This window comes from Actinomyces sp. SKVG-SVH-4(1), assembly GCF_048514265.1.
In the GTDB taxonomy this organism is placed as follows: Bacteria; Actinomycetota; Actinomycetes; order Actinomycetales; family Actinomycetaceae; genus Actinomyces; species Actinomyces oris.
On record NZ_JBGEVE010000014.1, the window covers coordinates 1 to 57671 of the forward strand.

General features: G+C 69.3%; 48 protein-coding genes (1 of these 48 running past the window's edge). 19 read left to right on the forward strand and 29 right to left on the reverse strand.

Annotated features, from left to right (window positions below):
• Positions 1–1381, forward strand: a 1381-nt coding sequence (locus AB7V09_RS10625) for an HNH endonuclease signature motif containing protein (RefSeq protein WP_419143734.1), incomplete at its 5' end; no start/stop codon positions are given.
• Between the two features lie 12 nt (positions 1382–1393).
• Here AB7V09_RS10625 and AB7V09_RS10630 read toward each other — a convergent pair.
• From AB7V09_RS10630 to AB7V09_RS10710, 17 genes are all read right to left on the reverse strand, one after another.
• Positions 1394–2773, reverse strand: a complete 1380-nt coding sequence (locus AB7V09_RS10630) for an OmpA family protein (RefSeq protein ID WP_419143735.1) — start codon at positions 2771–2773, stop codon at positions 1394–1396.
• A 369-nt stretch (positions 2774–3142) separates the two neighbouring features.
• Positions 3143–4249 (reverse strand): polyprenyl synthetase family protein, encoded by a 1107-nt coding sequence (locus tag AB7V09_RS10635; protein ID WP_419143736.1) that lies wholly within the window; start codon positions 4247–4249, stop codon positions 3143–3145.
• Positions 4246–5859 (reverse strand): NADH-quinone oxidoreductase subunit NuoN, encoded by a 1614-nt coding sequence (nuoN, locus tag AB7V09_RS10640; protein WP_314918967.1) that lies wholly within the window; start codon positions 5857–5859, stop codon positions 4246–4248. Before nuoN ends, AB7V09_RS10635 begins: the two co-directional genes overlap by 4 nt.
• Positions 5856–7460 (reverse strand): NADH-quinone oxidoreductase subunit M, encoded by a 1605-nt coding sequence (locus tag AB7V09_RS10645; RefSeq protein WP_075414539.1) that lies wholly within the window; start codon positions 7458–7460, stop codon positions 5856–5858. The genes nuoN and AB7V09_RS10645 overlap by 4 nt, the downstream gene beginning before the upstream one ends.
• A 13-nt stretch (positions 7461–7473) precedes the next feature.
• Positions 7474–9468, reverse strand: a complete 1995-nt coding sequence (gene nuoL, locus AB7V09_RS10650; protein WP_075414538.1) for an NADH-quinone oxidoreductase subunit L — start codon at positions 9466–9468, stop codon at positions 7474–7476.
• Between the two features lie 17 nt (positions 9469–9485).
• Positions 9486–9791 carry an NADH-quinone oxidoreductase subunit NuoK gene (nuoK, locus tag AB7V09_RS10655; RefSeq protein WP_003787144.1) on the reverse strand — a complete coding sequence of 102 codons (306 nt, stop codon included), beginning with the start codon at positions 9789–9791 and terminating at the stop codon, positions 9486–9488.
• Entirely contained in the window at positions 9788–10789 is a 1002-nt protein-coding gene (locus tag AB7V09_RS10660) for an NADH-quinone oxidoreductase subunit J (RefSeq protein WP_419143737.1), read from the reverse strand. The genes nuoK and AB7V09_RS10660 overlap by 4 nt, the downstream gene beginning before the upstream one ends.
• Positions 10786–11493, reverse strand: coding sequence for an NADH-quinone oxidoreductase subunit NuoI (gene nuoI, locus AB7V09_RS10665; protein ID WP_419143738.1), 708 nt, complete (start codon positions 11491–11493; stop codon positions 10786–10788). The genes AB7V09_RS10660 and nuoI overlap by 4 nt, the downstream gene beginning before the upstream one ends.
• Positions 11486–13126: an NADH-quinone oxidoreductase subunit NuoH gene (nuoH, locus tag AB7V09_RS10670; RefSeq protein WP_419143739.1), complete on the reverse strand. Its 1641-nt coding sequence runs from the start codon at positions 13124–13126 to the stop codon at positions 11486–11488. Before nuoH ends, nuoI begins: the two co-directional genes overlap by 8 nt.
• On the reverse strand, positions 13123–15873 hold the full coding sequence (locus tag AB7V09_RS10675) for an NADH-quinone oxidoreductase subunit G (RefSeq protein WP_419143740.1): 2751 nt from the start codon (positions 15871–15873) through the stop codon (positions 13123–13125). Before AB7V09_RS10675 ends, nuoH begins: the two co-directional genes overlap by 4 nt.
• Positions 15874–15876: 3 nt before the next feature.
• Entirely contained in the window at positions 15877–17208 is a 1332-nt protein-coding gene (gene nuoF / locus AB7V09_RS10680; protein WP_003787154.1) for an NADH-quinone oxidoreductase subunit NuoF, read from the reverse strand.
• Entirely contained in the window at positions 17205–17975 is a 771-nt protein-coding gene (gene nuoE, locus AB7V09_RS10685) for an NADH-quinone oxidoreductase subunit NuoE (RefSeq protein WP_010614071.1), read from the reverse strand. Before nuoE ends, nuoF begins: the two co-directional genes overlap by 4 nt.
• The gene (locus AB7V09_RS10690) at positions 17975–19363 is read right to left on the reverse strand and encodes an NADH-quinone oxidoreductase subunit D (RefSeq protein WP_101558706.1); all 1389 of its coding nucleotides are present in this window, start codon (positions 19361–19363) and stop codon (positions 17975–17977) included. The genes nuoE and AB7V09_RS10690 overlap by 1 nt, the downstream gene beginning before the upstream one ends.
• Positions 19363–20139, reverse strand: coding sequence for an NADH-quinone oxidoreductase subunit C (locus AB7V09_RS10695; RefSeq protein ID WP_101585854.1), 777 nt, complete (start codon positions 20137–20139; stop codon positions 19363–19365). The genes AB7V09_RS10690 and AB7V09_RS10695 overlap by 1 nt, the downstream gene beginning before the upstream one ends.
• Complete coding sequence (locus AB7V09_RS10700) at positions 20136–20750, reverse strand: NADH-quinone oxidoreductase subunit B (RefSeq protein WP_175284728.1); 615 nt, start codon at positions 20748–20750, stop codon at positions 20136–20138. The genes AB7V09_RS10695 and AB7V09_RS10700 overlap by 4 nt, the downstream gene beginning before the upstream one ends.
• A gap of 62 nt (positions 20751–20812) precedes the next feature.
• Positions 20813–21172, reverse strand: a complete 360-nt coding sequence (ndhC, locus tag AB7V09_RS10705; RefSeq protein WP_003787163.1) for an NADH-quinone oxidoreductase subunit A — start codon at positions 21170–21172, stop codon at positions 20813–20815.
• A complete protein-coding gene (locus AB7V09_RS10710) occupies positions 21169–22470 on the reverse strand; it encodes a geranylgeranyl reductase family protein (protein WP_279012470.1) in 1302 nt (433 codons plus the stop codon). The genes ndhC and AB7V09_RS10710 overlap by 4 nt, the downstream gene beginning before the upstream one ends.
• A 377-nt stretch (positions 22471–22847) precedes the next feature.
• On the opposite strand from AB7V09_RS10710, the gene AB7V09_RS10715 reads away from it, so the two are divergent.
• A complete protein-coding gene (locus AB7V09_RS10715) occupies positions 22848–23573 on the forward strand; it encodes a demethylmenaquinone methyltransferase (RefSeq protein ID WP_419143741.1) in 726 nt (241 codons plus the stop codon).
• A gap of 48 nt (positions 23574–23621) precedes the next feature.
• Complete coding sequence (locus AB7V09_RS10720; protein ID WP_419143742.1) at positions 23622–24992, forward strand: isochorismate synthase; 1371 nt, start codon at positions 23622–23624, stop codon at positions 24990–24992.
• 23 nt (positions 24993–25015) lie between these two features.
• Here AB7V09_RS10720 and AB7V09_RS10725 read toward each other — a convergent pair whose 3' ends face one another.
• The 3 genes from AB7V09_RS10725 to AB7V09_RS10735 all read right to left on the reverse strand — a co-directional run bounded on the left by AB7V09_RS10725 (position 25016) and on the right by AB7V09_RS10735 (position 29991).
• On the reverse strand, positions 25016–26782 hold the full coding sequence (locus AB7V09_RS10725; RefSeq protein ID WP_419143743.1) for a trypsin-like peptidase domain-containing protein: 1767 nt from the start codon (positions 26780–26782) through the stop codon (positions 25016–25018).
• Positions 26783–26993: 211 nt separating this feature from the next.
• Positions 26994–28766, reverse strand: a complete 1773-nt coding sequence (gene menD / locus AB7V09_RS10730; protein ID WP_419143768.1) for a 2-succinyl-5-enolpyruvyl-6-hydroxy-3-cyclohexene-1-carboxylic-acid synthase — start codon at positions 28764–28766, stop codon at positions 26994–26996.
• Positions 28767–28890: 124 nt separating this feature from the next.
• Complete coding sequence (locus AB7V09_RS10735) at positions 28891–29991, reverse strand: o-succinylbenzoate synthase (protein WP_419143744.1); 1101 nt, start codon at positions 29989–29991, stop codon at positions 28891–28893.
• Positions 29992–30206: 215 nt separating this feature from the next.
• On the opposite strand from AB7V09_RS10735, the gene AB7V09_RS10740 reads away from it, so the two are divergent.
• On the forward strand, positions 30207–30779 hold the full coding sequence (locus AB7V09_RS10740; protein WP_419143745.1) for a hypothetical protein: 573 nt from the start codon (positions 30207–30209) through the stop codon (positions 30777–30779).
• A gap of 106 nt (positions 30780–30885) precedes the next feature.
• Positions 30886–31470 carry a hypothetical protein gene (locus AB7V09_RS10745; RefSeq protein WP_419143746.1) on the forward strand — a complete coding sequence of 195 codons (585 nt, stop codon included), beginning with the start codon at positions 30886–30888 and terminating at the stop codon, positions 31468–31470.
• 282 nt (positions 31471–31752) lie between these two features.
• Here the strand turns inward: AB7V09_RS10745 and AB7V09_RS10750 are convergent, their stop codons facing one another.
• From AB7V09_RS10750 to AB7V09_RS10760, 3 genes are all read right to left on the reverse strand, one after another.
• On the reverse strand, positions 31753–32631 hold the full coding sequence (locus AB7V09_RS10750) for a glycine betaine ABC transporter substrate-binding protein (protein WP_075415305.1): 879 nt from the start codon (positions 32629–32631) through the stop codon (positions 31753–31755).
• A gap of 66 nt (positions 32632–32697) precedes the next feature.
• Positions 32698–33576: an ABC transporter permease gene (locus AB7V09_RS10755; RefSeq protein WP_419143747.1), complete on the reverse strand. Its 879-nt coding sequence runs from the start codon at positions 33574–33576 to the stop codon at positions 32698–32700.
• Complete coding sequence (locus tag AB7V09_RS10760) at positions 33576–34796, reverse strand: quaternary amine ABC transporter ATP-binding protein (protein ID WP_075415303.1); 1221 nt, start codon at positions 34794–34796, stop codon at positions 33576–33578. Before AB7V09_RS10760 ends, AB7V09_RS10755 begins: the two co-directional genes overlap by 1 nt.
• 643 nt (positions 34797–35439) lie before the next feature.
• Here AB7V09_RS10760 and AB7V09_RS10765 point away from each other — a divergent pair.
• From AB7V09_RS10765 to AB7V09_RS10800, 8 genes are all read left to right on the forward strand, one after another.
• A complete protein-coding gene (locus AB7V09_RS10765; protein WP_075415313.1) occupies positions 35440–36651 on the forward strand; it encodes an ROK family transcriptional regulator in 1212 nt (403 codons plus the stop codon).
• Between the two features lie 97 nt (positions 36652–36748).
• Positions 36749–38959 (forward strand): 1,3-beta-galactosyl-N-acetylhexosamine phosphorylase, encoded by a 2211-nt coding sequence (gnpA, locus tag AB7V09_RS10770; protein WP_075415302.1) that lies wholly within the window; start codon positions 36749–36751, stop codon positions 38957–38959.
• 145 nt (positions 38960–39104) lie between these two features.
• Positions 39105–40397 carry an extracellular solute-binding protein gene (locus tag AB7V09_RS10775; RefSeq protein ID WP_081385373.1) on the forward strand — a complete coding sequence of 431 codons (1293 nt, stop codon included), beginning with the start codon at positions 39105–39107 and terminating at the stop codon, positions 40395–40397.
• A gap of 66 nt (positions 40398–40463) precedes the next feature.
• Positions 40464–41417: a carbohydrate ABC transporter permease gene (locus AB7V09_RS10780; RefSeq protein ID WP_419143748.1), complete on the forward strand. Its 954-nt coding sequence runs from the start codon at positions 40464–40466 to the stop codon at positions 41415–41417.
• Complete coding sequence (locus AB7V09_RS10785; protein WP_009407076.1) at positions 41414–42277, forward strand: carbohydrate ABC transporter permease; 864 nt, start codon at positions 41414–41416, stop codon at positions 42275–42277. Before AB7V09_RS10780 ends, AB7V09_RS10785 begins: the two co-directional genes overlap by 4 nt.
• Positions 42278–42368: 91 nt before the next feature.
• Positions 42369–43787 (forward strand): phosphoglucomutase/phosphomannomutase family protein, encoded by a 1419-nt coding sequence (locus AB7V09_RS10790; protein ID WP_419143749.1) that lies wholly within the window; start codon positions 42369–42371, stop codon positions 43785–43787.
• Positions 43788–43809: 22 nt separating this feature from the next.
• Positions 43810–44652, forward strand: a complete 843-nt coding sequence (locus AB7V09_RS10795; protein ID WP_419143750.1) for a nucleotidyltransferase family protein — start codon at positions 43810–43812, stop codon at positions 44650–44652.
• A gap of 20 nt (positions 44653–44672) precedes the next feature.
• Entirely contained in the window at positions 44673–45914 is a 1242-nt protein-coding gene (locus tag AB7V09_RS10800) for a galactokinase family protein (protein ID WP_419143751.1), read from the forward strand.
• 19 nt (positions 45915–45933) lie between these two features.
• On the opposite strand, the gene AB7V09_RS10805 is transcribed toward AB7V09_RS10800, so the two are convergent.
• A complete protein-coding gene (locus AB7V09_RS10805) occupies positions 45934–47277 on the reverse strand; it encodes an arginine deiminase family protein (RefSeq protein WP_075415312.1) in 1344 nt (447 codons plus the stop codon).
• A 195-nt stretch (positions 47278–47472) separates the two neighbouring features.
• Between AB7V09_RS10805 and AB7V09_RS10810 the strand changes: the two genes are divergently transcribed.
• The 4 genes from AB7V09_RS10810 (at position 47473) to AB7V09_RS10825 (ending at position 50802) form a co-directional block, all read left to right on the forward strand.
• Positions 47473–47667, forward strand: coding sequence for a hypothetical protein (locus AB7V09_RS10810; RefSeq protein WP_075415298.1), 195 nt, complete (start codon positions 47473–47475; stop codon positions 47665–47667).
• A gap of 605 nt (positions 47668–48272) precedes the next feature.
• Complete coding sequence (locus tag AB7V09_RS10815; RefSeq protein WP_419143752.1) at positions 48273–48992, forward strand: hypothetical protein; 720 nt, start codon at positions 48273–48275, stop codon at positions 48990–48992.
• A complete protein-coding gene (locus tag AB7V09_RS10820) occupies positions 48985–49656 on the forward strand; it encodes a response regulator (protein WP_003787214.1) in 672 nt (223 codons plus the stop codon). The genes AB7V09_RS10815 and AB7V09_RS10820 overlap by 8 nt, the downstream gene beginning before the upstream one ends.
• Before the next feature lie 66 nt (positions 49657–49722).
• Positions 49723–50802, forward strand: coding sequence for a 1,4-dihydroxy-2-naphthoyl-CoA synthase (locus AB7V09_RS10825; RefSeq protein ID WP_419143753.1), 1080 nt, complete (start codon positions 49723–49725; stop codon positions 50800–50802).
• Between the two features lie 384 nt (positions 50803–51186).
• Here the strand turns inward: AB7V09_RS10825 and AB7V09_RS10830 are convergent, their stop codons facing one another.
• Genes AB7V09_RS10830 through AB7V09_RS10840 form a run of 3 tightly spaced genes read right to left on the reverse strand, consistent with a single transcriptional unit; the run spans position 51187 to position 54491 of the window.
• Positions 51187–52116, reverse strand: a complete 930-nt coding sequence (locus AB7V09_RS10830) for an anti-sigma factor domain-containing protein (protein WP_419143754.1) — start codon at positions 52114–52116, stop codon at positions 51187–51189.
• Positions 52113–52745 carry a sigma-70 family RNA polymerase sigma factor gene (locus AB7V09_RS10835; protein WP_419143755.1) on the reverse strand — a complete coding sequence of 211 codons (633 nt, stop codon included), beginning with the start codon at positions 52743–52745 and terminating at the stop codon, positions 52113–52115. Before AB7V09_RS10835 ends, AB7V09_RS10830 begins: the two co-directional genes overlap by 4 nt.
• Positions 52746–52784: 39 nt before the next feature.
• On the reverse strand, positions 52785–54491 hold the full coding sequence (locus AB7V09_RS10840; RefSeq protein WP_419143756.1) for a cytochrome c biogenesis protein CcdA: 1707 nt from the start codon (positions 54489–54491) through the stop codon (positions 52785–52787).
• A 224-nt stretch (positions 54492–54715) separates the two neighbouring features.
• Between AB7V09_RS10840 and AB7V09_RS10845 the strand changes: the two genes are divergently transcribed.
• Positions 54716–55252, forward strand: coding sequence for a hypothetical protein (locus tag AB7V09_RS10845; protein WP_043538193.1), 537 nt, complete (start codon positions 54716–54718; stop codon positions 55250–55252).
• A gap of 276 nt (positions 55253–55528) precedes the next feature.
• Positions 55529–56110: a YagU family protein gene (locus AB7V09_RS10850; protein ID WP_201444047.1), complete on the forward strand. Its 582-nt coding sequence runs from the start codon at positions 55529–55531 to the stop codon at positions 56108–56110.
• Positions 56111–56333: 223 nt separating this feature from the next.
• On the opposite strand, the gene AB7V09_RS10855 is transcribed toward AB7V09_RS10850, so the two are convergent.
• Together AB7V09_RS10855 and AB7V09_RS10860 are read right to left on the reverse strand one after the other, a co-directional pair.
• A complete protein-coding gene (locus AB7V09_RS10855) occupies positions 56334–57116 on the reverse strand; it encodes a hypothetical protein (RefSeq protein ID WP_419143757.1) in 783 nt (260 codons plus the stop codon).
• Positions 57117–57134: 18 nt separating this feature from the next.
• Positions 57135–57671, reverse strand: partial view of a 1,4-dihydroxy-2-naphthoate polyprenyltransferase gene (locus AB7V09_RS10860; RefSeq protein WP_314918997.1) — the 3' portion only. It continues 444 nt past the right edge of the window; 537 of the gene's 981 nt are visible here — the last part of the coding sequence; the start codon falls outside the window, past its right edge; the stop codon is at positions 57135–57137.

Sequence of the window (57671 nt, forward strand, 5' to 3'; positions counted from 1 at the left end):
CACCCCAGCCCAGCTGCGGGCCGACGCCATCACCGCCATGACCCTGTCCACACTACGCACCAGCCAACAGACCGCCTACCACAGACCCACGCAAGCCCCCGACAACGACACCAGTGGCGGCACTGGCGGTGGTGGCGGTCTCGGCAGCAGCACTGGAGACTTTGGCGGTGTGAGTGAGCTGGCTGCCTCCTTGGCTCCTCCCAGCAGTTCTGCCCCTGCGGGACGTGTGCTGCCTGACGGGGTGCCCCTGGAAGGACTCCTGGGGGCCTTGAGCTCCCTGGTGGGTTCCGCCAGCCCGTGGTGGACCCCCTCAGGCACCGGACACCTCCCCCTCCCAGCAAGCATCCACATCGACGTCCAGGTCACCGTCCCCCTGACCAGCCTGGTTGGTCTGGCTCCACCGGAAGACCCCACCGGCAGAGGTGACCCCGGAGGCGGCGAGTGCTCCAAGGGGCCCCGCCACCCGAAGTCCGGCAGAGCCTCCCCAGACCAGAACTCCACCGTCACGACCGACCTCAACGGTGCAGCACCCCAGGACAACGGGTGGAGCCTGCCCACCGCTGACGGGAGGAGTCTGCCCGGTTCCAGCGGGAGGAGTCTGCCTGAACCCGCCTTGGCCGCTCCCGCCTCCCAGCCGGCCGCCTCGTTGCCCGCTGCGGCTACCGGGGTCGCTGAGGTGCGCATCGGGGTGCGCAGCGCGGCGGTGCCGGCCCTGACCGCCTGGGCCCTGGCCGCCGGCGGGACCTGGAGGCGCCTGATCACCGACCCAGCAAGCGGCACCGTCGTGGACGTCGGCAGGAGCCGTTACCGTCCCCCGGCGGGCCTGGCCGACCTGGTACGCGCCCGCGACCGGGCCTGCATCTTCCCCACCTGCCAGACCCCAGCCGAACGCTGCGACATCGACCACCTCACCGCCTGGAGCCAAGGCGGAACCACCAGCCTGGACAACCTCGTGGTCTTGTGCCAGGCCCACCACCGCCTCAAGCACACCCCCGGATGGGCACTCACCAGAGACCAAGCCACCGGGACCCTGTCTTGGCACACCCCCGACAAGACCATCTACCAGCGCCACCCAGACGGCACCATCACCCGCCTACCCCACAAGACCGGACCCCACCAGCACCACACCCCCAGCACCGTCATACCAGCCGACCTGAGCCAACAGATCAGCCCCGACATCCTCAACCGCCTCAACCGAGCCCTTGACACAGCACTCGACAACCACACCGGTCCCGGCACCAACACCAACGGCAGGGCACGGCTAGAGACCCGCGGCCCCCAACCCGGCCAGCAACCCGGAACCTACGAGCCAGTCCCCTACCCGCAGGCAGCCCACACCCTCCAACTCGCACCCCTCATCGACCAAACCCCACCCTTCTAAGTGACCAGGCCACTACGAGTTGACGACCGGGATGTCCGTGAGGCGAGCGACGACTCGCTCTTTCGTATAAAGATATTCACCTGCCGGCATATCAATCGTGATGCTATCCTCGCCGACGTCTGGCCACACAACCGGGAGGGACTGGGAAGCCCCGGGCTCGAGACTGTACACAAAGTTATTCGCCAAGGGAACTCGATTCCCATTGGGGTACGCATAGTCGGCTTCCAAATACCTCAACCCACCACTGAGGATGGTTAAGCTGCTCACATACCACACTCCAGACAGGCCGCGCAACTCCATCATTTTTCCAGGCAAGGAGAAGGGAGCAACCGGCATGCTGACCTTCTCGCTAGAGGTGACCACTACCGTTCCAACCAAGTAGTTACCGACTCGAACCACATGGTCGATCACCATGTGCGCGGTCTTACCGTCGATCTTCACGTCGACACCCTCAGGTCCCTTGCCCACAGGACCGGTGGCCTTTGGCATCGCGGACGACGGTACCGCGCTCGCGCTTGGTACCGCGCCGGCCTCGGCGGGTTTCGAGGGCGTCAGCGTGATCTCCACACGACGGTTGGCCTGCCTGTGCTCATCAGTGTCATTCGCAACCCGCGGCGAGGACTCTCCCTTGCCTGAGACCGACTCCTTCCACGCAGACAAGTCCGTCAGCTTCTTGAGACGCTCCGACACCGCTTTGGCCCGCCGCTCCGACAGATCCTGGTTGTGTGCGTCATCAGCGACATCATCGGTATGGCCCGTGATTGTCAGATCCCCGCCAGAGGGATACTTCTTGACCTGCTCCACCACAGTCGCCAGCACACTGTCAGCCTGAGTCGAGAGCTGATCGGAGTCGGTCGCGAACGTGACATCCCCGGCCACCGTCACGGTCGTCGACTTCTCATCCTGCTTCGTGTCCGATGAATCGTCAGCTGCCAGGGACATCGTCTCGATCTTGAACGGCCCCGCCTCCGACTCGTCAAGCTTCGCCTTTGACAGCACATCATCCACCGAGAAATCAGCCTCGGCATCCTTCAAAACCGGAACGCCTGTAGCGACACCCACATAAGGAAGGAACAGGTCCACGGCACTAACATCCTCAGGCGGCGCATGAAACACTGGGAATACTTCCAAAGGCTTTTCTTTTTCAACACCATCAGATAGATGATGCGTTTCTTCATCCAGTTCGCGATACACCAAGCCCTTATCCAAAGAGAGCATTCTGATCGCAACCATGGTCCACAGGTGGTACGCGGAGCCGAATGGTTTAGACAGGTCCACATTCTTTTTCGAGGTCGTCGATAACACCAAGCGCACGACAGCGTACTTGCCGTTGACTGCGGCGGGCCCCACCTCAACCGAGAGCGGAGCCCCTTTCCACTCTGCCTCCAGCATCACCCCACCGTGGGGACCAGTCGCGGTCGCAACAGCACGTGGGGACGCGGCACCCGATCTCTTCCCAGAGGAGGCGGCATCGCCCTTCTTGAGCATCCCGCATCCCGATAGGACAGCCCCCGCACCGGCCAGGGCGGGCAGGGTCAGGACACCACGTCGGGTCAGTCGGGCGCAGGCGTCAGGAGACATCGGCGTGGAGGACGGCATCTCGGGAACCTTTCAACGCATTGGGAACACGTACGTGGCACCCTATGCACCGCAATCCACTACCCGCGATGGGGAACTCCCCATCACTCCCCATCTGCTCCCCATGAACCCATGGGGAGTCATGGGGAGTTGGGAGGCTTCATCAGCTCCCAGGTCGGATGCTCAGGCGGCCCGGTCCACGAGGATGCGGGCGAAGTCCTCCATGGCCGCACGCACCTGCCTCACCCGCTCACCGGCATCAGTCATAGCCGCCGCGGCGGCCTCGCCCTCGATGCCAGCCTGGGCCAGGCGCTGCCGGGTTCCGTCAAGGACGGCCTCCTCCAGGCCCTCCAGGCCCTCCACTGCCTGAGCCGCCCAGTCCATGGCCATCTCGCGGGTACGGGCCAGGACGGGGTGCTCACGCAGGCGAGCGACGACGTCGGACAGGAAGGCGTCATCGGACAGGTCGCCGCTGGACAGGCGCGAGAGGATGGCCTGGCCGGCGGCGTCGAGCTCGCCGGCCGCCAGGGCCTTGCGCAGGAGGAGGACCGGCATGGTGTCCACTCCCTCGCGCAGGTCGGTGCCGGGGGTCTTGCCGGTGGTGGCCGAGTCGCTCATGAGGTCGATGACGTCGTCGGCCAGCTGGAAGGCCACACCGATCCGCTCGCCGAACTCCTCCACGATCTGCTCGGTGTGCGTCCCGGCACCGGTAAGCATCGCCCCGTAGCGCGCGGACACTGCGATGAGGGAGCCGGTCTTGTCCGCCAGGACCTGGATGTAGTGGTCCACCGGATCGGTCCCTGCCGGGCGTGGCAGGGTCTCGTGGAGCTGACCCATGCACAGGCGCTCGAAGGTCTTGGCGTGGGCCATGACGGCCTCCGGGCCGAGGGCCGCCACCAGCTGGGAGGCCCGGGCCACGAGGACGTCGCCGGTGAGGATGGCGGCGGAGTTGCCCCACACGGTCTGAGCGCTCGGGGCGCCGCGGCGCAGCGGGGCCTCGTCCATGACGTCGTCGTGGTAGAGGGTGGCGATGTGGGTCAGCTCCACGGCCACCCCGGCGTCGCGGATCTCCTCACCGGTGGCCAAGGCCGGGTCGCCGAGCTGGGCGGTCAGCAGGGCCAGGACCGGGCGCAGGCGCTTGCCCCCGGCCTCGGCCAGGTGCGAGGTCGGCGGATTGATGGTCTCGTCGGCGCTGGTGACCACCTCCATGAGGCGGTCCTCAATGGTCTGGAGGGCGGGGATGATGCGCGACTCCAGCTCGGGGGCGCTCAGCGGCAGTGATCCGATCACGGAAGGAGCATAGCCGTCTGGTCGAACAGGTCGAAGGCGGTCTGCGGCAAAATGCCCAACCCGATTGTGGCCATCACCGCAACGCTGACCGCCAGGATGATCGGGCCGCGGCTGCCCACGACCACGGAGCGCTCGCCGTCGGGCTCATGGAAGAACATGAGCACGATGAGCCTCATGTAGAAGAAGGCGGTCACGGCCGAGCAGACGACGGCGAGGATGACGAAGGGCGTCCCGTTGCCGCTCAGGCCGGTGGCGAAGAGCCGGAACTTGGCCATGAAGCCGGCCGTCAGGGGCACTCCGGCGAAGGACAGCAGGAAGACGGTCATGGCACCGGCCGCCCAGGGGCTGCGGCGTCCCAGGCCCTTGAAGGCATCCAGGTCGCCGTCCTCACCGCCCACGGAGCCGTCGCGGTGGGAGCGCACCAGGGTGATGATGCCGAAGGCCCCCACGGTGGCGATCCCGTAGGTCAGGGCGTAGAAGCTGAGCGCGGAGATCGCCGCCTTGGAGTAGGCCCCGATCCCGATGAGCATGAAGCCGGCGTGGGCGATGGCCGAGTAGGCGAGCATGCGCTTGACGTCGCGCTGAACCACCCCGACGACGGTGCCCAGGAGCATGGTCAGTGCTGCCACGGCCCACAGGGCGGGGGCCAGGTCCCAGCCCATGGCGCCGGCGATCAGGTAGTAGAAGCGCACCAGGGCTAGGAAGGCGGCGGCCTTGACGCCGGCGGCCATGAACCCGGTGACCGGGGTGGGGGCGCCCTGGTAGACGTCCGGGCTCCAGGCGTGGAAGGGCACGGCCGCCACCTTGAACAGCAGGCCGACGATCACCAGCATGAGGCCGGCCAGGATGAGCCAGTCCTGCCCCGCCGCGCTGCTCACGGCCTCGCCCAGGGTCTTGTAGTCGACGGCGCCGGCCACCCCGTAGAGCAGGGCCGAGCCCATGAGGAGGAAGGCGGAGGCGAAGGCCCCCAGCACGAAGTACTTCAGCGCCGCCTCCTGGCTGAGGAGCCGGCGGTGGCGGGCGGTGGCCGCCAGGATGTACAGCGGTAGGGAGATCATCTCCAGGATGACGAACAGCGTGATGAGGTCACTGCTGGCCCCGAAGAGCATCATGCCGCCCAGTGAGAACAGGGTCAGGGGGAAGATCTCGGTCGTGGTCCAGCCGGCCAGGATGGACTCGCTCTCCTCCGCGCTGCCGGGCCGGTCGGCGGCCTGGGCCGCGAAGGCCCCATCACCGACCGAGGTGCGGTCGGCCATCACCAGGACGGCCAGCAGCCCGATGACCAGGAGGATGCCCTGGGCGGCGATGGAGAAGGGGTCCTCGGTCAGGCCCGCGGACATGCGGGCGCCCGGCAGGAAGCCCTTGGGGAGCTGGAACTGGGGCACGGCCGCGGCGGCGGCCCCGGCGGCCCTGACCTCGCCCCAGCGCAGGAACAGGGAGACCCCGGAGGCCAGGATGGCCAGGAAGCTCAGCGTGGACTGGATGGCCAGACGGGCGGGACGAGCGATGAAGGCCTCCACGAGGACCCCCAGGACACCGGCGCCCAGGATGATGAGGACCGGCGTCAGGGCGTCCCAGTTGACGATCGGGGCAGTGGCTGAGGGGCTCACTTGGTGTTCCCTTCCGTAGCGGTGGAGGCGGCGGGAGCGTCAGTCGCACCGCCGGCATCGGGGCTGTCACCGGCGCCGCGGGCTGAGGCCTCAGCCTGCGAGGAGCTGGTGACCGTGAGCGCGACCTGCCGGGCGACGTCGTCGAAGGCGGACGTCAAGACGCCCGGGGCCAGTCCGAGCGCGAGCATCGCGGCGATGATAGGGACGACGACGAGGCGCTCGCGCCCGTCGAGGTCGGGGCTGCCCACGCGCTCGGGGGCGGGCGCCCCGGTGAAGACCCGCTGGTAGGGCAGCAGCATGTAGACGGCGGCGATGACGACGCCGACGACGGCCGCACCGCCCAGGGCCAGCGAGACCGAGAAGGTGCCGGTGAGCACCATCCACTCGGGCACGAACCCGCTCAGGCCCGGCAGGGCGATGGAGGCCAGCCCGCTGACCAGGAAGGTGCCGGCCACCAGCGGCATGACCCGGGCGATGCCGCCGAGCTCGCTGATGGCGACTGTCCCGGTGCGCCGGGCCATGAAGCCGGTGACCAGGTAGAGGCCGGCGATGGACAGCCCGTGGGCCACCATGTAGACCATGGCGCCGTTGGCAGCCACCTGGTTGCCGATGAAGATTCCCAGGACCATGAAGCCGAAGTGGCTCACGGAGGTGTAGGAGATGAGGCGGTAGAGGTTGTCCTGGGCGATGGCGGCCAGGCCCCCGTAGATGATGGAGACGACAGCCAGGACCAGGATCACCGGGGCGGCCCAGCGGGAGGCCTCCGGGAAGATCGGCAGGACCAGGGTAATCATCCCGAAGGTGCCGATCTTGTCGAGGATGCCGATGAGCAGCACCGAGGTGCCCGGGGTGGCCTGCTCGGCGGTGTCGGGCAGCCAGGTGTGGACCGGGACCAGTGGCGCCTTGATCGCGAAGGCGATGAAGAAGGTCAGGAAGATCCAGTGACCGACGGAGGTGGACACGTGCAGGTTGGCCGCCACCGAGTCGATGAGGAAGCTGGGGACGCCGTTCTTGGCGGAGTGCAGGTGGACGGCGATGACGCCGATGAGCATGATGAGCCCGCCGGCCAGGGAGTACAGGAGGAACTTCAGGGCGGCGCGCTGGCGATTCTGCCCGCCGAAGCAGCCGATGAGGAAGTACACCGGGATGAGCATCGCCTCGAAGCACAGGTAGAACAGCAGCAGGTCCCGGGCCGAGAAGATGACGACGACGAAGAACTCCAGCGTCAGGACGAGCCCGGTGAACAGGCCCTGCCGGTCGGCGGGGACCTCACCCCAGGAGGCGAGCAGCACCAGGGGCGTGACGAAGGCGCCCAGCAGCACCATGGACAGGCCCAGGCCGTTGACACCCAGGGCCCAGGAGGCGCCGATGGCGGGGATCCAGGAGTGAGTGTCGGTCAGCTGGACGGTGCTGGCTTGAGCCAGGTCGAAGGCGCTCAGCGCCCACAGCCCCAGGGCGAGGACCGCCAGGGAGAACACGAGGCCCACGGCGCGGGCGTGGAGCCGGCGCAGCGGCGGGACCAGCCACAGCAGGAGCGCCCCGGCCAGCGGCGTGATCGCCATGACGGTCAGGACGGGCAGCGATGCGGGAAGAGTCGGCATGTGTCGTGTCCTCTCAGAACCTGGCGGCCAGGACGGCGATGAGTACGAGGACCGTTCCGGCCAGCATGTAGCCGGCGTAGGAGCGCACGTACCCGGACTCGGTACGGCGGGTCAGGCGCCCCAGGGCGCCGGTGCCCGCGGCGGCACCCTCGATGGCGCCGTCGACGACGTAGCGCTCGACGGCGTCGGTGGCCAGGACCAGTCCCTGGCCGGTGCGCATGGCCAGGGCCTCGTTGATGGCGTCCTGGTACATGTCCTTGCGGGCGGCCTCCACCAGGGGGTTGGCCGGCTGCAGGACGACGGGCACCGGGCGGCGCACGTACATCCACCAGGCCACGAGAACCCCGACGACGACCAGCGCGAGGGTGGCGCCCATGATGACGGTGGCCGGCAGGACCGGCTCACCGTGCTCGGCGTGACCGGTGACCGGCTCCAGCCAGGTGACGAACATGTTGTTGTAGGTCAGCAGCCCGCCCAGGCCCGCGGAGAACACGGACAGGACGATCAGGGGCAGGGTCATGAGCCAGCCGGACTCGTGGGGGTGGACCTCGCCCTCCAGGTCCTTCTCGGTGGTCCAGCGCTGCTTGCCGTGGAAGATCATGAAGAACAGGCGGGACATGTAGAAGGCGGTCAGGCCCGCGCCCAGCAGGGCGATGGTCCCCAGGATCCAGGGCTTGGCGCCCTCGCCGACGAAGGCGGCCTCGATGAGGCGGTCCTTGGACCAGAATCCGGAGAAGGGCGGCACCCCCAGGATGGCGAGCCAGCCGATGCCCATGGTGATCCAGGTGATCGTCATGGCTCCGCGCAGGCCACCGAAGCGGCGCATGTTGACCTGGTCGCCCATGGCGTGCATGACCGAGCCGGCCCCCAGGAAGAGCTGGGCCTTGAAGAAGCCGTGGGTGAGCAGGTGGAAGATGGCGAAGGCGTAGCCGACCGGACCCAGGCCCGCTCCCAGCATCATGTAGCCGATCTGGCTCATGGTGGAGGCGGCCAGGACCTTCTTCATGTCATCCTTGGCGCTTCCGATGACGGCCCCCAGCAGCAGGGTGATGGCGCCGATGACGGCCACGGCCGTCTGGGCGCTGGGGGCGCCCTCGAAGACGGCGGCGGAGCGGACCATGAGGTAGACGCCCGCGGTGACCATGGTGGCGGCGTGGATGAGGGCCGAGACCGGCGTGGGGCCGGCCATGGCGTCACCCAGCCAGGCCTGGAGGGGGAACTGGGCGGACTTACCGCAGGCCGCCAGGAGCAGGAAGAAGCCGATGGCGGTGAGCCAGCCGGTGCTCACCGAGCCGTCGAGGGAGGCGGCGGAGACGGCGTCGAAGGAGACCGAGCCGATCTGGCCGACCATCGTCATCATGGCCAGCAGGAGGCCGACGTCGCCCACACGGTTCATGATGAAGGCCTTCTTGGCAGCGGCGGCGTTCTCGCGGCTGGTGGCCTGCTCGCCCTGGGGGGCGTCGGCGTCGGCGGTGTTCCAGAAGCCGATGAGCAGGTAGGAGGCCAGCCCCACGCCCTCCCAGCCGACGAAGAGCACGATGTAGGAGTCACCCAGGACCAGGGTGAGCATCGCGGCGATGAAGAGGTTGAGGTAGGCGAAGAAGCGGCGCCGGTCGCGGTCGTGGGCCATGTAGGCCACCGAGTACAGGTGGATGAGGAAGCCGACGCAGGTGACCAGCATGACGAAGGTCAGCGACAGCGGGTCCAGGCGCAGGCCGACGTCGACGCTCAGGTTCCCGGCGGAGAACCAGTGGTAGAGGGGCAGGCCGATGACGCGTTCCTCAGCGGGCAGGCCCAGGACCTGCACGAGGATGCCCACGCCGAGGCAGGCGGCGGCGAAGGAGGCGGCCAGGCCCAGCCAGTGGCCCCAGGCGTTGGATCGGCGGCCGGCCAGCAGCAGGAACGCGGCGGAGGCCGCGGGGACGGCGATGAGCAGCCAGGCCCAGGAGGCCAGCCCGGTGGCCTCGGTCAGGGGCGTCACGACGGCGGTGACAGGAGCGGGAAGCATGTCGGTGGTCTCTCCCCTCAGTTCTTGAGCAGGTTCTCGTCGTCGACCGACGTGGACCTGCGGGTGCGGAAGATGGATACGACGATGCTCAGACCCACCACGACCTCGGCGGCGGCCACCACCATGACGAAGAAGGCGAAGACCTGGCCGGTGAGGTTGCCGTGGATCCGGGAGAAGGTGACCAGGACCAGGTTGACGGAGTTGAGCATGAGCTCAACCCCCATGAGCTCGATGATGGCGTTGCGGCGCAGCAGCACCGTGAGCGCCCCCAGGGTGAACAGCACCCCGGCCAGGATGAGGTAGACGGTGATGGGGAGACTCACTTCTCCTCCTTCTGCTCCGGGGCGGCCGAGTCGGCTGCCCCGTCATCGCTGAGGACGGGCTGCTTGACGGTGGGGGCGGCGGCGCCCGGCATGGAGGGCATCCCGGAGCGGCGGGCGTCCCGGGGGCCGCCGGCCTGACCGGTCTGGCCGGCCCCGGCCAGACGGGAGACGATCGTGCCCGAGCGCTGGGCCAGTCCCATCTCCGGGGAGACGTCCGACAGCTCCAGGCCCTGGCCGCGGGCCCGCAGGACCCGGGGCACGGACTCCTCGACGGCCTCGCCCTGGGCGTCCAGGGCCGGGGCGGCGGCGGAGTTGGTGGAGGCGTAGACGCCGGGCATCGGCTTCTGGCCCGGGTGGGCACCCTTGGCGGCGTAGTCCTGCATCTTGCCCGCGGCCACCGCCCGCTGACTGAGCCGGGCCCGGATGCGCTGGCGGTGGGTGAGGGTCAGGGCGCCGACGGCGGCGACGATGAGCAGGATGGCGGTCAGCTCCATGGTGACGACGTGGTCGTGGTAGAGCGTGACGGCCAGCAGGTCGGGGGCGGCCTTGGCGCCGTCCTTGAGCCCGGCCGGCGTCGGGAAGGTGGAGCGCCACACGACGGCGGTCAGGGCACCGGCCAGCCCCAGTCCCAGGAGGATGAGGACCGGGCGCCTCATGACGGTACCGGCGGCACCCACCGGCTCGTCACCGCCGACACCCACGAGCATGATGACGAACAGGACGAGGGTCATGACGGCGCCGGTGTAGACCACGACCTGGGTGATGCCCATGAAGGGCGACTCGTTGACGATGTAGAGGACGGCCAGCGAGATCATGATGCCGATCATGTTGATGGCGGCGTTCACGGCACGCTTGGCGGTCAGGACGCCGATGCCGCAGGCCACGGTGACCAGGGCGACGACGCCGAAGACGATGGCCTCGCCCAGCCCCAGGTGACCGTCCTGAGTCAGAGCGGTCGGGGCGACGGCGGGGGCTCCGGTCATCAGCAGGGTGCTCATCGCAGGGCTCCCTTCACGGTGTGGCGGCTGTCCCGGCCAGAGACGGGGGCGGCCTTGGCGCGGGCGGACTCCAGGCTGGGGTCCTCGGGTCGGTGGCTCCGCACCCAGTCGATCTGGGCCTGGGTGGAGCCGACGACCTTCCCGCGGTAGTAGTCGCCGTCCTCGGTGCCCTCGACCATGGGGTGGGGCGCGGACACGGCGCCCTCGGGCACGGGGGCCAGCAGGTCCTCCTTCTCGTAGATGAGGCCCTCACGGCCGGGACCGACGAGCTCATCGAAGTCGGTGGACATGGTCAGGGCCCGGGTGGGGCAGGCCTCGATGCACATGCCGCAGAAGATGCAGCGCAGGTAGTTGATCTGGTAGACGCGCCCATAGCGCTCGCCGGGCGAGTACTGGGCGCCGGGCTCGTTGGAGGCGGCCTCGACGTAGATCGCGTCGGCGGGGCAGGCCCAGGCGCACAGCTCGCAGCCGATGCACTTCTCCAGGCCGTCGTCGTAGCGGTTGAGCTGGTGGCGCCCGTGGTAGCGGGGCATCACCTGTGGGGGCTCGAAGGGGTACTGCTCGGTGACCACCGGGCGGAACATCGAGGAGATGGTGACCCCGTAGCCGGCCACGGGCGCGAAGGCGCGGGCCAGGGCGGAGGGAGCGTCGCGCAGCCACTTATCGTGCTGCGAGCCCCGGGAACGGTGGGGGCGATCAGTCATCTTTTCCCTCCTGGGGTGCCTCAGCGGCCGTGTCTGTGTCCTTGTCGCCGGCCGGGTCGGCCTTGAGGTCAAGGGTGAAGGTGGGCAGGGCGGTGGCTGCGTCCGTACCGGCCGGAGCTGCCGTGCCGGCCACACCTGCTGAGTCGGGGGACTCGGCAGAGGCGGCGGAGTCTGCGGAACCGGCTGCGTCGTCGTCATCGACGTCGGTGTCCTCCAGGAGGCCGACGGCGGTGGCCGCCCCGGTCTCGGAGTCACCGGCCGCGTCGGTCGCCGGCGCCGCCAGGGCGGCGCGGCGGGCGCGCGGTGAGGGCGGCAGGGAGCTGCCCGGAGGCGGCGGGACCGGGAAGCCCTCGAGGAAGGCGACGTGGTCGTCCTCGGCGTCCAGGATCTCGACGTCCTCGTCGTCCGCATCCTCGTCGTCGTCCTCATAGTCCTCGTAGAGCTCCTCCTCTTCCTCCTTGTCGGGGATGAGGAAGAGGATGAACATGATGACGCAGAACACGACGGCCATCGGCAGCAGCAGGGCCTGCACGGAGGCGCCCGAGAAGGTGCGGAAGGCGCGCACCACGGCCACCAGCACGAACCAGACCAGGGAGATCGGGATGAGGACCTTCCAGCCCAGCTTCATGAAGTGGTCGTAGCGGATGCGCACGAGGGTTCCGCGGGTCCAGATCATGAAGAACATGACGGCCCAGACCTTGGCGACGAACCACAGCATCGGCCACCAGCCGGAGTTGGCGCCCTCCCAGAACAGGCTGAGGATCGCCGAGCGCCAGCCGCCCAGGAACAGGGTGACGCACACGGCCGAGACGTTGAACATGTTGATGTACTCGGCCAGGAAGTACCAGGCGAACTTCATCGAGGAGTACTCGACCATGTGGCCGGCGACGAGCTCGCCCTCGGCCTCGGGCAGGTCGAAGGGGAGGCGGTTGACCTCACCGACCATGGAGATGACGTAGATGATGAAGCTGGGCACCATCGCCACGGCCCACCAGATGCGCTGCTGGGCGGTCACGATCCCGGAGGTGGACATGGTCCCCGAGGCCAGGAAGACCGTGAGGATGGACAGGCTCATGCTCAGCTCGTAGGAGATGACCTGAGCGGCGCTGCGCACGGCACCGAAGAGCGGGTAGGTGGAGTGCGTGGACCAGCCGCCCAGGATGATCCCGTAGACACCGAAGGCGGTGATGGCCAGGATGTAGAGGACCGCCACCGGGAAGTCGGTCAGCTGCAGGGGCGTGGAGTGGCCGAAGATGCTCACCTGCGGCCCGAAGGGGATGACCGCGTAGACCATGAAGGCGCTGAAGGCGGCGATGAGCGGCGCCAGGAGGTAGATGACTTTCTCGGCCCCCTTGAGCCAGAAGTCCTCCTTCATGATGAGCTTGCCGGCGTCGGCGACCGCCTGGAGCAGGCCGAGGGGGCCGTTGACGTTGGGGCCCAGGCGGGTCTGCATGCGGGCCAGGCCGCGCCGCTCCACCCACAGCGCCATCATGACGCTGACGATGAGGAAGGCGACGATGAAGCCGGCCTTGATGAGGGTCAGCCACCAGGTCTCGGCGGAGAAGTCGGCGGTCACGCCCCCGTTGGGCAGGGCGTCGTCGGCAGCGGCCTGAGCCGCGTAGATCGGGTTCACCTCAGTACCTCCGCTGCATGGGTCACGGTGACCTGGGAGCCGTGCCCGGCGCCCAGGGTCTGGTGGACGGTCGAGCCGGCCGAGCACTCGGGCAGCCACACGGTGCCGTCGCTGACGCCACCGACGACGGCCGGCAGGGTGATCGATCCGGCGGCGGTCGCCACGGTCACCTCCTGGCCGGCTGCCAGCGACAGGCGCTGGGCGAGGTCGGCGCCCACCCGGGCGACGGGGCGCAGGGCGGTGGCGGCCAGGAAGGGCTCACCGTCCTGGAGGCGCCCGGCGTCGAGCATGGGCTTGTGGGTGGTCAGTCGGGCCTCGACGCCGTCGTCGGCGGCGACGGGGGCGCCGGCGCAGACCGCCGGGGCGGGCCCGAAGGCGACCGACGGGCGCTGCCCGCGCCACAGGCCCAGGTCGGCGAGCTGCTCGTGCAGGACGACCAGGTCGTCGACCTGCAGGTCGACTCCCATCTCGTCGGCGAGCATGCCCAGGACCTGACGGTCGGTGCGCGAGCGTGAGACGTGGGCCTGGCCGAAGGGGCGCACGCGCCCCTCCCAGTTGACGAAGGTGCCGTTCTTCTCCACGGCCGGGGCCACGGGCAGGACGACGTCGGCATGCTCGCTGACCTCGCTGCGGCGCACCTCGAGCTGGACGGTGAAGCCGCTGGCGGCCAGGGCCGCGCGGGCCAGACCCGGGTCGGGGAAGTCGCGCAGGTCGATGCCGCCGACAACCGCGCCGCCCAGGCTCCCCTCCAGGAGCGCCGAGAGGATGGCGGTGACGTCGCGGCCCGGTGTCGCGGGCAGGAGGTGCTCGGGGCCCAGGTTCCAGGCCTGCTCGACCTGGGCGCGGGCCTCGGGGTCGGCCACGGGGCGACCGCCGGGCAGGAGGCCGGGCAGCAGGCCCGCCTCGATGCCGCCGCGCTCGCCGCTGCGGCGCGGCACCCAGGCCAGGTGGGCGCCGGTGGCGGTGGCCAGGGCGTCGGCGACGCTCAGCAGGCCGGGGACGCGGGCGGCGCGCTCACCAATGAGGATGGTGGCACCGTCGGCCCGCAGGGCCTCGACGAGCTCGGGGTGGGTCTGGCTGAGGTGGGCGACGACGCGGGCCTCCTCACCGGGCGGGGTGAGGACGGCCTGGGCGGAGAGCTTGCGGCTGCCGGCGCTCAGGCAGGTGGTCACGGTGGCCACCTTGACGCCGCCGGCGCGCACGCCCTTGCGCAGGCGCAGGAACAGGGAGCCGCACTCGTCCTCGGGCTCCAGGCCCAGGAGCAGGACCTGACCGGCCCGCTCCAGGTGGCGGTAGGTGACGGCGCCCAGTCCGGTGCCGGCCACGCGGGCGGCCAGGAAGGAGTCCTCCTCCTGGCTGTGGCTGCGCACGCGCTGGTCGATGTCGTTGGTGCCCAGGGCGGTGCGGGCGAAGCGGGACCAGGCCCAGGCGTCCTCCAGGGTGAGGCGGCCGCCGGGCAGGAGCCCCACTCCCCCGTCTGCGGCGGCGCGGGCCAGCCCCTGGGCGGCCACGTCCAGGGCGTCGGACCAGGAGGTGGAGACGAGCTCGCCGGTCTCCTCGTCGCGCACGAGCGGGACGGTGAGGCGGTCAGGCTGGGAGGACCAGGTGAAGGCGAAGCGGTCCTTGTCGGTGATCCACTCCTCGTTGACCTCGGGGTCGTTGCCGGCGAGGTGACGCAGGACGACGCCGCGGCGCATGTCGACGCGGATGGCGGAGCCGGAGGCGTCGTGCTCGGTGACGGAGTCGGTGGAGACCAGGTCCATGGGGCGGGCCCGGAAGCGGTACTTCGCGGAGGTCAGGGCGCCCACGGGGCAGATCTGGATGATGTTGCCCGAGAAGTAGGAGGCGAAGGGGCGCCCGGAGGCGTCCAGGTCCTCGCGGCCGGCGCCGAGGTCGGGGCCGTAGTCGGTGCCGTCGGAGGCGCCGGGCTCGCCGCCGGGGCCGGTCAGGTCTCCCAGGGCGCTCAGGGAGGGCACGCCGCGGATCGTCTGGAGGTCGGCGTCGAGCCCCTCCTGGGGCTCCTCGGTGTAGAAGTCCAGGACGCGGGCGTCGAAGCGCCCGATCTGCTCGGAGTACAGGCCCCCGGTGTGCTCGGGCTCACCGTCCATGTCAAAGGAGGGGTGCCCGCCGCCGCGGCCCTGGAGGGCGATGAAGGGGTCGCCGGGGATCTGGTCGGCGAAGCGCACGCAGCGCTGGCACAGGATGCACCGGTCGCGGTCCAGCAGGATGTTGCTGGTCAGGCGCAGTGGCTTGGGGAAGGTGCGCTTGACGTCGGTGAAGCGGGTGGCGGACTGGGCGCCGGAGGCCATGAGCTCCAGGGCCTGGTTCTGCAGGGGGCACTCGCCACCCTTGTCGCACACCGGGCAGTCCAGCGGGTGGTTGATGAGGAGGAACTCCATGGTGCCGGCCTGAGCCTTGGCGGCGACCTCGCTGGTGGCCTGGGTGGAGATCTCCATGCCCTCCATGGCGGTCATGGCGCAGGAGGGCTGGGGCTTGGGCATGGGCCGCACGACGCCGTCGCGCCCCGGCATGGCCACCTCCACCAGGCACTGGCGGCAGTTGGCCGACGGCGCGAGCAGCGGGTGGTCGCAGAAGCGCGGGATGCGCACGCCGACCTGCTCGGCGGCGCGGATGAGGAGGGTCCCCTTCTCGACCTCGACGGGCTGCCCGTCGATGGTCATGTGGACCATCTCGGGGGCCGGGGGCGCCGCGGGTGCGGAGCTCTTGGTGGTCGTCTCAGCAGTCATGGCTCACCGTGCGCTTTCGAAGACGGAGGAGGCGGCGTAGGGGAAGAGCTCGCCGGCGGCGGCGGTGTAGCCGGCCTCGAACTCCTCGCGGAACCGCTTGATGCCGGTCAGGACCGGGGTGGCGGAGGCGTCACCCAGGGCGCAGAAGGAGCGTCCGGCGATGTTGGAGGCGATGGACTCGAGCTTCTCGACGTCGCCGGGCAGACCGCGCCCGGCCTCCAGGCGCAGCATGATCTGGCGCATCCAGTAGGTGCCCTCGCGGCAGGGGGTGCACTTGCCGCAGGACTCGTGCTGGTAGAACTCGGTCCACCGGGTGACCACGCGCACCACGGAGACGGTCTCGTCGAAGACCTGCAGGGCGCGGGTTCCCAGCATGGAGCCGGCCTCGGCCACGGACTCGTAGTCCAGGGGGACGTCGAGCTCGTCGGGCCCGAAGATCGGCGTCGAGGAGCCTCCCGGCACCCAGAACTTCAACTCGTGGCCGGGGCGGATGCCGCCGGAGAGCTCGATGAGCTCACGCATGGTGATGCCGAAGGGGGCCTCGTACTGGCCGGGGTGGGCCACGTGGCCGGAGACGGAGAAGATGCCGTGGCCCTTGGACTTCTCGGTGCCCATGGTGGAGTACCACTGGGCGCCGCGGGCCAGGATCGCCGGGACCGAGGCGATGGTCTCGACGTTGTTGACCACCGTGGGCCGGGCGTAGAGGCCGGCGACGGCGGGGAAGGGCGGCTTGAGGCGGGGGTGGCCGCGGCGGCCCTCCAGGGAGTCCAGCAGGGCGGTCTCCTCACCGCAGATGTAGGCGCCGGCCCCGGCGTGAGCGGTGATGCGCAGCCGCTGCTGGCCGTCGAGCCCGAAGCCGGTGTCCAGCAGGCCGGACTCGGTGGCCTCGCGCACGGCGCTGAGCAGGCGACGGTAGACGTGGGGGACCTCACCGCGCAGGTAGACGAAGGCGTGGTCGCCGCCGATGGCGCGCGAGGTGATGGCGATGCCCTCGATGAGCGCCTGCGGGTTGGACATGATCGTGGGGATGTCCTTGCAGGTGCCCGGCTCGGACTCGTCGGCGTTGACCACGAGGTAGCGCGGGCCGCCGTCGACCGGGGGCAGGAAGGACCACTTCAGGCCGGTGGGGAAGCCGGCGCCGCCGCGTCCGCGCAGGCCGGAGTCCTTGATGAGGCCGATGAGCTCCTCGCAGCTGAGGGTCTTGGCCTTCTTGAGGCCCTCGTAGCCGCCGTGGTCGAGGTAGGTCTGCAGGGTCCAGGAGCGCTCCTGGTCCCACAGGTCGCTCAGGACCGGGGTGAGGGTCCCCGGCGCGGTGTAGGTGGCGGTGTCACTCACTTGGTCTCCTCCTTCGGCGCGGTCCAGCCCTGCTCACGGGCGATGCTCAGGCCGCGCAGGGTCGGCTCGCCGGGGCCGCGCCCCTCGTCGGTGCGGCCGTCCTCGAAGCCGGCCAGCAGGCGCTCGTTCTCCCGGAAGGTGGGGACGGTCTCGGGGCCGCGGGTGGGGGCGACGTCCTCTCCGCGCTCGAGGGCCTTGATCATGGCGACGGCGGAGTCGGGGGTCTGGTTGTCGAAGAACTCCCAGTTGACCATGACGACGGGGGCGTAGTCGCAGGCGGCGTTGCACTCGACGCGCTCGAGGCTGATGGTGCCGTCCTCGCTGGTCTCCTCGGCGCCAAGGCCGGTGTGCTCGGTAACCGCCTTCCAGATCTCGTCCCCGCCCATGACGGCGCACAGGGCGTTGGTGCACACGCCCACGTGGTAGGTGCCCACCGGGTGACGGCGGAACTGGCTGTAGAAGGTGGCCACGGCGCTGACCTCGGCCCGCTCCAGGCCGAGCCGGGCGGCGCACAGGGCGATGCCGGCCGGGGAGACGTAGCCGTCCACGGACTGGATGAGGTGGAGCATCGGGATGAGGGCGCTGCGCTCCTTGCCCGCCGGGTAACGGGCGATGATCCGCTCGATGTCGACCTGCAGGCCCTGGGCGACCTCGGCGCTGTAGCCGGCGGCCACGGCGGCTTGCGCGACGGTGCCCACCGGGCCGACCGCGCTGACGGTGGCGATGGTCTCGACGGCCGGGTTGACTGCGTTCTCGGTGGTGCTCATCAGCGGTCCACGCCTCCCAGGACGGGGTCGATGGAGGCCAGGGTGGGCACGAGGTCGGCGATCATGCCGCCCTCCCCCATCATGGCCAGCGACTGCAGGTTGGAGAAGGAGGGGTCGCGGAAGTGGACCCGGTAGGGGCGGGTGCCGCCGTCGGAGACGGCGTGGACGCCCAGGATCCCCTTGGCGTGCTCGACGGTCTGGTAGACCTGCCCGGCCGGGACCCGGAAGCCCTGGGTCACCAGCTTGAAGTGGTGGATGAGGGACTCCATGGAGCTGCCCATGATCTCGCGCACGTGCTCCAGGGACTGGCCCTGGCCGTCGGTGGCGATGGACATGCGGGCGGGCCAGGCGATGGTCGGGTCGGCCACCATCGTGGTGTTGGAGGGGTCGTCGCCGCGGGCGGCGATCTCCTCGAGGCGGTCCAGGCACTGGGAGACGATCTTGAGGGACTCGTAGGCCTCGTCCAGGCGGATGCGCAGGCGGTTGTAGCAGTCGGAGACCTTGTAGGTGGGGACCCGGAAGTCGTAGGTCTCGTAGCCGCAGTAGGGGTTGGTGCGCCGCAGGTCCAGCGGGTAGCCGGCCGCGCGCAGGCAGGGCCCGGTCAGGCCCAGGGCGAGCCCTCCGGCCAGGCTGATCTCCCCCACGCCGATGAAGCGGGACTTGAGGATCGGGTTCTCCAGGAGGAGCAGCTCGAGCTCGTGGATGTCCTTCTTGATGTCCGGCATGACCGAGCGCACGAACTCGGTGAAGCCCTCGGGGATGTCCTGGGCCAGGCCCCCGGGGCGGATGTAGGCGTGGTTCATGCGCAGCCCGGAGACCATCTCGAAGGCCTTGAGGATGTTCTCGCGGCAGCGGAAGGCGATGGTCATGAGCGTGGTGCCGCCCATCTCGTTGCCCCCGGTGCCCACGGCCACGACGTGGGAGGCGATGCGGTTGAGCTCCATGAGCAGCACACGGGTGACGGTGGCCTTCTCCGGGATGTCGTCGGTGATGCCCAGGAGCTTCTCGACGGCGAGCGCGTAGGCGACCTCCTGGAAGAAGGGGGCCACGTAGTCCATGCGGGTCACGAAGGTCTCGCCCTGCACCCAGGTGCGGTACTCCATGTTCTTCTCGATACCGGTGTGCAGGTAGCCGGTTCCGACGCGGACCTCGGTGACGACCTCGCCGTCGGCCTCCAGGACCAGGCGCAGCACGCCGTGGGTGGAGGGGTGGACCGGACCCATGTTGAGGACGATCCGGTCGTTGCGCAGGCGGTCGGCCTCGTCGCGCTCGGCGATCTGGGCGACGACGTCGTCCCAGTCCCCGCCGCTGACGGTGAACTGCTCGGCGCCGGCGGACAGCTCGTCCGTGGCGGGGCCGGAGGCGCGGAAGGTGCGTGCGGTGCTCATCAGCGGTAGGACCTCCGGGTGTCGGCGGGCGGGGTCTGGGCGCCCTTGTACTCGACGGGGATGCCGCCCAGCGGGTAGTCCTTGCGCTGGGGGTGGCCCACCCAGTCGTCGGGCATGGCGGTGCGGGTCAGGTGGGGGTGGCCGTCGAAGACGATGCCCATGAGGTCCCAGGTCTCACGCTCGTGCCAGTCGTTGCCGGGGTAGAGCGAGACGAGGGAGGGCACGTGCGGGTCGGTCTCAGGGCAGGCGACCTGCAGGCGCAGCTGGCGTCCGCCGTGGGTCAGGCTCATGAGCTGGATGCAGGCGTGCAGCTCGCGCCCGGCCAGCTCGGGGTAGTGGACGCCGCTGACGCCCAGGCACAGCTCGAAGCGCAGGTCCTGGTCGTCGCGCAGGGGGCGGGCGACGTCGAGCAGGTGCTCGCGGGCGATGAACAGGGTGAGCTCGTCGTGCTCGATGACGACCTTCTCGATGGCGGCGGCCGGGTCGATGCCGGCCTCCTGGAGGTCCTCGATGAGGGCGTCGACGACGTCGTCGAACCAGCCGCCGTAGGGGCGCGCGGCGGCGGGGGCGAGGGTGACGACGCTGCGGTGCTCGCCGTAGCCGGTGGTGTCGCCTGCGTCGGAGGCGCCGAACTGGCCGGTGGGGGCGGTGATGACCTCCAGGCGCAGCTCGGGGCGCACGGGGGTGCCGGCGACCTCGGGGACGGCGGGGGCCTCGGGGGCCTCGGTCAGGGCCTCGGAGCCCGAGTCGTGTGCCGGGGCGTTCTTCTCACTCATGCCAGCAGGCCCTTCATCTCATGGGTGGGGGTGGCCGACAGCGCGGCGGCCTCGACGGCGCGGGCGATCTCCTCACGGTGCTTGAACAGCGGCTTCTTCTCGATCTGGCGGGTCAGCTCGAGCATGGCGTTGAGGAGCATCTCGGGGCGCGGCGGGCAGCCCGGCAGGTAGATGTCCACCGGGACGATGTGGTCGCAGCCCTGGACGACGGCGTAGTTGTTGAAGATGCCTCCCGAGGAGGCGCAGGCCCCCATGGAGATGACCCACTTGGGCTCGGGCATGGAGTCGTAGACATTGCGCACGATGGGGGCCATCTTGTGGGAGACGCGGCCCGAGACGATCATGACGTCGGCGTGGCGCGGGGAGGCGCGGAAGACCTCCCAGCCGAAGCGGGCCATGTCGAAGCGGGGGGTGCCGGCGGCCATCATCTCGATGGCGCAGCAGGCCAGGCCCATGGTGACGGGCCACATGGAGCGGGCCTGGGCCAGGCCCGCGAGCTTCTCGACGGTGGTCAGCAGGAAGCCCGGGCTGTCCACCTCGGCGGCAGCGGCGGCGTAGGGGTCATTCCGCTTGGACGGGATGGACGCCATGTAGGCGTTGTGCTTCTTCATGCTCTTCACTGCTGTGTTCTCCTTGGGATCGTCGGGCTGGGTCTTGGCCGGTCAGAGCGGCTTCAGTCCCAGTCCAGTCCGCCGCGACGCCACTCGAGGATGTAGGGCACGGTGATGAGGCCGATGAACAGGACGGCCGCCCCCAGCCCGAAGAAGCCCAGGCGCCCGAAGGCCGTGGCCCAGGGGTAGAGGAAGACCACCTCGACGTCGAAGATGATGAAGGTCATGCCCACCAGGTAGAAGGAGACGGGGAAGCGCCCGTGCTCGGTGTTGGCGGGGGTGGGGTCGATGCCGCACTCGTAGTTGGCGACCTTGACCCGGTTGCGCCGGGCGGGGCTGATGATGGCGCTCATGGCCAGACCGCCGACGGCCACCAGGAGGGCCAGCGCGGCCATGATGAGCAGGGAGGCGTAGGGGTTCATGCTTCCGGCACCATCCTTGTCAGGAGCTGGATGAAGTGGTCGATTCCGTCGCCGCCGCGGCGCTCCCACCCGTCGGACAGGAGCTTGGTGACGAGCTTCATGAGGCGCTTGCGCGGCAGCCCGTAGCGGGTGCACAGGCGCATGACCTCGGGGTGCTCGATGAGGGCGACGAAGACACGGCCGAGCGTGTAGTAGCCGCCCATCTCGGAGCTGAGGGCCTTGGGGTACTGGGCCAGGACCTGCTCACGGCCGGAGGTGGTCGTGCGGGCGGATGCCTGGGCGGCGGCCTGGGCGGCCAGGCGGCCGGACATGAGGGCCTGGGCGATGCCCTCGCCGTTGAAGGGCGAGACCATGCCGCCTGCGTCGCCCAGCAGCATGAGGCCGTCGGCGTAGTGCGGCTTGCGGTTGAAGGCCATGGGCAGGGCGGCACTGACCAGGCCGCCGACCTGGTTCTCCTTGGTGAAGCCCCAGGAGGCCGGGACGTTGTCCATCCAGCGGTTGAACACGGCGCGGTAGTCGATGGCAGTGGCCTGGGCGCGCGAGGAGACCGAGCCGAGTCCGACGTTGACCAGCCCCTCCCCCACGGACCAGATCCAGCCGTAGCCGGGCAGGAGGTCGGACTTGCCGGGAGTGCCGTCCCACAGCTCGAGGCGGGACTCCATCCAGGCGTCCTTGGCGCGCGGGGAGCGGAAGTAGGCGCGCACGGCCACGCCCATGGGGCGGCGCTCGTTCTTGGTGCGCCCGACGGCGGTGGCCAGGCGGGCCGAGACGCCTCCGGCGTCGACGACCAGCGGGGCGGTGAAGGTGGTGGGCCCCTCGATGCCGGGGTAGGCGACCCGGTTGGTGGGGCGGGCCTCGACGCCGGTGACGCGCCCGGTGGGAGAGGTGACGGGGGCGGTGACCGTGACGCCGGTGAGCAGGCGGGCTCCGGCCGCGGCGGCGTGCTCGGCCAGGTCGCGGTCGAGCAGGGCGCGGGGGCGGGCCATCCCGTAGGAGGGGAAGGAGGCCTGCTCCGGCCAGGGGAAGTGGAGGAGGTGGCCGCCGCCGATGACGCGTAGGCCGCGGTTGCGCTGCCAGCCGGTGGTGTCCATCCCCATGGAGACCAGCTCGCGCACGGCCGAGGGGGTCAGGCCGTCCCCGCAGACCTTGTCGCGGCCGAGCTCCTGCTTCTCCAGGAGGATGACGTCGAGACCGAGAGTGGCCATGTGGTAGGCCGCGGAGGATCCGGCCGGGCCGGCCCCGACGACGATGACGTCGGCAGTGGCAGAGGCGCTGGACTGGGCGGCTGCCTGGGTCACTCGGGCTTCCCTCCTCGGCACTGCTGGTACTGCGGGCATAGTCGTAGGCATCACAGTTGGCACCGTAATGCAGGCCCCGCACGGGGCGGAGCCTGTGCCGACTGTACCCAGGCGGCCGACACCTCCATGACGGGAGCGGCGAGACAGGAGGCGAACCGCAGTTTTCGTTGCCGTGACGGCAATCCTCAGAGAAGTCCCCACCTCAACGACAGATGACGACGCCCCAGAATTACGCTGCGAGTGAGTGACGAATTTCAACAGTGTCGGACGGGACCTGCGTCCTAGAACGGCACCGACGCGGTCGGAGGCCGGCTGGGAGCGGTCTGCGGCACGCCTTGGCTGCGAGACCGCGGCCGGGATTTGCGATGATGACCCCCATGAGCCGATCCCCCCTTCGAGCCAGCCTCGCCAAGGACCCGCGCGAGGTCGCCGGGATGTTCGACGCCGTCGCGCGCCGCTACGACCTGTCCAATGACGTGATGAGCCTGTTCCAGGTGCACATGTGGCGTCGGGTGACGCGCGCGGCCGTCGCCGCGAGGCCGGGGACGCGCGTCCTGGACCTGGCCGCGGGGACCGGCACCTCCTCGGTGGAGTACGCCGCCGACGGCGCCGAGGTCGTGGCCTGCGACTTCTCCACCGGCATGGTGGCCGAGGGCAAGCGCCGCCACCCCGAGATCGCCTTCGTGGCCGGGGACGCCACGGCGCTGCCCTTCGCCGATGAGAGCTTCGACGTCGTCACCATCTCCTACGGGTTGCGCAACGTGCAGGACACGGCGCGGGCGCTGTCGGAGATGCGCCGGGTGACGGTTCCGGGCGGAAGGATCGTCATCGCGGAGTTCTCCACCCCGGTCTGGCCGGCCTTCCGCCACCTGTACCGCTTCTACCTGGGCAGCGCCCTGCCGGCCGCCGCCCGTCTGGTCTCGTCGAACACCGAGGCCTACGACTACCTGGGCGAGTCGATCCTGGCCTGGCCGGACCAGCGGGAGCTGGCAGGCCTCATGCAGGAGGCCGGTTGGCGGGGCGTGGGCTACAAGAACCTCTCCGGCGGGATCGTCGCGGTCCACCGGGCCACTCGGCCCGTGCCCGCCCGGGGCGAGCAGTGAGAACCGGTCTGAGCGGCGACCCGGGGCCGACGTCGTGAGGGCAGAGTCGTGAGGGCGGAGCACTGCCTGGCCGCGCCGCCGCACCTGTCCTTCCGCACCCATGAGCTGCCCGAGGGCGCGCTGGACGGGCTGGCTCTCATCGATCTGCTGGCGGGCCGCGAGGATGTCAGCTCCTGGGTGCACGAGGGGCGCGGACTCATCGGCCTGGGCCGCGTCCTGGTGATCGAGGCCCACGGGGCGGAGCGCATCGAGGCGCTGCGGGCCGCGTGGCGGGCCGTGGTCGGCGTGGCCTGGTGGCGTGATGCGCTGGTCCGCCCCGGGACCGGGCCTGTGGCGCTGGGCGCGATCACCTTCTCCCCCGCCTCGGGGCAGTCCTCGGTCCTGGTGGTTCCCGAGGTCCTCGTCGGGCTGGACGACTCCGGCGCCTGGCTGACGACAGTGGTGTCCGGGGCTGACGACGGGACTGAGCCGGAGCACCCGGATCCCGGCTCGCTCCTCAAGGCACTGGTAGCCGATGCTCGCGCAGCGGTCGACCGGGATCCAGCCGGAGCCGACAGCGACTCCGGGGACTCCGGCGGCGCCACCGCCGTTGAGGCCGGGGCCCTCAGCGAGGAGCAGTGGTGCCGGGCGGTCTGCGCCACGCAGGAGCGGATGCGTGCCGGGCAGGCCCGCAAGGTCGTCCTGGCCCGCGACGTGCTGGCCTACCCGGGCGCGCCGCTGGCCACCGGCACGGTGCTGCGGCACCTGGCCCGCGACTACCCCTCCACCTGGGTATTCGCCGTCGACCAGATGGTGGGGGCCAGCCCCGAGCTGCTGCTGCGCCTGCGGGATCGGCGCCTCATGAGCAGGGTGCTGGCCGGAACGGCACGCCGGCACGCCGGCGAGGACGCCCTGGCGACCGCGCGCCTGGCGTCCTGGCTGGAGGGTTCGAAGAAGAACAACCGGGAGCATGAGCTGGCCCGCGACTCGGCGATCACGGCGCTGGAGCCGTTGTGCTCGGTGGTGGAGGCCCCGGCCCGCTTCGTCCTGACGCTGCCGAATGTGCTGCACCTGGCCAGTGACGTCACCGGAGTGGTCGCCGGGGACACGGGGGCGCTTGCTCTGGTGGACGCGCTGCACCCGACGGCGGCCGTGTGCGGGACACCGACTCAGGCGGCGGCCCGCCTCATTGAGGAGGCCGAGTCCATGGACCGGGGGCGTTACGCCGGGCCGGTGGGCTGGGTGGACTGGCACGGCGAGGGCGAGTGGTGCATCGCGCTGCGCAGCGCCCAGCTGCCCGAGGCGGGGCCCGGACCGCAGTCCCCCGCGAGAGTGTTCGGGGGCGGCGGCATCATGCCGGATTCCGAGCCGGTCGACGAGCTGGCGGAGACGACCGCCAAGATGCGCCCCATGCTGGGGGCACTCGGCATGCGTCTCTGAGACGACCCTGGACGGCTATCGCGTCAGGAGTCCTTGCGCTCGGCCAGGGTCACGTCGATGTCCTGCTTCTTGGAGTCACGGATGACCGTGAGCTTGACCTTGTCGTTGGCGGAGTACTGGCGCACGTAGCCGGTGAGAGCCGACCCCTGGGCGGTGGTCTTCCCATCGATGGCGATGACGACGTCATCCTTCTTCAGTCCGGCCTTGTCAGCCGGTGAGCCACCTTCAACCGAGGTGATCTTGGCGCCGGCGCGCTTCTCGCCGTCGGCCCTGGCACCAGCGGTGTCGAGGGTGACTCCCAGGTAGGCGTGCGTGGCCGTACCGGACTTGATGAGCTGCTTGGCGACCTTGTCTGCCAGCTTGACGGGGATGGCGAAACCGATGCCGATGCTTCCCGAGCCTCCCTCGCCGCCGCCGGAGCGGCTCATCGTGGCGATGGAGCTGGTGATCCCGATGACCCGCCCCTTCTCATCGAAAAGCGGCCCTCCAGAGTTGCCGGGGTTGATGGCGGCGTCGATCTGGATGGCGTTGGTGTAGACCGCCGAACCGCCCGATCCGTCCTCATTCTGTGAGTTGACGACGGGCCGATCGAGGGCCGAGATGATTCCGGTGGTGACGGTTGAGGACAGGCCCAGCGGGTTACCGATCGCCATGACGTCCTGACCGGTGGCCAGCTTGTCGGAGTCGCCGAGCTGGGCGACCGTGAGGTTGTCGGGGGCGTCCTTGAGCTGGATGACCGCCAGGTCGGTGGCGGGGTCGGTACCGGTGGTCTCGGCGTCATAGACGCGGCCGTCAGCCAGCGTCACCTGGATCTTGGAGGCCCCCGCCACCACGTGGTTGTTCGTGATGATGTGCCCCTCCTTGTCGAAGATGACTCCGGAGCCCAGGGCCTCGCCCCTGTCCGTGACGACGCCGATGGAGACGACGGCGTTGGACACGGCGGCCGAGACGGCCTCCCAGTCGGGGGCCTGGCCGGCGCTGTTGACGGTCTTGGTCGTGCTCCCGGTGGCGATGGCGGTGGGCGCCGTCGTGGAACGCGATGAGACATCCCCGCCGCGAGCGTCCATGTACCTGACCGCGGTCACAGCCCCACCGGCCCCCAGCAGGGAGGCGACCAGCACGGAGGCGACCAGGGCGAACCAGCCCGGCCCCCGCCGGCGCCTCTTGGTGCCGCTGTCAGCGCCTGTGGCATTCGAGGCCGCATAGAAGGACTCCCCGGTGGGGGCGCCGGCCGGCGCGTAGCCACCGGGCGTCGTCGGGACGCTCGTATAGGGCGAGCCGAGGTGCGTCTGCTGCCCCTGGTAGGGCTGCTGGGCGGATGAGTAGCTGGACGGCGTCGCCTGCTGCACCTGAGGGGCGGGGTACTGCCCCTGAGCCTGCTGCTGCGGCTGGTAGGACGGCTGCTGGGGCTGGTACTGCCCCTGGGCGGGCTGCGCGTAGAGCGACGCGGACTGCTCCGCGGGAAGCTGCGAGGTCGGCGGCTCGGCAGGCAACTGCGAGGTCGGCGGCTCGGTGGGAAGCATCCGGGTCTCGTTCCCATGCTGCACGTTCGCCCCCTGAGGCAGGACCGGCTCGGGCTGGGAGGCGTCGGCGGTGTAGGCCTGGGAGAGATCCGCGTAGCCGCCGTGGTCCTCGGTCACGCTCGCGCCCTCGCTGACGGAAGACCCCGTTGCCGGGCTGGCCTGGCTGCTGGCGGACCAGGAGTCGACACCGGAGTGAGCGCCGTCCGCCGCCGCCTCGGGCTCAGTGGGCCGGTATGCCTCCGGGTTCGTCTCGTCGTATCCGCTCATCTGTGCTCCTCCTCGGGCGTGTCGCCCTCTCAGATCCACGAGTAGACAACACCAGGGCTCTGTGCCGTTTCCGATGATTCCCTGAGGCTGTGCTGTGGATCGTGTAACTGTTGTATCGCAGCGGGCTGAGAGCCCGGCGGTGGGTTCGGGCTGAGCCGGGGCCACCGCCGCAGGTCCTATCCCGCTGGTTGCCGTCCATCTCTATCGTCGTTCATGTTGTCACGGTGTGAGGACCGTGCCTCGTGGTCTCCCAGACGACGACGCTCACGCCGTCGACCGGCTCATCCAGGAGTCCGCGGAGGGCCTCGACATCATGGGGGACCTGGACGCGGCCCCCCAGGGCTGCCGCCAACGCAGCGATATCCGCCCGCTGAGGGGCGGTGAAGAGCCGTTCGAACCGGCCCGCTGGCGTGGTGCGGACGTACTCGAGGTGGGAGAAGATCGCGCCCCCACCGTCGTCGACGACGATCACCTGCAGGTCGGCCTCCTCCTCTCGCACGCCCCGGTTCAAGGACATGGCGTCGTGGAGGAAGGCGAGGTCTCCCATGACGGCGCGAACCGGTTCCCCTGAGGCCATCCACAGTCCGATCCCGGTGGCGATGGTGCCGTCGATGCCCGCCAGGCCGCGGTTCGCGACCGCCTTCGGGGCAGCGGCGCCGGGCTGGGCGAGTCGGTCCAGGCGCCGCACCGTCATGGACGAACCCAGCAGAAGGGTGGGGGCACCGGGGGCCTGACTGGCCTCCCACACGGCCCGGGCCAGGGCGTCGGCGCTGCTGGAGCGGTCCGGTTCGGGAAGATCCGCCACGGCCCGGCGCCAGGAGTCGGTCCAGGCCGTGTCGGCGCTCTCCAGGCCGAGGGAGGCGACGAGACGGGCCGAACGGAGGGCGGCGGCGTCGGCAGGCTCATGATCGAGACCGTCCATGGGGACGACCCGTCGAGCCCGCCCGGAGACGTCGGTCCACCGGGCGCGCTCGGTCAGGACGGTGATGTCGAGATCCTCGCGCCCCAGGAGCGCGGTGATGGAGCGACTGAGGCTGGGGTGCCCCAGAACGAGGAGGTGCTCGGCCTGCTGGGCGAGCGCGAGGCCCGCGGGGGTGCCCAGCAGCTCGGCGTAACGGCTCAGGGCCTGCGGGCCGCTGCGGGCCTGGGAGGTGGGTTCGGCCAGGAGTGGCCAGTTGAGGTGCTCGGCCAGAGACCTGGCCAGGGAGCCGACGGCCGGGTGGGCGGTGTCGCCGGCGACGACAATCCCTCTCCCCTGCGCTAAGGAGCCAGAGCCGGCCGGCTGGCCGGCACCGGCCTCCGGGGCTCCGGCCAGCACGGCCGCCCGGACAGTCGTCGCAGCCGGCGGGAAGGGCGGTGCCGGAGCGGCCGGCACCGCATCCTCCACGGTGTCCCCCACTGAGCTCTCCGCTGAGTTCTCCGCCGTCAGGGGCGGACGGAAGCGGGCGTTGATCTGGACCGGCCCGGGATCCTGACTGAGGGTCCCGGTGGCGGCGGCGACGGCGCGGCGCACCTGCCCGGCGATGGCGGCGTCGGCCGCACGGCCCCCGAGGTCGGCTGCCAGGTCGGCGGGCAGATCCACACCCAGGCGCAGGGCCGGGGCGAAGAGCCCGGTCTGCTCGGTGGTCTGGCTGGCACCGGTGCCGACCAGCTCGTGGGGCCGGTCGGCGCTGATAACGAGCAGGGGCATGCCGGCGGCGTCGGCCTCACTGACGGCCGGGTGAAGGTTGGAGACGGCCGTGCCCGAGGTGGTCACGACGGCGGCGCAGCGGCCGCGCCCGTTCAAGGCGTGGGCGCGGGCGGCCCCCAGGGCGATGAAGCCGGCGCTGCGCTCATCCAGGACGACACGCAGCCGTAGGCGCCCGGCGTCGGCGGCGTCGGCCAGGGCCTCCGCCAGCGGGGCGCTGCGCGATCCCGGGCACAGGACGACCTCGCGCACGCCCTCGGCCAGGAGGGCCGCCACGAGGCTGCGCGCGTCGGCCATGGCGGGCGGGAGCTGCGGGCGCTCCGGGGAGTCGGTCACAGGGGCGAGGATACGAGAGCGCACCGCCTGCGCTGCGCTGCGATTGGTCACATTCCGGTGAGCCCCGGACACGGGTGGGGCCGGGCTACAGCGGCAGCCCGGCCACGGCCCGGCTGGGGTCACGGGCCTCGCGCTGGCGGCGGGCGTGCAGGGCGCCGGCCAGGTGCAGCAGGCGCGTCTGCCAGTGCTTGGTGAGGTAGGGCCCCGCCTTAACCTCGTTCAGGAGGCGTTCGGATACGGGGGCGGCGGCGTCCAGACGCAGAGTCCCGTTGCTGGGGCGGACGCTGGGGTCGGCGACGTCCTGGGTCAGCAGGCGCGTGGTCCCCAGGCCGCAGGCGTGGTTGAGGGAGGGCAGGCTGAAGGCGAGGGTGGCGCCGGCCATGATGCCCACGGAGGTGTCCAGGGCGGAGGAGACGACCGCGGGCAGTCCGAGGCGCTCTGCCATGTCCAGGGCCCGGTGCACCCCGCCCAGCGGGGCCACCTTGAGGATGGCGACGTCGGCGGCGCGCCGGTGGACGATCTCCAGGGGGTTGGCAGACAGCCGGATCGACTCGTCAGCGGCGATGGGCACGTCGACGGCGCGGCGCAGGTCGGCCAGGTCGTAGACGTTGGCGCAGGGCTGTTCGGCGTACTCCAGCCCTCCGGCGGCCCGGTCCATGAGGGGCAGGTTCTCGCGGGCGGTGTCCAGGTCCCAGGCGCCGTTGACGTCAATGCGCACCTTGCCGGAACGCCCCAGGGCCGAGCGGACCGCCTCGAGGCGCTCCAGGTCCGCCGAGCGCTTGTCACTGCTGCCGCTGACCTTGACCTTGGCGGTCCTGGCTCCGGAGGCCCGCACCAGATCAGAGGCGTCCTGAGCGCCGACCTCGGGGACGGTCACGTTGACGGAGATGGTCTCGCGGTAGCGGGGAAGAAGGGAGTTTCCCAGGGCCTGGCACAGTCCGGAGGCGAGCCAGGGAGCGCTGGCCTCCAACCCGTAGTCCCAGAAGGGCGCGACCTCACCCCAGCCCCCGGGGCCGTGGAGCAGGACTCCGTCGCGGCGGGTGATACCGCGAAACGGCGTCGTCAGAGGAATGTCCCAGACGACCGCGCGGTCGATGCGATCCAGCAGTCCGGTGGAGTCCTGAGCATGAAGAGAGGCGATGTCGATCTCGCCGTTGGCATGCTGATGGTCCGGACTCACGGGCACAGAATACGCACGATCTTCAATCAAGACGACGAAACCGGGACAAGGGTGGCGGGGCCCACCTCGGCAAACGCCCACGGGGCTGAGCACTGGACTTCCCGGCGCCGTCTCGCGCCCCCGTGTCGGCGTCGAGCGCGGCCGTGAGCGCAGGCCCCTGTCCGCGGGCCTTTGTAGAATGGCTCGTGCGGTTGAATTCGCGATCACGCCGAGGGGAAGCCATGAACGAGGGCAGCACGGGGTCAGGGGACGCGGGGCACCATCACTGGAAGCCCGTCACGCCCGTCTCCGCGATGGTTGTGGGCCGCCTGGTTCTCGGGCTGCCCAGCGCCGTCGGCCTGACGGTCATCGTGCTGGTCTGGTCGGCGCTGACCCGCGCCGGGCTGGGATTCGGTAGGGCGTGCCTATTCTCCCTGGTAGCGGTGGCGATTCGCGAGCTCATCGACGCCTCGGCCCACCGGCTCATCATGCGGGCCTGGCGCTCGAGGGATCCGCACGGCCTGCTGCTGACGATCATCGCCGCGACCTGCCCCGCGGTCGCAGGATTCCTGGCCGCTCGCCTCCTCGCCCCGGCATCGACGACGGCGCTGACGGCTCTCACGTGGCTGCCGTTCATGGCCTTCGTCGCTCTCATTGAGAGGCCGTGGGACACCTCGCTCGGATACGACGCCCTCCAAGAGCGCATCCATCAGCCCCAGCCGATCCCGCCGGAGTACGTCACCGCCGACTTCCGCGACGCCCGCAAGTACCTGCCCGAGCTCCGCCGCATCGCACTGGCCCACGCGGCGCTGTAGCCGGCGGCTCCGGCCGCCTCGACAGACCTCAACTGCGATGACGATCACAGGCCTGTTAGGGTGAGAGAGCGTCATCTGTGAGCGTGGAGCGTCAGGGGAAGGGCATATGAGCACACGCGACGTCACCAGCACACCAGACCAGCCCTGGAAGCCGGCTGTCCCCCTGTCAGCGGTGATTGGGGGAAGAGTCTTCCTGGGAGTCTTCGACGCACTCGCTGTCGGAGTCGTGCTGGCCATCTGGTCCGCCCTCACTCGCGCCGGACTCACCTACGACCAGATCTCAGGATTCGCCATCCTGACGACCGCGGTGTACGAGACCCTGGATGCGATATCCATGCGCCTGACCATGCGCATCCGACGCACCAACGACATGAGCAAGGTGCAGCGGATCCTGTCCGCCCTCATCTGCCCAGTTATTGGCGGAGCAGTGGCGGCCATGGTCTTCGCACCACACCGCCTCACTCACCTGACGCTGCTGACCTGGGCGACCTCCCTGCTCATCTTCTGCGCAGTGGATCGGCCATGGAAGACACCAATGTCTTATGAGGAGATGAAGGAACGCGGTCGTCAGACCCGGCTGATGACCCGGGAGCACTTCGCCGAGGAGATCGCCGATGGCCGGATGACCTTCCGCCCCATCGACGACGAGGGCTATTACCTCGACGAGGACGGCAACCGCATCGAGGACTGAGAGCCCCCGCCCGCGGTCGCTGCGCCCAGAGCGCGAGTCGCGGCGGCGCCGGTCCTGGCCGGGGACATTCCACGCGCGCGGGTGCGATTTCTTCCGACCGGGGACGTCCTGCGCGCGTGGGGACCGGATTGTGGTCCCCGACGGCGTCGAATGCCCCCGGCTGGAGCAGGCCGCACCCGGCCGCGTGGAATGTCCCTGTTGGTGGGCCCGCCCCGTACTGGCCGGCGGGCCCGACCGCACCGCCTGGCGGACACCCCACCCAAGCCCTTCGACTCTCTGGCGTCAGGACTTCTTGAAGTCGTACTGCGGGTACTTCTTGGCCCAGGCGATGGCGGCCTCATCTTCCCGGCCCTCGCCGTAGGTGTTGACGACGAGGTCCTCGAGGCTGCCGTAGGTGGCCTCATCCATCTTGATGGAGCCCAGCCACTTCGCGATCTCCGGGTAGTCCTGCACGAAGCCCTCGCGCCCCAGGAAGTGAAGCCCCTCCCCCTTACCGAGCGCGCCCTTGGGATCCTTCAGGTCCCGCATGCCATAGGTGGTGTTCGCCCAGAAGGGGTGCCACAGGGTCACGACGATCTCCTGCTTGGCATCGACGGCCTTCTTGAGCTCGGCCAGCATCCCGGTGGTGGAGGAGGTCAGGAACTTCATGTCCCCCAAACCGTAGGCGGGGATCACGTCCTCCTGCGACACCTTGGTCAGACCCGCACCCGGCTCGATACCGATGATCTTGTTGCCGATCTGCGAGGCGTGGGGCTTGATGTCCTCGATCGACTGCATGGAGGAGTAGTCCGGGACGGACCAGCACAGCTTGGCCGAGTCGTAGTAGGTCCCCAGATCCTCGATGTAGGTGCGGTACTTGTCCATGTACTCCTTGTGAGTGACGTCCGGCCACGCCGAGGGATACAGGTCGACCGCCCCCTGGCTGAGACCTGCGTACAGCGGCCCCGCTTCACTCAGGTCGGTCAGCTTGATCCGGTACCCGGCCTTCTCCAGCTGGGTCTTGAGCAGATGCGTCATGGACAGGCCGTCGCTCCAGGAGGGAATGAAGCCCAGGCGGAGTCGCTTGCCCCCACCGCCGGAACCCTTACCGCAGGCGGACAGAGCGCCCGCCGCCGCCAGGGAGGCCAGAGCAGCGGTGAAAGTGCGGCGGGAGGTATGCATGCTGTTCCTTCGATACGTGCCCGACGCCGGTGAGGACGGGGCGAAGAAGCGTCGTCGAGTCATGGGTCACCGCTTCTTGATGAGGGAGAGCAGCGAGCCCTTCTCCCGCGGAGCCCCGAGGGCCGCGGTCACCCGGTCCAGGAAGATCGCCAGGAACACGATGGACAGACCCGCCTCGGTGCCCTTGGCGATATCGATCGTCGCGAGCGCCTTGACGACCTCCTTCCCGAGGCCGTCGGCACCAACCATGCCCGCGATGACGGCCATCGACAGCGCCAGCATGATGACCTGGTTGACGCCCGCCATGATGGTGGGGACGGCCAGGGGCAGCTGGATGCCCCGCAGGATCTGCCAGTCGGTGGCGCCGAAGGAACGCCCCGCCTCCACGGTCTCCTTGTCCACCTGCTTGATGCCCAGCTCGGTCATGCGCACCCCGGGGGGCATCGCGAAGATGAGCGTGGCGAACATCCCGGGCACCACCCCGATGGAGAAGAACAGGACCGAGGGGATGAGGTAGACGAAGGCCGGCATCGTCTGCATGAGGTCAAGGACCGGGCGGACCAGCGCGCTGACGTACTTGTTCCGGGCGGCCCAGATCCCCAAGGGGATGGCGAAGATGAGGGCGGTGACCGTGGCCAGGGTGACGAGGACCAGAGTCTCCATCGCGTTGGTCCACTGGCCCATCGAGATAATGAGCAGGAAGGTGACGGCGGTCCCCACGGCCAGCCTCCAGGACTTCGCCAGCCAGGCGATCAGTACGAAGACCACCACCATGACGAGCGGTGGGATGGCCAGCAGGACGTCGACGAGGGCGTCATTGACCGAGGTCCCACTCTGGGAGATCAGACCCAAGAAGCCGTGCAGATGCGTCTGGATCCAGTTGATAAGGGTCTCGACCCAGGAGCCCAGAGGGATCTTGGGAAGAGGGGTCTGTGAGGGAATCATCAGGCGTCGGCTCCTTCGGACTCGTTGGTCTCACTGGCCTCGACGGCCTGCTCACTGATGGCCGCCAGCAGGGTGACGCGCGGGATGACGCCGGAGACCCGTCCGTCGTCGTCGACGACGACGATGGGGGCCGCGTGCTGCGCGGCGTGGGCGAACAGCTCGTTGACGGGGGTCGAGTGCGACACGACCGGCATCTCGTGGATCGTGGACAGCGGCAGGGCGTTGGACCCTTCCTTGACCGCCCGCGCGACATCGTCCTCCCAGACATAGCCGAAGGGCGTGCGGTCACGGTTCTGGACGAGCAGCCACGGCGGCTGGTTCTCCCGCAGGAGCTTGTGGGCGGCGCGCGGGCTGCGGTCCGAGCCCAGGATCGCGTACGGGGGCTCCGCGATGGAGCCGGCCGTCAGGACCCGGGTGCGGTCGACGTCGGCCACGAACCGGGAGACGTAGTCGGAGGCGGGGTCGCGCAGGATCTCCTCGGCGGTGCCGACCTGCTCGACGCGACCGTCACGCATCATGGCGATGCGGTCTCCCAGGCGCATGGCCTCGTTGAGGTCGTGAGTGATGAACAGGATCGTCTTGCCGAGCTTGCCCTGCAGGTCGATGAGCTGGTCCTGCATCTCCCGGCGGATAAGCGGGTCGAGCGCGGAGAAGGCCTCGTCCATGAGCAGGATGTCGGTCTCGGCGGCCAGGGCCCGGGCCAGGCCGACCCGCTGCTGCATGCCACCCGAGAGCTCACCGGGCTTGTAGCCGCCCCAGCCCTCCAGACCCACCAGGGACAGGGCCTCTTCTGCCCGACGCTCGCGCTCGGAGCGATTCACACCCTGGATCTCCAGGCCGTAGGCGGCGTTCTCCCCCACCGTACGGTGCGGCAGGAGGGCGAAGTTCTGGAAGACCATGGAGACGCGCTCGCGGCGCAGCTCGCGCAGCTTCGGCTTCGAGACGTGCGCCAGGTCCTCCCCGTAAAGGGTCATGCTGCCGGCCGTGATGGGCAGCAGGCCGTTGACCATGCGGATGAGGGTGGACTTCCCGGAGCCCGACAGGCCCATGACCACGAAGATCTCGCCCTTGTCGACATCGAAGGAGGTGTCGATGACGGCGGCGGTCTGCCCTGACTTCCTCAGCTGGTCCCGCGTCCTGCCGGCCTTGAGCTTCTTGACGCCGTCGGACGGTCGCCGCCCGAAGACCTTGTAGACATGGTTGGCCTCAATGACTTTCACTGCACTCCTCACGATCTAGCTCCTGGCCTGGCCGCGAGAGTCCGGAAGACGAGTTGTGAGAGCCGCGTCCGGACCCCGCGACGACGGCAAGCCCGTTTTATAGTCCTGCGCAGTGTTCGAGTGGTCAATTTGAGCAGGCGCAGAATCCTGCGAATTCAGAGGACTTCAGGCCTTGACACGCCCGTGGGCGTGTCCGGAGCCACGTTCGCAGAACAGGGCGGAGCCCACCCGGCGCGCACGGTCAGGCATGAACGCCCATAGGCATCAAGAATGCTTGAAATCATCACGATCATCGCGACTCCCCTGCAGCCTCGCACCGCACGCACACAAACGTGACACATAACCAACAACGTCCGTATGTGCAACCGGAACTCCTCAGGGCCACAGAATGTGGTGATAGTCTCATTTACGTCGCAGCCCGTTCCGCGCCACAGGAGAGCAAGCAGGACGCCCGCCGAATCCCGCTCCCCGCTCACCTGGAATCACTACGCTGAGGGGCACGCCCGCGGTCCGCAGGACCAACCGGGCACCGATGGAGGAGGAGACTGCCGTGCCGGCTGCAGGATGGATCCCGGCGGACGGACCGGATCTCTGGGGAACCCTCGGAGGCCCGGGCGCGCACAGACCCAAGGCCCACGCCGACGTGCGCATCTCGAACATGTCCCTCATCCTGCGCCACCTCCAGACGAGCCCCACCCTGTCGCGCACACGCCTGGCCCGTGAGACGGGGCTGTCCAAGGCGACGGTCTCGACCCTCGTGGCCGAGCTGTGCTCCCGGGGGCTGCTCATCGAGGAGGAGCCGGACCTGTCGGGTAACGTCGGCAGACCGAGCACGGGCCTGCGCACGGCTCCACGCACAGCTGCCGGCATCGGCCTGGAGATCAGTGGCGCCTCGCTGCTCCTGTCCGTCACGGACCTGACCGGAGAGGTCGTCGCGCGCCGCTGCGAGCTCGTCGACGACGCCGGACACCGCCCCGAGACGATGATCGAGCACGTCGCAGCCATGCTGTCCCAGGCCCTGGAGCAGCTGACGCAGCAGGGGACGACGGTTCCGGGAATCGTCCTGGCTCAGACCGGGATCATCGACTACACCGACAACACCGTGCGCTACTCCTCCACGCTGGAGTGGCACGACGTCGCCGTGGCGGACCAGGTCCGCGACGCAGTCGCCCGCCGCCTGGGCCCGGGAAGGAGCGTCCCCACCATCACGCTGGAGAACGACGCCAAGCTCGCCGCACTGGCCACCTACGAGCGCTACGCGCAGGACGGGGTGCGCAATCTGCTCTACCTGTCGGGCGGTGAGGGGATCGGCGCCGGCATCATCTCCGACGGCCACCTCCTGCGCGGCTGGCTGGGCCTGACCGGCGAGGTCGGCCACATGCCCGTGGAGCCCGAGGGCCTGGCGTGCCGCTGCGGGCGGCGCGGCTGCTGGGAGACCCGCTCCGGACTGCAGGCCCTGACCTCGATCTACCCGCCGGGCGACGCGGTGCGCGATGAGACCACCTCCCTGGATGAGCGCATCGAGCTCCTGCGCCGGCGCTTCGACGCCGGGGACGCCGAGCTCACCCGGAGGCTGAAGCTCTCCCAGCGGGCGCTCGCGCGTGCCCTGGCGATCCTGACGGACGTCCTCAACCCCGAGGTGATCGTACTGTCGGGCTACCTGGCCGCCTTCGCCGACGTGTTCATCTCCCCCACCGCCTCCACCCTGAGGGACCGACTGCTGGACCAGCGCGCCGCCGTGAGGCTGGAGACCTCCCACCTGGGCCAATGGGCCTCGTCGTACGGGGCGGCACTGGTGGCGCTGGAGTCCGTGCTCGACAACCCCACCCTGGTCGATCTCAGGCCCGCCTCCTAGCCACCACCAGGCATATCGACCGCCTCGCCAGTAGCGGACGGACGCCGCATGCTGTAGTTTGTTCGGAGTTCAGACTATTCAGCCCGAAGGAGTGCTGATGTCTCTCCAGACCCAGCCCGCGGCGCCGCTCCCCTCTCAGGCGGGGGGACGCCTCACCCTGCCGATCCAAACCGGCATGGATGACGAGGTCCGCCGCCTCATCGCCCGCCTGGGCGCCGACGCCGTGCGGAACTCCGACGGCACCGAACTGCCCGGCATCGTCTCGGAGCTGGCCACCAAGGTCTACTCCACCTACTTCGTGGGACGCGGAGACAACGCCTGGGCCGACGCCCACCCCGATGAGGCCACGCGCATCTTCCTCATGTCCGACCGGGTCTCCGCCACTGCCGATGGCCCCCTGAGCATCGACCTGCTGGCCTCCTGGTTCGCCAACCAGGTCCGCCCCGACACCGGCTGCGACGTGACGCGCTGGTGGCAGGCCCACGACCGCACCACCGGTGAGGAGCTGCCCGTCTCCGCATGGAGCATCGAGGCCGACGGGCGCACGGTCACCGTGCACGAGGCCCTCGCCGGGCACGTCTACACCGTCAGCTTCCTGGCGATCCAGACCTGGGACCCCACCCAGATGTACAACTACCTCACCAACGGCTGGGACGAGGACCCCACGCGCGTCAAGGAGAAGCCCTTCGACGTGCGCCACGAGGCCACGTGGTCCCACGTGCGCACCCACTTGAACGCCTGGCTCACGGAGCACCCCGAGGTGGACGTGGTCCGCTTCACCACCTTCTTCTACCACTTCACCCTCGTCTACGGCACCGACGCCACCGAGCGCTTCGTCGACTGGTTCGGCTACTCCGCCTCGGTGAGCGTCCCCGCCCTGGAGGCCTTCGAGGAGGAGTACGGCTACCGCCTGACCGCCGAGGACTTCGTCGACGCCGGCTACTACAACTCCCCCTTCCGGGTCCCCACCCGCGCCTTCCGCGACTGGATCGACTTCCAGCAGCGCTTCGTGTGCTCCCGGGTGCGCGAGCTGACCGACGCCGTCCACGCCCAGGGCAAGGAGGCGATGATGTTCCTGGGCGACAACTGGATCGGCACCGAGCCCTACGGCGAGCACTTCGCCACCACCGGCCTGGACGCCGTCGTCGGCTCGGTCGGATCGGGGGCGACCTGCCGGATGATCGCCGACATCCCGCACGTGCGCTACACCGAGGGCCGGTTCCTGCCGTACTTCTTCCCCGATGTCTTCCACCCGGGGGGCGATCCCGTCTCCGAGGCCAACCGCAGCTGGCTGGAGGCCCGGCGCGCCATCGTGCGCTCCCCCCTGGACCGGATCGGCTACGGCGGCTACCTGTCCCTGGCCGTGGAGCACCCCGACTTCATCGACCGCGTCGAGCAGATCATCGCGGAGTTCCGCGCCATCCACGAGCGCTCCGCGGGGCTGCGTCCACTGACCCCCGGCTTCAAGGTCGGAATCGTCAACTCCTGGGGCCGCCTGCGCTCCTGGATGACGCATATGGTCGCGCACGCCCTGTGGTATCGCCAGACCTACACCTACCTGGGGGTCCTCGAGGCGCTGTCGGGACTGCCGGTGGACGTGGAGTTCCTGTCCTTCGACGACGTGCGCGCCGGCCTGGCCCCGGACGTCAAGGTTCTTATCTGCGCCGGCGCCGAGGGCACCGCCTTCTCCGGGGGCGAGCAGTGGGCGGATGCGGAGCTGGTGGCCGCGGTCAGCTCTTTTGTGGCCGCCGGCGGTGGCTTCATTGGGGTGGGGGCTCCCAGCGCCCACCCCGCCCACGGGGTCACCTTCCAGCTCGCCGACGTCCTGGGCGTGGACCGGGAGATCGGCTGGGGCCTGAGCACACGCCGTCGTGCTCCTGAGGTGCAGGAGCACTTCATCACCCGGGACCTGACCGGCGGCCTCGACGACGGCGAGGGCACCCCCGACATCGTCGTCACCAGTCCCTCCACCCGAGTGCTTGACGCCGCGGACGGCCAGGTCCGCCTCGCGGTCCACGAGCTGGGGAGGGGCCGGGCGGTCTACGCCACGGGACTGCCCTACAGCGCCCAGAATTCCCGACTGCTGCACCGGGCCATCTTCTGGGCCGCGGGACGCCAGGAGGAGTTCTCCGCCTGGGCGGCCCTCGACCCCAGGGTGGAGGTGGCCGCCTACCCCGATGGCCGCACCACCCTCGTCATCAACAACTCCCTGGAGCCCGTCACCACCACGGTGCCGACGCCCCAGGGCCCCCGGACGGTCCGTTTGGAGGAAGGAGGGCACCAGTGGCTCACCGCTGCCTCGCAGTGAGCACCCCTGTTCCATATCCACGCTCCACTCACGGGCGCGCACCCGCAACACCGACAGCGCCGACAGCTCCCTGTCACCGCCCCGCCGCGCCCCCGCTCCTTCCGGCAGACGCCGGGCCTTTTCAATGACGAAGAAGGAAACTCCCATGAAGAAACACGCACTGGCCGCCTCGCTGCTCGCCTTCGCGATGCTCACCGCCGGCTGCTCGGCCACGACCGGCTCATCCGGCTCGGCCTCCTCCGGCGGCGTCATCCGCTACCTGCACCGTCTGCCCGACGGCGAGGGGATGACGAAGGTCAACGACATCGTGGCCCGCTGGAACGCCGCGCACCCCGACATGAAGGTCGAGGCCACCAAGTTCGACGGCAAGGCCGCGGACATGAACGTCAAGCTGGAGAACGACGTCAAGGCCGGAACCGGCCCCTGCCTGGCCCAGGTCGGCTACGCCGAGATCCCCAAGCTCTACGCCTCCGGCCTGCTCACCGATGTCTCCTCCCAGGCCGAGAAGTACAAGGAGCACTTCTCCGAGGGGTCGATGTCGCTGATGACCGTGGGCAAGACCGTCGTCGGCCTGCCGCAGGACTCCGGCCCGCTGGTCTACTTCTACAACAAGGCCGCCTTCGACCAGCTCGGGCTGAAGGTGCCCACGACGAGCGCCGAGCTGGCCGAGGTCGCCAAGAAAGCGGCCGAGCAGGGCAAGTACGCCCTGGCCTTCGAGCCCGACGAGGCCCCCAACACCCTGGCGGGCCAGGCGGCCGCGGCCGGTGCCCAGTGGTTCAGCGCTGAGAACGACAAGTGGAAGGTCAACGTCTCCAGCCCCGAGACCGCCAAGGTCTCCTCCTTCTGGCAGGGGGTCCTGGACTCCAAGTCGGCCCTCGTGGCCAACCGCTGGGACGACTCCTTCGGCAAGGCGCTGGTCGACCAGCAGCTCATCGGCACCATCGGGGCCGCCTGGGAGGGCGCGCTCCTGGCCGACACCATGAAGGACTCCCCCAATGCCGGGTCCTGGGCGGTCGCCCAGCTGCCCGCCTTCGGTGACAAGGCCATGTCCGGTCCCGACGGCGGCTCGGGCGTGGCCGTCCTCAAGGGCTGCTCCAACCCCGAGGGGGCCATGGCCTTCAACGACTGGTTCAACACCCAGGTCGATGACCTGGCCACCCAGGGACTGGTCCTGACCGCGAAGGCCCCGGTGAAGACCCCGCAGACCATCTCCACCTTCTTCGGAGGCCAGGACGTCTACGCCGAGTTCACCAAGGCCAATGCGGCCGTGAACTCCAAGTTCGGCTTCATGCCGACCTGGCCCTCCCTGGCCGACCCCATGACCAAGGCCGCTGAGGCGGCTGGGAAGGGGACCGGCAAGGTCGATGAGATCTTCCAGGCGGCTCAGAAGACCTCGGTCAGCTCCCTGAAGGACGCCAACCTGCCCGTCGCCGAGTAGGCGATCGAGCACAGCCCACCGGCAGACACGGGCAGACACCGGCACCACGATCGAAGTGAGAGCATCATGAGCACGACGACAACGACCACGGGCGCATCCGCCATCCGCACCACCTCGCTGCGAAAGCGCAGGGAGGCCCGGGCGGGCATCGGGTTCGTGGCCCCGTTCCTGGCCATGTTCGCCGTCGTCTTCCTCATTCCGATCGTGGTGTCGGTCTACCGGTCCTTCTTCCGCGACGTCGCCTCCGGCTCGGACCTCTACGGCGGCGGGGAGAAGGTGAGCACTTTCGTGGGCCTGGACAACTACGTCCAGGCGGCGGGACAGCTCGCCTTCTGGAAGGGACTGGGGCGGGTCCTGCTGTTCGGCGTGGTCCAGGTGCCGGTCATGATCCTGGCGGCCCTCGCCCTGGCACTGGTGCTCGACTCCCTCCTGGTCAAGCGGGTGACGGTCTTCCGCCTGGGCTTCTTCCTGCCCTACGCGATCCCCGGGATCGTGGCCGCGATCATGTGGCTCTACATGTACAACCCCAGCTTCTCCCCCATCAATGAGCTGCTGGGACTGGTGGGTCTCAAGGTGGACTTCTTCGGTCGCAGCATCATCCTGTGGTCGATGGCCAACATCACGACGTGGACCTTCACCGGGTACAACATGCTCATCTTCCTGGCGGCGCTGCAGTCCGTGCCCCGCGAGCTCTACGAGGCGGCCCGCATCGACGGGGCCACCGGCTGGCAGATCGTCCGGCGCATCAAGATCCCCATGGTTCGTTCCGCCTCGCTGCTGGCGGTCCTGCTCTCCATCATCGGGACGGTGCAGCTATTCAACGAGCCCACTGTTCTGTACAGCCAGAACCAGTGGATGGGGCTGGACTACACGCCAATGATGATGGCCTACAACTCGATGACCGGTGCGCTCTCACCGTCCGGCTCGGGGCCGGCCTCGGCGATCTCCGTCCTCATCGCCCTGGTGGCCGGTGTCCTGGCCGCCCTCTACGCCCTCGTGCAGAACAGGATCGACAAGTGAAGCCCACCGACACTCCTCGCTCGCTGCGCCCGTCGGTGCCCGCACGGGCCGTGACCATCGCGGTCCTGGTCATCGTCCTGGCCTACATGCTCGGCCCGGTCTACTGGCTCATCATCTCCTCCACCAAGTCCAACTCCGACCTGCTGACCACCTCCGGGTGGTGGTTCTCCGGACGCAACAGCTTCTCCACCAACTACAGCGCGCTCATGAGCTGGACCCAGGGGCTCTTCTGGCGCTGGATCCTCAACTCCCTGCTCTACTCGAGCGTCGCCGGGGTGCTGGGCACGCTGCTGTCGGTGGCCGCCGGCTACGGCCTGGCGAAGTTCGAGTTCGCGGGTCGGGGCGCCGTCCAGGTGGTCATCCTCTCCGGCCTGCTCATGCCGATCGCGCTGCTGACCATTCCGCTGTACCTGGTTCTCGACGCCGTGCACCTGACGAACACCGTCTGGTCGATCATCCTGCCGTGCTCGGTCAGCCCCTTCGGGGTCTTCTTGGGCCGCGTCTACGCCGACTCCTCGGTGCCCAACGAGATCATCGACTCCGCCCGCATCGACGGGGCCAGTGAGATCCGCATCTTCTTCACCATCGTGCTGCGGCTGCTCGCACCGGCGATGGTGACCATCTTCCTGTTCATCTTCGTGGCCACCTGGAACAACTTCTTCCTGCCGCTGATGACCATCAACTCCGCCGAGCTCAAGCCCGTCACTCTGGGGCTCTACGGCATGTCGACCTACTTCAACCCCCAGTACGGGGCGCTCCTCCAGGGCGCTCTCCTGGGCGTCATCCCCTTGATCGTGCTGTTCCTGGGCCTGCAGCGCTTCTGGCAGTCCGGCCTGGCCGCCGGCGCCGTCAAGGGCTGAGGCCCCTGCCCCAGCAGCACCTCCCCTCACCACACCCCTATCCACCTCGCCGCCCCGTCCCGGGCAACGGCACCTCCGCAGAGGAACCCCCATGATCCACTTCGGCACCGGCGGCTGGAGAGCCGTGATCGGCGATGAGTTCACCCGCGCCAATGTCAGGCTCCTGACCCAGGGGCTGGCCAACCGCATCCTGAAGGAGGGCACGGCCGAGCAGGGCGTCGTCATCGGCTACGACCGGCGCTTCCTGTCCGATACCGCCGCCTGGTGGGCCATTGAGGTGCTCGTCGGCAACGGCATCCGGGTCACCCTCATCGACCGCCCCTCCCCGACCCCCACCACCATGTGGACGGTGCGCCGCCTGGGGGCCGCCTACGGGATGGCCGTGACCGCCTCCCACAACCCGGCCCTGTACAACGGCATCAAGATCTTCCTGCCCGGCGGCCGCGACGCCGACCTGGCGGTCACCGACGAGCTCACGGCATCCCTGCACGGCCTGACCGACGCGGACGTGCGCAGCGTCGAGCCTCATGAGGCCCGCTCCAGCGAGCTCGTCACCATCCAGCGCTCCATCAACTGGTACCTGGACGCCATCATCGACAAGCTCGACACCGAGACCATCCGCCACGCCCACATGCACATCGTGCTGGACCCGATGTTCGGGGTCTCCGAGACGAGCCTGCAGACGATCCTGCTGACCGCCCGCTGCCAGGTGGACGTCATCCACGACCGCCACGACCCTCTGTTCGGGGGCCGCATGCCCTCACCCACTGAGGGGACCGTCACCACCCTGCGCAACGCCGTCGTCGAGTCCGGCGCGGACCTGGGCATCGCCACCGACGGGGACGCGGACCGCCTGGGCATCATCGACGACACCGGCGCCTACCTCACCCCCAACCAGGTCCTGGTCCTGCTCTACGACTACCTGCTGACCCGCAAGGGGTGGAGTGGTCCGGCTGTGCGCAACATGTCCACCACTCACCTGCTGGACCGGGTCGCGGCCGCCCACGGGCAGGTCTGCTACGAGGTGCCCGTCGGCTTCAAGTGGATCAGCGCCAAGATGGCCGAGACCGGGGCCGTCATCGGGGGCGAGTCCTCCGGGGGCTTGACCGTTCGAGGCCACATCCCCGGCAAGGACGGGGTCTACGCCGGCTCGCTACTGGTGGAGGCGGTGGCGGCCTCGGGCAAGCGGCTCTCCGAGCTCTACGCCGACATCGTGGCCCGGTACGGTGAGCTCGTCATGGTGGAGAACGCCTACGGCTTCACCGCCGAGCGGCGCACCGAGCTTGAGGAGCGCATCTTCGGCGCCCACGACCTGCCCGCCTTCACCCACGACGTCGAGCGCGTCTCGTGGGAGGACGGCTGCAAGGTCTACTTCACCTGCGGCGGCTGGGTGACGATCCGCTTCTCGGGGACCGAGCCGCTCCTGCGGGTCTTCGCCGAGATGCCCACCGGTGACGAGGCCCGGGCGACCGCGGCCGCCGTCGCGAGCCATTACGGCCTGGATGCCTGAGACGGGCAGGAGGAAGGAACCCATGACAGACACGATCACTGAGACGGTGGACAGCGCGGTGGAGCGCACCCGCGTCGCCGTCGTCCTGGCCCGGGGCCTGGGCACACGCATGCGGGCGAGCAGCCCGGCCGGCTCCGGCCTGACCTCCCAGCAGGCCACGGCCGCGGCCAGCGGCTACAAGGCCCTCATGCCCATCGGCGAGCACCGGCTCATCGACTACAGCCTCTCGGCCCTGGTCGACGCCGGGATCGAGCGGGCCGTCCTGGTCGTGGGGCCCGAGCACGAGGACTTCCGCCGCCACATCGACTCCCTGGAGCTCACCCGACTCACGATCGACCTGGCCGTCCAGGTCAACCCCTTGGGGACGGCCGACGCCGTCCTGTCCGCCGAGGCGGCCGTGGACGGGGAGCCCTTCCTCATGGTCAACGGGGACAACTACTACCCCCGTCAGGTGCTGCGCGACCTGGCCCGCCACCGGGGCAACGCCCTGGCCGGTTTCGACCGTGCCGCCCTGGTGGCCGAGTCCAACATCCCCGCCGAGCGGATCGCCGCCTTCGCCCTCGTGCGCGCCCGTGACGGGGCGCTGGAGGAGATCGTGGAGAAGCCCTCAGCAGAGGTGGTCCGGGCCGCCGGGCCCCACGCCCCGGTGTCAATGAACGCCTTCCGGTTCACCCCGGAGATCTTCGCCGCCTGCCGCCGCATCACCCCCTCGCCGCGCGGCGAGCTGGAGATCGTCGACGCCGTGCGCGCCCTGCCCGGTCCGGTCGCGGTCCTCTCTGCGACCGGCGGGGTCCTGGACCTGTCGCGGCGTGAGGACATCGCCGAGGTCGAGGCCCGCCTGTCCGGGACGGAAGTGTCGCTGTGAGCCGGGAGACGCAGGAGGCGTTGAGTGAGACGCCCGAGGAGACCGCCTGGCGGGTGCCCGGGCGCGTCGAGGTGCTGGGCAAGCACACCGACTACGCCGGCGGCTCGGTTCTGGTCGGCGCCGTCGACCGGGCGATCACAGCGCGGGCGCGTCGCGTGGCAGGGCCGCCGGGGTCCCTGACCGCCACCACGGACTGCGGCGATCCGGTGACCCTGCGCGCCGGGGTGGACCCGGGCCTGGAGCCGGGCCACTGGGGTCGCTACCTTCAGACCGTGCTGGACCGCCTCACCCTCAACTTCGGGGCGGGAGCCGCGGCCCACCTGTCCCTCTCCTCGGACCTGCCGCCGGCCTCAGGGATGAGCTCGTCCTCCGCACTGGTGTGCGCCACGGCCCTGGCCCTGGCCTCCCTCAACGGCTGGGACGAGGATCCCCGGTGGGTCGAGTCGATGCCCGACCGGCTGTCCCTGGCCGGCTACCTCGCCGCCGTGGAGGGCGGCCGGGCGTGGCGGGACCTGCCGGGGACCAGCGGAGTCGGTACTCGCGGCGGGAGTGAGGACCACACCGGCATGCTGTGCGGCGCCCAGGACCGGCTGCTCCTGGCCGGATTCGACCCGATGCGCATCGATCGGACCATCTCCTTCCCCACCCAGTGGGCGCTCGTCGTTGGCGTGAGTGGGGTGCTGGCCCACAAGACCGGCGCGGCCCTGGAGGACTACAACCGCGGGCCGAGCACCGTCCAGACGGTGCTAGCCAGGTGGAATGAGACCACCGGACGCACTGACGCCTCCCTGGCCAGTGCGGTCAGGCACCTGATCGGGGAGGCCACCGGCGAGCAGGCGGCCGGCGACCCGGCCCTGAAGGAGCTGCTGAGGCTGTGCGAGCCCGGCTACGAGAGGCAGCGCATTGAGCAGTTCCTCATCGAGTCCCTCGTCCTGGTTCCCACCGGTGCCCGGATGATCGCCGCGGCCGACCCGGACGTGGGTGACGTCCTCCGGCGCTCCCAGGAGCTGGCCGACCGCGACCTGGGCAACCAGGTGCCGCAGACCCGGCTCATGGTGTCACTGGCCCGCCAGGCGGGCGCCATTGGCGCCTCCTCCTTCGGCGCCGGGTGGGGCGGGTCGGTGTACGCCCTGGTGCGGGCCGATGACGCCGAGGCCTTCGCCGCGCAGTGGCTCGAGGCCTACCGGGACCGCGAGCCGGGCGCCGAGCAGGCCGCGGTGATCGTCACCAGGCCGGGGCCGGGGGCCTGCCGGCTGCTCTGAGCACCATGAGCGGCCGGGCTCACACCGCGTCGCGGGTGACGGGGCAGGTCATGCAGTGCGAGCCGCCGCGGCCGCGCACGAGCTCGACGCCGGGGGTCTCGACGACCTCGATGCCGGCCTTGCGCAGGGCGTCGTTGGCGCGCTGGTTGTGGGCGTAGCCGATGACGCGCCCGGGGGCCAGGGCCACGACGTTGCAGGAGTCCCGGGCGAGCTCGCGCAGGGCCTCGGCCTCGTCGGAGGCGCCGGGGCTGATGACGCGGAAGGAGTCGATGCCTGCGGCGCGGGCGAGGACCGCATCCATCTGCGAGCCGTCGTGGACCGTCACCTGGAGGGAGCGTCCAGCCGCTGCGGGCTCGATCTCCACGGTGGTGACCTCGGTGAAGCCGGGGAAGCGCAGGTAGGTGTCGGGGCTGACCATCGTCATGAGGGTGTCCAGGTGCATGACGGCCTCGAGCTGGGTGTAGAAGGCGGCGTCGGGCATGTGGACGCCGATGACCCGGTCGGCCACGCCGGAGGCGAAGAGCTGGGAGGCCAGGCGCTCCACGCCGGCGGCGGTGGAGCGGTGGGTCAGGCCCATGACGAGGGTCCGGTTGCCCAGGATCTGGAAGTCGCCGCCCTCGATGGTCGAGGCGGCCGAGACCCGCCCCACCTCGCGCCACAGGCGGGCCTCCGGGTCGTCGGAGCCGGCGAGCTCGGCCAGACGCGGGCCGAAGGCCGGGTGGTGGCGGTAGACGGCCTCGTAGCCGATGGCCTCACGGCGGCGCGGCTCCAGGGCCATGGAGTTGACCGAGACCCCGCCGTAGAGCCAGGCCGACGCGTCGCGGGTGAAGAGCAGGTTGGGTAGCGGAGTGACGACGAACGGCCCCTCCAGGGTGGACAGGTAGGTGGAGGAGAACAGGTCCCGCCCGTCGGAGGAGCTGAGGCGCTCACGCAGCTCGGTGCGGGTGATGCCGCTCAGGAGCACCTCGGCGAGGTCAGCCTCGGGCAGGGACTGGAAGTAGTCGATGAGCAGCTCGGAGGCGGAGACGCCGACGACGTCGGGGCCGACCGCCTCGTCCAGAACCAGCCGGCGGGCCTCGGGGACGGCCAGGACCTCGGTGAACAGCTCGCGGAAGTCGTGGACGATGACGCCCTCGGAGCGCAGGATCGCGGTGAAGGCGTCGTGCTCGGCCTGGGCCCGGGGGATGTTGAGGGCGTCGTCGAAGAGCAGGGAGTCGGCGTTGATGGGGGTCAGGCGGGCGATCTCCCCACCGGGACGGTGGACGATCACCTCGCGCAGGGCGCCGGTCTCGGAGTCGATTCGCCCTCCGCCCTCGGCCACGGGAACGAAGGGACGGCTGGCGGTCGCACCGGTCTGTGTCATGGGCCCAGAGTAGTCGGAGGTCAGGGGCGTCTCAGCCCGGTCGCTGGGAATGGTCCGTGCCACCGCCGTCGCCCACCATCGGCTGGTTTTGTTGAGCGAAGAATCAACCGGGACGGCGAAGAACGCAGTTGGCGCAAACTGCAGGAATGGTAAGATAAATTGTTCATAACACCCCCTGAGACAGGAGTTCCCTCCATGAAATCTGTTGTCCGCATCTCCCTTGTCGCCCTCCTCCTGGCGGGCTTCGCCGCGCCGGCCAGCGCCGCGCCGGCCACCACCCCCGCCCGCCACGATGACTCGGCAAGCACCTTCGGGAAGCCTTACTACGACTTCTGCGTCTTCCCACCCTCCCTCTGGTGCGACTGGTCGAAGAACCGCTGGTACTCCTGAGAAGAATCTCCGCCGCCACCCCTAAGCCCACCCCTTAGGGATGGCGGCGTCTTTCCACCACCAAACACTCGAGATAAGCCACAACCACAGCGTCAGCACTCCCCTCAAGGAACATGCAGAACGATAGCTTCCTATCACGACTCTGGATGCGACACCAGAGGTTTTTGCCGCACCTGAGGCGAGCCACTCTCATTTCATTCATTATCCCCCTAGTTCTCCTAGACACCTACACTTATCTCACAACTAGAGAAAATATAGACCCAATTTTTCTCGGGGAACTATTTCAGATACTCTCATTCCTTCCGTACGTCTACACAAAAGACCGGCGAGTCGGAGTAGCCACTTTCTCCAGCGCGCTCCTCGTCATTTTTTCTATATCAGGACCTCGCCTAGCGTGGGCGTGGATTCTTGTATACATCATAGTTGCCGACCTCACAGCAGCCAAGAAATCCAAGCTCGCCCTCATCCAGATCACCATATTCTTTCTGGCGCAGCTCATATCCGGGCTCCCCCTCCTTCCCGTGACAGTCTGGACATTATTCTGGGGAACCCTATCCGCCTCCTTCGGAGTCCTGATCCGCAGCACCAAAGACCGCTTGGAGGAGATGCAACGGGAGGCGGAGCGTTCCAAGGAGATTGCTGCCGAGCTCATTCAGCAGCTGCGCCGCGACATCGCCGACAGCCTCCACGACGACCTGGCCGCCGACCTCACGCGCATGCTCATCATCTCCCGATCCATCAGGCTCCCCCATGGCGACGACCGCGACCGTGTCCTCGACCTGCAGGACCGGACTCAGCAGGCCCTCGCCCACCTGCGCCTGCTCATTCACAACCTCGCCGTCTCCCAGGGGCCGCCCAAGGAGGAGCCCACCCTTCAGGAGATCGTCGACTCCAGCGCCTCCACGCTGGCGCAGCGCGAGATCGTTCTGGACGCCGACCTCGACGGTATCGAGAGGATTCCGGCGCTGCACCGTTCCGAGCTCGGCCGGCTGCTGGTCGCCTTCATCCGCGAGAACACTCTCAACGCCCTCAAGTACAACTTCCCCCACGATCTTGTCTCCCTCGTCGTGGAGCAGGAGCAGGACACCCTTTTTATCAGCTTCAGCTCACCCTGGCACGATCAGAAGGTGCCTGAGGAGATGCACGGGGGGTACGGTTTATGGGCCCTCCAGGACCGGTTCGAGAATGCCGGAGGCTCTTTGAGCTCGAATCGGATCGGAGCCTCCTGGACCGTTCTCGCCAGTCTTCCCTGGAACGATATCGCCACACCGACCACTACTGCGAGATCCCTCATGTCGTCACCGGACGGAGCCGCTTATGCCTAGCCACACCCTGCGTTCCCTGCGAGTCCTCATCGTCGATGACGACCCGCTCATTCGCACCACTTTCGCCGAACAGCTCGACTCGCAGCGGGCCATTACCGTCGTCGCCGCCGCCTCCGGCGGGCGGCAGGCCATCAGCCTGCTCATGACCGGGCAGCAGCCCATTGACGTCGTCCTGCTGGACAGCGATATGCCGGATATGGACGGAGCCCAGACCGCGAGAGCGATCTATGAGCGCTTCCCCCGGATGCCCATTGTCATGTTCACCGTCTTCAGTCGTGACGAGATGCTCGCCGAGGCCCTGGCCGAGGGCGTCAACGGCTTCATCACCAAGGACGAGAGCACCGAGAACGTCGCTGCGGCGCTGCTGCGCGCCAGCCGTGGTGAGCCCGTCATGTCCTCGCGCCCCACGAAGATGCTCGTCAGCGCCTACCAGTCCGAGCAGAAGCGCGCCACCGCGGAGGCCCGCATCCAGGAGCTGGTCAACGAGCTGCCGCCCCGTCTGCGCGATATCTACACCTGTCTCCTGGAGGGGCTGACCAATCGGCGCATCGCCCGCAAGCTCGGCATCTCTGAGAACACCGTGCGCATCTACGTCTCCGAGGTCCTCCACCGCCTCGGCCACACCTCGCGCACCGAGCTCATCGCCGCAGCCCTGGGGAACTAGGGGCGACTGCGACTGGCTTCCGGCACCCTGGGGCGGGACGAGCCCTGGCGGCCCTACGCTGAGGCCATGAACGCCACCACCGCCCACCCATTGCCGCGCCGTGTCTCAGAGATCTTCTCCCCCGACAGCTGGCGGGAGGTGTCCGGCTTCCCCCACGCCGAGGCCGGCACGGAGCCCTCCCAACAACGGGCGCAGGCCCTGACGGACATCACCTACCACAGGGGATGCGTCCGGGACGAGCACGGCACCTGGCTCCGGGACCTGCCGGTGGTCCGGGTGGCCTTCAACCGGCCCGAGGTCCGTAACGCCTTCCGCCCCCGCACCGTCGATGAGCTCTACCGGGTCCTGGACCACGCGCGCATGAGCGGCGACGTCGGCGCCGTCATCCTCACCGGCAACGGCCCCTCCCCGCGCGACGGCGGCTGGGCCTTCTCCTCCGGCGGCGACCAGCGCATCCGCGGCCGGGACGGCTACCGCTACGAGCGGGAGGCCTCGCCGCAGTCCCCAACGGCCGCCGGTGAGCCTGAGGACCGCGCCTACAGCCACGAGGCCGACGTCGCGGCCACTCAGGCCCGCCTTGACACCGCACGGGCCGGCCGGCTCCACATCCTGGAGGTTCAGCGCCTCATCCGCACCATGCCCAAGGCCGTCATCGCCGCCGTCCCGGGCTGGGCCGCCGGCGGCGGTCACAGCCTCAACGTCGTGTGCGACCTGTCGCTGGCCTCGATCGAGCACGCGCGCTTCAAGCAGACCGACGCCGATGTCGGCAGCTTCGACGCCGGCTACGGCTCCGCACTCCTGGCCCGGCAGGTCGGGGACAAACGGGCCCGCGAGATCTTCTTCCTGGCCCGCACCTACGACGCCGTCACCGCCGAGCGCTGGGGCGTCGTTAATGAGGCGGTCCCCCACGCCGAGCTCGAGGAACGGGCCCTGGAGTACGCGGCCACCGTGGCGGGCAAGTCCCCGCAGGCCATCCGCATGCTCAAGCTCGCCTTCAACCTGGCCGACGACGGCCTGGCCGGCCAGCAGGTCTTCGCCGGTGAGGCCACTCGTCTGGCCTATATGACCGACGAGGCCGTGGAGGGGCGCGATGCATTCCTCCAGCGCCGCATTCCCGACTGGTCGCCCTTCCCGTACTACTTCTGACCCGGAGCCGCCACCACGACCACATATGAGGGAACAGGCGCGATATATCGAGAGCATTCAGAATTGTGGTGAGAACTGTGGCGAGTATCGAAATGAAGAGAACGATCTCAATGGGTATCGCACCTTCGAGATTCTCCACTGATTCCCGCCGGAGTCGGAAATAGAAGTGCGCATTGTTGTCCGCTCATCGCCGCGATGACCGCCCTCGTCGCCCGCCACATCCGCCCAGCCTCAGGAAACCGCGGAATGACGGGAAATCACCCGAGAGATACTGACGTCCATCAGCATCGGGGCCACCCCCTTCAGAGTGATTTGATTGTTATCTACATCACGATCCAGGTGCTCGTGTCGCCCCGGCGCACCGCGCCCCACCCCAGTCCACCGCTAGGCGGAGTCTCCGGTGGGAGCGGCCGAGGACGCAGGACTGGGCGAACCGGTGGCAGCGCCGGACCGGCCGGCATCCTCACTCACTCTCAGGGTGACCAGGGGCGGCGTCGTCGGCTGGGCCGACCCTCCGGCCGGCTCCATGGTGATGACGATCTGCTGACCGGGCTTGGGCATGACGTCCAGGAAGGAGAAGCCGGCCCCGTCCCGGGGGTCGTAAACGCCCAGTGAGGTGGTCGTCTCCCCCTCCTTGAGCCAGACCTGGAGGCTGCGCCCACCGGCGGACTCCTTCATGGCGGCCGGCAGGGTCAGCGCGGTCATGCTCATGTCCCGGGACCAGGTGAGGGTCGCGACATGCCCGTCGGACATCGTGTCGGTGACCCGCTGGACGTCCTGGGCCTGGTTGAGGTGGGCGTAGTGCTGGGTCGACGCCATGGAGCTCGCCATGGAGTCCATGGCCTCATCGACCGCGCCCCGCACGCTCCAGCGCCCCACACCGATGCCGACACCGAGCAGGACCACGGCCGCGGCCGCCCGCAGCAGGCCGGCGCGCCAGGCCGAGCGGCGACGGCGGTGCGCATCGAGACTGAGGACCACAGAGTCCACCGAGTCGCCATCACTGCCACTGCCACCGTTGCTGCCGCCGACAGCGTCGCGGTCGCCGGCTTCCTCCTCCGCGGTGTCGTCGGCCTGGTCGGCACGTTCCGTCTGGGGCTCGCGCGCAATGGTCTCCAGAAGGGAGGCGCGGATCGCTGCCGGCGGGTCCACGGGCCGCAGCGAAGCACCCAGCAGGGCGGCCGCCTCCGAGTCGAGCTCGTCGTCGAAGAGCTCGACCACGTCACGCTCCTGCGCGCCGTCGAGCCCCTCGACGCCCTGCGCATCGGCCTCGCCGTTGATGGCGTCCTCGTGAGTCTTATCGCGGTCGCTCATGACTGCACCCCCAGCTCTCGTCGTAACCGTGCCATTCCGTCCCTGATGCGGGTTTTGACCGTTCCCAGCGGTGTGTTCGTGCGGCGGGCGATCTCGCGGTGGGTCAGGCCCGTGAAGTAGGCCAGCTCAATGGTGGAGCGGTAGGGCTCCCCCACCGCCTCGAGCGCCCGGTGCACCTGCTCGCCCACAAGTCTGTCCTCGACCTGCTGGACCGTCAGGTCGACGTCGGGCATGTAGTCATGCCATCGGCTCTCCCGGTCCCGGGAGGACTGGGAGGATCGGACCCGGTCGATGGCCCGGCGCCTGGCCATGGTCACCAGCCAGGCCCGGACACTACCTCGCGCCGGGGAGTAGGAGCCGGCTGTGCGCCACACCTCGAGGAAGACCTCCTGGAGAACCTCCTCGCTCTGGGCGCGATCGACGACGATCTGGAGGATCAGCGCGAACAGCCGGGAGGACCAGGCGTCGTAGAGACGGGCGAAGGCGTCGGCGTCACCGTCGGCCACCTGAGCGATCCACTCCCCCTCAGATCTGGCGGAACTACTGCTTGTCACAGGGGAATGGTAGGCGAGTGCACGGGCGGAGGCGGTGCGCGTCCCGTTCCGCGCCTCCAGCGTGGCCAGGCTCATCGCACCGTCTCCTGGGTCATCCCTGCACTCACCGCCGGGTCACCCGAAAGTGAAGGAGTAGAGCTGCAGCCCGGGCGAGGCCTCCAGCTCGAGCTCACCGGAGCCCACCTCCTCGGTGTGGACCAGCTCCATGCCATTGGGAACGCCGGAGACATGGGTGGTGCGGGTCTTCCCGTTGACCGTCCAGGTCAGGTCCCCCTCGCCGGAGACGACGAGGTTGACCTGCTTACCTCGGTAGGACAGGCGCAGGCGGCCCTTACCCTCGGTCGGGGTGATGGACTGCGGCTCCACTGTCCACGTGCCGTCCAGGGCGAAGGTGTCGGCCTGGAGCCGGGAGGGGAAGGAGAAGGCGTGTTGTCCCTTCTGGAGGGTTCCCTGGGCGAAGCCGGAGGCCCGGTCCGAGCCCAGGTAGGTCTCGGGGGTGCGGGGGCTGTTCGTGCCGGCGTCATCCTTCGCCTCGGAGAAGACGGGGGCGGGGAGGGTCACCTTCGGGTTAGCCTGCATGAGCAGCTCGCGGACGAGCTTCTCCGTGGCCGCCTCCCCGCCTTCTCCGACATGGGTCTGCCGGACGTTGCCCTGGGCGTCGGCCAGGTAGTGGGCGGGCCAGTAGTGGTTGTCGAAGTTGGTCCAGGTGGTCAGGTTGGAGTCGACGGCCACGGGGTAGGTGATGCCGAGGTGCTTGACGCCGCCACGCACGTTGTCCACCTCCTTCTCGAAGGCGTACTCCGGGGAGTGGACGCCGATCACCTGCAGGCCGGAGGCGGCATAGGTCTCGTAGAGCTTCTCGATGCCGGGGACCGAGCGCTGGCAGTTGATGCACGAGTAGGCGAAGAAGTCGACCAGGGTGACCTTGCCGGCGCGGCTCTGCTGGGTCAGGGGCTGGTCGCCGGGTGTGTTGATCCAGGCCACTGCGCCGTCGATGGCAGGGAGGGGGCCGCAGTCCCCGAGAGTGGCGGCTCCGGGGCGGCAGGGGCCGGATGCGGAGTCACCGTGGAGGAGGTCGTCGGTGCGGGCCTGGAGGGAGGCGGTGTAGTCGGGCAGGCGACGCTGGAGAGCGGCCGGGGCGTCCAGGACCAGGGCCACGGCCAGCCCGAGCATGACGACGCCGGCGGTGACGCGGATGGCGCGCTGGCGGGTGCGGAAGGCCTGAATCCTCTCCGTGATACCGCGTCCGGCCAGGGCGAAGGCCAGCAACGGGATCGCTGTGCCAACGGCGAAGGACACGGCCAGGGCGACGGTGTCGGCGCCAATCCTCCCGGTGGCTCCCGCGACAGCGACGGCCGCCAGGACCGGGCCCGCGCAGGGCACGTACGCAGCCCCCAGGACCAGGCCCAGAAGGAAGCCGTTGGAGGGGTTCTTCGAGCCGCCGAAGCGCTGGAAGCGCGCGAAGGGGCGCTCGAGGATCTCCATGACCTTCGGGACCATCATGCCCAGGCCGATCAGGGCGAGCATGACGATGCCGATCCAGCGGATGAGGTCCTGCGGCAGGTGGAGCAGGCTCAGCACGGTCGATCCGAGGAGCGTGAAGACCGTGAAACTGACCACAAGGCCGGTTACCACGAGGTAGGGGTGGAAGCGGGAGGCGAAGCCACCGTCGACCCCCTTGTCATCGCCGCCATCACCGCGTGCGCCCTGTGCTCCTGCGGAGAGGAGGATGACGGGGAGCACGGGAAGAACACACGGGGAGATACCCGTGATGAGCCCTCCCAGCAGCCCGATGGCCACCAGACTCGAGACGGTTGTCACGATACTTCACCCTTTCGGTCAGTTTCTTGTTGCTAGTCTCGAAAGAGGTTCGGAGCCATCGGCAACGGGGATTGTCGAACAACCACATAGCCGTCTATGACGATCATCACTCGTGACGGGCGTCGTCGGGTTCTTCCTCGAGCTCCATGGACGACGGCGTTCCGGACCCGCAAGAGCGGGCCATCCCGCTCTGACACTGCACCAGCAACCGCATAGGAGAACTCATGCGATTCACCGCTACACGTGCCAAGACCCTCGCCACCTCGCTCCTCATCGTGACCGCCGGCCTCGGTCTGGCGGCCTGCTCGGGTTCCAGCTCGAGTGACTCGACCACTCCCGCCACGAAGCAGACCGCGGGCAAGACCAGCGACGGCGGTGTTGCCACGCCCAGCGCTGACAGCAAGATGACCGGTGGCGCCACCGGTGGAAGCGCCCAGCCCACTGCTCCCCAGGGTCAGCAGCCCGGCGGTGACAACCAGCAGGGTGGCCAGCAGCCCGGTCAGCAGGGCGGTGCGGACAGCAGCGCAGGCACCCAACAGGGTGGTCAGCAGCCCGGCGGTGACAACCAGCCCGGTGGCCAGCAGCAGGGCGGCGACAACCAGCAGGGTGGCCAGCAGCAGGGCGGTTCCCTTCAGGGCGACAACCAGCCCGGCGGCCAGCAGCCCGGTCAGCAGCAGGGTGGACAGCAGCCCGGCCAGCAGGGTGGTGCGGACAGCAGCGCCGGTGCCCAGCAGGGGGGCCAGCAGGGCGGCGGCAACTGAGCCGGTAGACCTGCGTTATCCGTCTGGCGAGGGCCTCGTGGCAGCAATGGCTGCGGCGAGGTCCTCGCCGGCTTTTCTCCACGGTTCGACGTCGGTCGCACCACGGCGCAACGGGGGCGAGCGAGGGGATCCTGACGACGTTGCGGCCCGGCCGCCTCCCGTGCCAGGCTTCCGGGAGGCCGGGCCGGTGGACAACGGACGACTAAGACACCGTTCGATCTGCAAGCCGTCCACCGGCCCGGTCTCCGTGTTTGTTCCCTCAACCTGGAGACACCCATGCTGTCCACTCTGTTGAAGAGAACCGATCCTGCGCGGCGCCGAGTCGGCACCGCGATCATCGTCGGCATCATCGGAGGCTTCTTCTCCGCCATCGTCAAGTTCGGCTGGGAGGTCCCCTTCCCGCCCCGCACGCCGGAGCGCAATGCCACCAACCCGCCCCAGCAGCTCCTGGAGCAGCTGGGGATGACCCCGGAGCAGTCCCACACCGCCGTCACCTTCAACGGCAATGAGGGGCTGCCGATCTACTCCTTCATCATCCACTTCAGCTTCGCGATCGTCTTCGCCGTCTTCTACTGCGTCATGGCGGAGTACTACAAGTCGATCACGCTGTGGCAGGGGGCGGCCTTCGGTCTGCTCGTGTGGGTGGGGGCGCACCTGGTGCTCATGCCGCTGACGGGCACGGTGCCCTCGCCCTTCCCGTGGGTCGCCGGTGGGCAGACCTGGGCGGAGCACTTCTCCGAGGCGCTGGGGCACGTCATCTGGTTGTGGTCGATCGAGCTCGTGCGTCGAGACGTGCGCAACCGCATCACCCACCAGCCCGACCCGTGGGTTCCGCTCGACGCCGAACCGGCCCGCTGAGCCCTCAGGGCTCGGCTCGCCCGTCATCAGTGCGGCCGTCGGCGTCCGCCAGTACTCCACGAGGGTCGGGGGCTACTGGGTGAGCCTCGGGTGTACTCCACGAGGGCCGGGGTCTCGTGCAGTACGCACAAACCTCGGCCAGTGCACCCCCATCCTCGTGCAGTGCACGTCACGGGGAGGTCGCCGGCTCCATGCACAGGTCCCGTGGGTCGTAAGGTCCGATCTACCAGGGAAGGAAGCCCGGGTAGGACTCGAAGGGGTAGAGCCGCCTCGGCAGGTACTGCTTCTGCTCCGCCCACTCGATGAGGGCGCGCCAATCGCGGGCGATACGCTCCTGAGCCTCCTGACGCCGGTCGTCAGGTCGAGACAGGCGCACGAATCCGGGGATGATCGTCGAAGTTCTGTCCAACCGCCAGAACGTGCCCTGCTTGTCGAATGCCTTGACCAGCGCCATGCGGTCCCTCGGCGGGAGACCCGCCAGCGGATCAGGGCGATCCCCCTGTACCGCCCCGGCCCCAACGAACCTGGCCCACTGCTCCATGGTCGTCAGATGCAACGCCAGATTGTGAGTATCGGGAGGTGTGAAGCCGTGGATGTCATAGGGCGCCTCCTGAAGGTCCACACGCGCCGTCTCGCGAAAGGCCACCCAGGGGATGTCCTTGCGCCACCACCAGCATCCGATGAACCGGAAGATGTGCACGCCCGAGGCGTTGAACACGGTGAAGCTCAGCAGCCGGATCCCCATGAGAGAGGCCACGAGCAGGGCCCCCAACACAAAGGCCCAGATCCCGTTCCCGTCGGGCACCCCCACCAGCTCCAGAAGCACTCCGATGGTGATTCCCACGACAGCCGCCAGAGGCGGGCCAGCAACGAGATGCAGCAGGATGTACCCCGGGTTGCGCAGTGCGGTGAAGATGAGGAATCGCCGCTCGATCCAGCGGGACGGAACCAGCGCCCAGTCGATGTACTTCGTTGACCGCTCGAGGTCTCGACTCGTGTGGTCCACGTCCGCCCCGCCCCGGGCTCACAGGGTGATGATGACGGTGGCGGCGGCGAAGACGACGCCGTAGGCCAGCTCCAGCAGGCCGGCGTCACGCAGGGAGGCAATAAGAGCGCGCCCCCGGGCGCCGGAGCGGACCGGCGCGGTGGCCCGGCGCACCAGTGGCAGGAGCAGGAGCGGTGCCGCCAGCGCGATGACCAGGGTCAGCAGCGGGCTGATGTGCCCGCCGCCGTCGACGGGGCTGGCCGAACCGGTCTCGCGCGCCCACACCAGGGCGACCGGCCCCAGCAGCAGAGGCACGTGAAGCATGAGGGAGAAGGCGCGCCGGGCGCCCTCCTCCCCCAGGCGGACCGCCAGGGTCATCTTGCCGTGGGCGGGGTCGGTGTCGATGTCGCGCAGGTTGTTGACCATGAGCAGGGAGCAGGCGAGCAGGCCGATCCCGCAGGCCGAGGGCCACAGCCACCCCGGCACCGTGCCGGCCTGGACGTAGGTGGTGCCCACCGTGGCCACCAGGCCGAAGAAGACGAAGACGAAGACCTCCCCCAGGCCGGCGTAGCCGTA

Bases quoted from the DNA above. Each gene is read 5' to 3' on its own strand.
- AB7V09_RS10630 (WP_419143735.1), bottom strand. From the start codon at position 2,773: ATGCTGGAGGCAGAGTGGAAAGGGGCTCCGCTCTCGGTTGAGGTGGGG.
- AB7V09_RS10645 (WP_075414539.1), bottom strand. From the start codon at position 7,460: ATGCCGACTCTTCCCGCATCGCTGCCCGTCCTGACCGTCATGGCGATC.
- nuoL (WP_075414538.1), bottom strand. From the start codon at position 9,468: ATGCTTCCCGCTCCTGTCACCGCCGTCGTGACGCCCCTGACCGAGGCC.
- AB7V09_RS10660 (WP_419143737.1), bottom strand. From the start codon at position 10,789: ATGAGCACCCTGCTGATGACCGGAGCCCCCGCCGTCGCCCCGACCGCT.
- nuoI (WP_419143738.1), bottom strand. From the start codon at position 11,493: ATGACTGATCGCCCCCACCGTTCCCGGGGCTCGCAGCACGATAAGTGG.
- AB7V09_RS10675 (WP_419143740.1), bottom strand. From the start codon at position 15,873: ATGACTGCTGAGACGACCACCAAGAGCTCCGCACCCGCGGCGCCCCCG.
- nuoE (WP_010614071.1), bottom strand. From the start codon at position 17,975: ATGAGCACCACCGAGAACGCAGTCAACCCGGCCGTCGAGACCATCGCC.
- AB7V09_RS10690 (WP_101558706.1), bottom strand. From the start codon at position 19,363: ATGAGCACCGCACGCACCTTCCGCGCCTCCGGCCCCGCCACGGACGAG.
- AB7V09_RS10695 (WP_101585854.1), bottom strand. From the start codon at position 20,139: ATGAGTGAGAAGAACGCCCCGGCACACGACTCGGGCTCCGAGGCCCTG.
- AB7V09_RS10700 (WP_175284728.1), bottom strand. From the start codon at position 20,750: ATGAAGAAGCACAACGCCTACATGGCGTCCATCCCGTCCAAGCGGAAT.
- ndhC (WP_003787163.1), bottom strand. From the start codon at position 21,172: ATGAACCCCTACGCCTCCCTGCTCATCATGGCCGCGCTGGCCCTCCTG.
- AB7V09_RS10715 (WP_419143741.1), top strand. From the start codon at position 22,848: ATGAGCCGATCCCCCCTTCGAGCCAGCCTCGCCAAGGACCCGCGCGAG.
- AB7V09_RS10725 (WP_419143743.1), bottom strand. From the start codon at position 26,782: ATGAGCGGATACGACGAGACGAACCCGGAGGCATACCGGCCCACTGAG.
- menD (WP_419143768.1), bottom strand. From the start codon at position 28,766: ATGGCCGACGCGCGCAGCCTCGTGGCGGCCCTCCTGGCCGAGGGCGTG.
- AB7V09_RS10740 (WP_419143745.1), top strand. From the start codon at position 30,207: ATGAACGAGGGCAGCACGGGGTCAGGGGACGCGGGGCACCATCACTGG.
- AB7V09_RS10745 (WP_419143746.1), top strand. From the start codon at position 30,886: ATGAGCACACGCGACGTCACCAGCACACCAGACCAGCCCTGGAAGCCG.
- AB7V09_RS10750 (WP_075415305.1), bottom strand. From the start codon at position 32,631: ATGCATACCTCCCGCCGCACTTTCACCGCTGCTCTGGCCTCCCTGGCG.
- AB7V09_RS10755 (WP_419143747.1), bottom strand. From the start codon at position 33,576: ATGATTCCCTCACAGACCCCTCTTCCCAAGATCCCTCTGGGCTCCTGG.
- gnpA (WP_075415302.1), top strand. From the start codon at position 36,749: ATGTCTCTCCAGACCCAGCCCGCGGCGCCGCTCCCCTCTCAGGCGGGG.
- AB7V09_RS10775 (WP_081385373.1), top strand. From the start codon at position 39,105: ATGAAGAAACACGCACTGGCCGCCTCGCTGCTCGCCTTCGCGATGCTC.
- AB7V09_RS10780 (WP_419143748.1), top strand. From the start codon at position 40,464: ATGAGCACGACGACAACGACCACGGGCGCATCCGCCATCCGCACCACC.
- AB7V09_RS10790 (WP_419143749.1), top strand. From the start codon at position 42,369: ATGATCCACTTCGGCACCGGCGGCTGGAGAGCCGTGATCGGCGATGAG.
- AB7V09_RS10795 (WP_419143750.1), top strand. From the start codon at position 43,810: ATGACAGACACGATCACTGAGACGGTGGACAGCGCGGTGGAGCGCACC.
- AB7V09_RS10805 (WP_075415312.1), bottom strand. From the start codon at position 47,277: ATGACACAGACCGGTGCGACCGCCAGCCGTCCCTTCGTTCCCGTGGCC.
- AB7V09_RS10810 (WP_075415298.1), top strand. From the start codon at position 47,473: ATGAAATCTGTTGTCCGCATCTCCCTTGTCGCCCTCCTCCTGGCGGGC.
- AB7V09_RS10815 (WP_419143752.1), top strand. From the start codon at position 48,273: ATGCAACGGGAGGCGGAGCGTTCCAAGGAGATTGCTGCCGAGCTCATT.
- AB7V09_RS10820 (WP_003787214.1), top strand. From the start codon at position 48,985: ATGCCTAGCCACACCCTGCGTTCCCTGCGAGTCCTCATCGTCGATGAC.
- AB7V09_RS10825 (WP_419143753.1), top strand. From the start codon at position 49,723: ATGAACGCCACCACCGCCCACCCATTGCCGCGCCGTGTCTCAGAGATC.
- AB7V09_RS10830 (WP_419143754.1), bottom strand. From the start codon at position 52,116: ATGAGCGACCGCGATAAGACTCACGAGGACGCCATCAACGGCGAGGCC.
- AB7V09_RS10835 (WP_419143755.1), bottom strand. From the start codon at position 52,745: ATGAGCCTGGCCACGCTGGAGGCGCGGAACGGGACGCGCACCGCCTCC.
- AB7V09_RS10845 (WP_043538193.1), top strand. From the start codon at position 54,716: ATGCGATTCACCGCTACACGTGCCAAGACCCTCGCCACCTCGCTCCTC.
- AB7V09_RS10850 (WP_201444047.1), top strand. From the start codon at position 55,529: ATGCTGTCCACTCTGTTGAAGAGAACCGATCCTGCGCGGCGCCGAGTC.